Origin of the sequence: Spiroplasma poulsonii (assembly GCF_009866525.1) — a bacterium.
In the GTDB taxonomy this organism is placed as follows: Bacteria; Bacillota_I; Bacilli_A; order Mycoplasmatales; family Mycoplasmataceae; genus Spiroplasma; species Spiroplasma poulsonii.
In genome coordinates this window covers 720,288-777,958 of sequence record NZ_CM020866.1, presented here as the reverse complement: position 1 = coordinate 777,958, position 57,671 = coordinate 720,288, and the positions used below count along the sequence as shown (strand labels likewise).

Here is a 57,671-nt window from a genome sequence, read left to right as displayed (position 1 = left end):
AATTATTTTAAAAATAATTTATTTAAAAACTAATAAGTTATATTGGAAATGGAGGATAAAACATGTATTTAGTTATAAAAGATTCAGATAGTATAAAAGATCATTATAAAATAACGGATTTAATTTCAAAAAACACCGATCATGAAGAAAAGGAAAACTTTTGATATAAATTTGGTTTAGAACAATATTGAACAGAATATTGTTGATCAAGTGGAACAATAGACTTCTTGCATTACTTGTTAAAAAATTGCAAATATTTGTAAAAAAGATACTAATAGAAAAATATAATTTTAATTAATTATGTTTTTTATTTAAAAATTTAATATTTTTCCACAACGAAAAATTAATTTATTATTTAAATTATTTAATTTTAAATAAATATTTTATGTTAAATATAATAATTGTAAATTATAAATTGAGGCAATTAAATTAAATCTTAAACCAAATCTTTTTCTTCGATTACGATATTTTTCTGTAATAATTTTAAATTTTTTAAGAATAGCAAAAATATTTTCAATAATAATTCTCATTTTTGAAACTAGTCTATTATATTGCTTTTGTTCTTTGTTTAAAGGGTTTTTCTTTGTTTTCTTTGTAGGTATTAGAACATTATTGTGATTTTTTTGTATTCCTTGATAACCACTATCAACTATTAATTTGGTATTTTTTAAAATTGGGATTTTTGATTCTTTAAATAAAGCATAATCATGTTTTTTTCCGAGCGAAAAACTTGTTGCAATAATTTTTTTGGTTTCTTGTTCGATAATTACTTGTGTTTTGATCGTGTGTTTTTTCTTTTTACCAGAATAAGATTGTTTTTGTCTTTTTTTGGGCGTTGGATTGGAGTTTCGGTAGCATCAATAATAATAGTTTTATCATTAAAATAATCATTTATTAGTGCTTTTTTACCAGCAAGTTGTTGAAAATCAGAGTTTTTAATTAAAATATCTTCAATTCACTTAATATTACGATAACAATTAGCCTCACTAATATCAAAACTTTTACCAAGATGAAAATAAGTCTGATATTCTCGTCAATATAATAAAGTCATCAATAATCTATTTTCTAATGATAATTTATTAGTTTTACCACCTTTTTTAAATTTTTCTATTTCAGCAACTTTTAAAATATCTAACATTTTATTAAAAGTGGATTTTTTTATTCCTGTTAATCTTAACCATTCTCTATCATTAAGAGTATTAAATTTATTATTGTTCATATTTTTATGTCCTCATAAATTATATTTTATAATAATATTTTAATAAAAAAGGGTATCGCAAGAAGTCTAATATTCAGTCTATAAAATAAAAAATTATAAAATGAATAAGCATAATAACAAATCAAATTAATCATTTACTCGTATTGTAATTTTTAATTAAATATATTAAATTTGTTAAGAAAAAATATATCCCAGTTAAATAATTGCCAATTCGAAAAACAAATATTAAAAATATGAGTGTTTTTTTATTTTATTTCAAAGTTGGATATATTAATCCAATTCACAATCCAATTACTAACAAAAATAACGCAAAACAACTTATACTAACATATAATATTATTCGGCAAATTTTTTTGTATTTAGTTGATTGAATTTGTTTTTTCATTTTTTGAATTTAATACCAAGAAACTTTCATAAACAACCAAACAATCCGATTACAGCAATTGTTCCCATCATTCCAATTATTGTGTTTAACATTATTTACACTTCTTTTCTTTTTTTATCTCTTATTTGTGGTAAATAACTTGTAAAGTATTCGTTTCAAAATTCTCATATTTTTGTTTGCATATTTTGTTTTGTTAATAACCAATATGCAAAGCCCTCTGCCAATAACTCTTCATCATTGCTCAATCCATAATTACTGTTGGCAAATATCTTTACCACTTTTTCTTTGTTTAGTTCTGAAAATTTATTTAAATTATTAATTTTCTGTCCTAAAAATTGCTTTAAATAAAAAATATGATTAATTTTAAATGTTTCTCAATCATAAAAATAAAAGATATGTCCTAATTCATGGATTAAAATATGTAGAAAGTTATTGGTTGTAAATTTTCCTTTGTGTCATTCACTATTTACTTTTTTTTCAAACGCACAAGATAAAATCTTTTTGTTTATTAAAATAGTTTGGTGATTATTTGTTTGTCCTAAGACATTATTATCATCATCAATCACATTTTTAATTTCTATTTTTTGTAAAATTTCACTGATATTTGTTTTATTTCAAATATTAGCAACAAAATTATAAAACAATAAAATAATTTGCTTTAAATTATTTTGGTATTGTTGACAAATATTATTCAATAAATTTTGTCAGTAATTTTGTTGTTCTATTTTTAAATAACTTTGTAGTTGTTTATAAGTACTAAATTCTGTTTTAAATTTAATTGCTAAATTAATATCTGCTTTGCTTAAAAAAGAATCTGTTAATTTTTTGATTTTATCTGTCTTATATTAGACTTCTTGCATTACTTGTTAAAAAATTGCAAATATTTGTAAAAAAGATACTAATAGAAAAATATAATTTTAATTAATTATGTTTTTTATTTAAAAATTTAATATTTTTCCACAACGAAAAATTAATTTATTATTTAAATTATTTAATTTTAAATAAATATTTTATGTTAAATATAATAGACTTCTTGCGATACCCTTTTTTATTAAAATATTATTATAAAATATAATTTATGAGGACATAAAAATATGAACAATAATAAATTTAATACTCTTAATGATAGAGAATGGTTAAGATTAACAGGAATAAAAAAATCCACTTTTAATAAAATGTTAGATATTTTAAAAGTTGCTGAAATAGAAAAATTTAAAAAAGGTGGTAAAACTAATAAATTATCATTAGAAAATAGATTATTGATGACTTTATTATATTGACGAGAATATCAGACTTATTTTCATCTTGGTAAAAGTTTTGATATTAGTGAGGCTAATTGTTATCGTAATATTAAGTGAATTGAAGATATTTTAATTAAAAACTCTGATTTTCAACAACTTGCTGGTAAAAAAGCACTAATAAATGATTATTTTAATGATAAAACTATTATTATTGATGCTACCGAAACTCCAATCCAACGCCCAAAAAAGACAAAAACAATCTTATTCTGGTAAAAAGAAAAAACACACGATCAAAACACAAGTAATTATCGAACAAGAAACCAAAAAAATTATTGCAACAAGTTTTTCGCTCGGAAAAAAACATGATTATGCTTTATTTAAAGAATCAAAAATCCCAATTTTAAAAAATACCAAATTAATAGTTGATAGTGGTTATCAAGGAATACAAAAAAATCACAATAATGTTCTAATACCTACAAAGAAAACAAAGAAAAACCCTTTAAACAAAGAACAAAAGCAATATAATAGACTAGTTTCAAAAATGAGAATTATTATTGAAAATATTTTTGCTATTCTTAAAAAATTTAAAATTATTAAAGAAAAATATCGTAATCGAAGAAAAAGATTTGGTTTAAGATTTAATTTAATTGCCTCAATTTATAATTTACAATTATTATATTTAACATAAAATATTTATTTAAAATTAAATAATTTAAATAATAAATTAATTTTTCGTTGTGGAAAAATATTAAATTTTTAAATAAAAAACATAATTAATTAAAATTATATTTTTCTATACAAATATTTGCAATTTTTTAACAAGTAATGCAAGAAGTCTAATAATTTTAAATTTTTTAAGAATAGCAAAAATATTTTCAATAATAATTCTCATTTTTGAAACTAGTCTATTATATTGCTTTTGTTCTTTGTTTAAAGGGTTTTTCTTTGTTTTCTTTGTAGGTATTAGAACATTATTGTGATTTTTTTGTATTCCTTGATAACCACTATCAACTATTAATTTGGTATTTTTTAAAATTGGGATTTTTGATTCTTTAAATAAAGCATAATCATGTTTTTTTCCGAGCGAAAAACTTGTTGCAATAATTTTTTTGGTTTCTTGTTCGATAATTACTTGTGTTTTGATCGTGTGTTTTTTCTTTTTACCAGAATAAGATTGTTTTTGTCTTTTTTTGGGCGTTGGATTGGAGTTTCGGTAGCATCAATAATAATGGTTTTATCATTAAAATAATAATTTATTAGTGCTTTTTTACCAGCAAGTTGTTGAAAATCAGAGTTTTTAATTAAAATATCTTCAATTCACTTAATATTACGATAACAATTAGCCTCACTAATATCAAAACTTTTACCAAGATGAAAATAAGTCTGATATTCTCGTCAATATAATAAAGTCATCAATAATCTATTTTCTAATGATAATTTATTAGTTTTACCACCTTTTTTAAATTTTTCTATTTCAGCAACTTTTAAAATATCTAACATTTTATTAAAAGTGGATTTTTTTATTCCTGTTAATCTTAACCATTCTCTATCATTAAGAGTATTAAATTTATTATTGTTCATATTTTTATGTCCTCATAAATTATATTTTATAATAATATTTTAATAAAAAAGGGTATCGCAAGAAGTCTAATCAAGTTAATATTTTTAATGACATAACAAAAAATAATCTTATTTCAACCATTACAACAGCACACGGAAGACCACCACAAATTGCATTGCCAATTAAGGATTATGGTAATTTTATTGTTTTACCAAGAGCAAAAGATGGTTTACTAGTTAATGGATCATATAATCGGTTTTGAAAAACAGGAAATAATTATATGGGAACAATCGCAGCAAGTAATATCAATAAAATCATCGTTGATAACCATAAATTACAAGAACAAGATAGTAGTAAAATACTATCTTTTTTAATTGATGAAAAAAAATACTTTTTACGAGTTTTAACTCCACGAGAATGTTGATTATTAATGGGATTTAGTAATAAAGATTTTAATAAAGCAAGCAAAGTTGTTTCAAAAACCCAACTTTATAAACAAGCCGGCAATAGTATTGTTGTTAATGTGTTAGAAAAAAAACTTTATAGCAATGTTTCAAATAGAAAGGAAAAATTAAAGATGCAAAATAAAAGAAAAGTTTGGTGAAAATGACTTTTATATCCTTTAACAATTATTATTGGAATTTTGTTGCTAGTAATTCCCCCTATTTTGTTTTTAATTTCCCTTGGAATTGATTGTGATTTTATGTTTGGTGATTTATTATTGCATTTATTTTGTTTACCTTTCGAAAGGAAAAAAATGACTAAGAAAAACAATATTAAAAATTATTTTAATAATCAACAGCAACATTATCGAAAAAAGAAAAATATTTATTAGACTTCTTGCGATACCCTTTTTTATTAAAATATTATTATAAAATATAATTTATGAGGACATAAAAATATGAACAATAATAAATTTAATACTCTTAATTATAGAGAATGGTTAAGATTAACAGGAATAAAAAAATCCACTTTTAATAAAATGTTAGATATTTTAAAAGTTGCTGAAATAGAAAAATTTAAAAAGGGTGGTAAAACTAATAAATTATCATTAGAAAATAGATTATTGATGACTTTATTATATTGACGAGAATATCAGACTTATTTTCATCTTGGTAAAAGTTTTGATATTAGTGAGGCTAATTGTTATCGTAATATTAAGTGAATTGAAGATATTTTAATTAAAAACTCTGATTTTCAACAACTTGCTGGTAAAAAAGCACTAATAAATGATTATTTTAATGATAAAACTATTATTATTGATGCTACCGAAACTCCAATCCAACGCCCAAAAAAAGACAAAAACAATCTTATTCTGGTAAAAAGAAAAAACACACGATCAAAAACACAAGTAATTATCGAACAAGAAACCAAAAAAATTATTGCAACAAGTTTTTCGCTCGGAAAAAAACATGATTATGCTTTATTTAAAGAATCAAAAATCCCAATTTTAAAAAATACCAAATTAATAGTTGATAGTGGTTATCAAGGAATACAAAAAAATCACAATAATGTTCTAATACCTACAAAGAAAACAAAGAAAAACCCTTTAAACAAAGAACAAAAGCAATATAATAGAATAGTTTCAAAAATGAGAATTATTATTGAAAATATTTTTGCTATTCTTAAAAAATTTAAAATTATTACAGAAAAATATCGTAATCGAAGAAAAAGATTTGGTTTAAGATTTAATTTAATTGCCTCAATTTATAATTTACAATTATTATATTTAACATAAAATATTTATTTAAAATTAAATAATTTAAATAATAAATTAATTTTTCGTTGTGGAAAAATATTAAATTTTTAAATAAAAAACATAATTAATTAAAATTATATTTTTATATTAGTATCTTTTTTACAAATATTTGCAATTTTTTAACAAGTAATGCAAGAAGTCTATTATCAAAAAAGAAACAAATTTAACAAAAACAAATTTTTAAAATAACAAAGGAGGGCGAAAATATGAAAGGAAATAATACAGCAGATTTTAGTGGAATAATGGATGTTATTATATTATGAAGTAATGTTGTTTTAGGAGTATTTATGGGTTTAGCAGTTATTTTTGCAATTTGAAAATTAATTATTATTTTAATTTCAATAATGCGAAACGCTGATAATTCTGAGGCAAGAGGAAGCGATTTAAGTGCTTTAAAATGGCCGATTATAGCAATTATTATAATTTTTGTAATTGCTGTTATGAATGTTATTTTACAAGTTATCAAAACATATAACCCTAGTATTGGAACATAGTTGATAAAAAATGAAAGGAAGTGAAAAATTATGATAGTTAATGCACTATATAAACTAATATGATCGATTTTTGTACAAGGGCCATTGCAGTTAATTGCATCATTTAACACCGTTCTAAATTATTTAACAGGTGGTGTGGTTGGTGATTTAATGTTTGGATCAAAACAAGAATTTAGTTTTCAAAATATCCCAATGGCATTTTGATATTTTGTCATAACGGCTCTTTGTTTATTTTCCTTAATATTTACAATTACAATAATTAAAATTTTGTTTCAAGATGCCACCGAGACAAAAACAAAATTTATTGTTGCTTTACAAAATGGTAGTAAAGCGTTTGTTTTTATCTTTTTAATTCCAATCTTTTTCTTTTTGGCAAATTTTGCAATCGCTAACATTGCCAAAATGATTACATCGGGATTTGGTGGTGAAAATGGAAATATTGCAAACTACCTATACAATATCGGAAATACCAATTGAGATGGTAGCGGTGATAATATACCAAGTAATTATTCTTATCCTGACAATATTGGTGATTTTAATATGATTGCCGAAGTTTTTGGGGTGTGATTTATGTTGTTTGCAATGTTTATGATAGGAATTGTTTTGGTACAAAAAATAATTGAACTGTTTTTCTTATTTATTATTTCGCCATGAGTAATGATGATTATGACAATTGACAATGGTAAAGGAGCATTTATTTGAAAATATATGGTAATTGCAAAATTTCTAGCATCAACTGCCACTTTAACAGGATATTTTATTTTTATGACAACAATTCAAACAATTTTAAGCACTAATTTAGCAGGATTAGGCATTGAGGGAATTGGAAAATCATTGTTTGTAATTCTGATGATGTGTGGTGGTGGTTTAGCCGTAATGGCGTTTTCAGATGTTGTTGCTAACTTAATTGGTGAAGCAGCTGGTGTTCGCGAAGGAATGAGTTCAATGAAATCAACTGTTGCTGGTGGAATGATGGCAATGGGGGCTGGTAAAATGGCAGGAAAAGCATTTGGATTTGCCAAAAGCAAAAGAGCCAAACAAGCATTAATGAATGGCGGAGCAATGAACGAAAAAACAATAGACTTCTTGCGATACCCTTTTTTATTAAAATATTATTATAAAATATAATTTATGAGGACATAAAAATATGAACAATAATAAATTTAATACTCTTAATGATAGAGAATGGTTAAGATTAACAGGAATAAAAAAATCCACTTTTAATAAAATGTTAGATATTTTAAAAGTTGCTGAAATAGAAAAATTTAAAAAGGGTGGTAAAACTAATAAATTATCATTAGAAAATAGATTATTGATGACTTTATTATATTGACGAGAATATCAGACTTATTTTCATCTTGGTAAAAGTTTTGATATTAGTGAGGCTAATTGTTATCGTAATATTAAGTGAATTGAAGATATTTTAATTAAAAACTCTGATTTTCAACAACTTGCTGGTAAAAAAGCACTAATAAATGATTATTTTAATGATAAAACTATTATTATTGATGCTACCGAAACTCCAATCCAACGCCCAAAAAAAGACAAAAACAATCTTATTCTGGTAAAAAGAAAAAACACACGATCAAAACACAAGTAATTATCGAACAAGAAACCAAAAAAATTATTGCAACAAGTTTTTCGCTCGGAAAAAAACATGATTATGCTTTATTTAAAGAATCAAAAATCCCAATTTTAAAAAATACCAAATTAATAGTTGATAGTGATTATCAAGGAATACAAAAAAATCACAATAATGTTCTAATACCTACAAAGAAAACAAAGAAAAACCCTTTAAACAAAGAACAAAAGCAATATAATAGACTAGTTTCAAAAATGAGAATTATTATTGAAAATATTTTTGCTATTCTTAAAAAATTTAAAATTATTACAGAAAAATATCGTAATCGAAGAAAAAGATTTGGTTTAAGATTTAATTTAATTGCCTCAATTTATAATTTACAATTATTATATTTAACATAAAATATTTATTTAAAATTAAATAATTTAAATAATAAATTAATTTTTCGTTGTGGAAAAATATTAAATTTTTAAATAAAAAACATAATTAATTAAAATTATATTTTTCTATTAGTATCTTTTTTACAAATATTTGCAATTTTTTAACAAGTAATGCAAGAAGTCTAATGAACGCGATGGGTTCTGGTGGTGATTGAGGGGATAATGAAACAGCAAGCAGTCAATCTCGTCAAGAAAAACCGCTAGACTTTCGTCATTTCTGACACGCCACTGAGGGAATGAGTTCACGTGCTGGGATTGTTGGCTTAGCAGGCTTTGGACTTGGGGTCACAACCCTAGCAACAAGTAAACTAGTGGGAGCAGCTCGCGGAGGTGGAACAAAAGGATTTTTCCGCCAAATTGGAACTGGGATTGCAACACCAATTAAAGCAATTGGTAAAAGATTGAATCCACAATTGGCTAGCAAAGGAAATCAAGAAAATAAAAGAAATACAAAAGATTTAAGTGATTGAAAAACAGGGTCTTTAAACAAAAAACTAGGGAAAGTAGAAAACAAATTTACTAGCAAAAACAGTTTTTCATATGTGAAACCAACAGCAAAAAGTGAATTGCGACATAATAAAAAAATTAGAAAACAAAGTAATATAATTAAAAAATATGAAAAACAAAATAATAAATCAGACGCTAGACAGAAAAAATGAGATGAAAAAGCTACCAAAAAAGCAGAAAAGAAAAAGTCATAATTTAAAAAACACCTGACAAAAACAAAAAATACGGTATAATATAAATAAAAAGGAGTGATAAATTATGGGATTATGACGATTATTAGGTGGCGAAATCAACTGAGAGCGCGTTGCCAGAATGCAAAATAAAAAACATTTGAGAGAAATTCATAGTGCAATTATTGATGCACTCGGGGGGGAACTAATAATATCCCTCTAAGCATTGATAGATTAAATGATGATGACAAAAATAATGTCATGTGGGTATTAGAAAAGTTTTGTCGTAGTGTCCCAACAACCGCTAAATATCAATGATTAAAACAAGTAGATGGTATTGGGAATTTACACCCCAAAAGATCTGAATATAATCAAAAACATTGAGATCAAGTATGAGAATGATATGATGCCTATAAAAGCGGAGCAATTCCTTTTCTCGAATATCGCATTCAAATCAGAGAAAAAGAATTGGAAGAAGATGAAGATAATTTAAGATTTAATAAAGCACAAGTAGAAAAATTTGGTAAAAATCGTACTCAAATCAAATTAATTAAATCTTATGAAGAAAAAATTCCTTTAAGAAAAACAGAAATTGCTAAATTAAAAGCAGAATTGGAATCTTTAAAAGCAAAAGAAATGCAAAAGCAGCAAGAAATAAAACCTGACTTAACCCTTGAAAATGAAAATTTACGCTTAAAAAAAGAAATTTTAGAAATGGAACTAAAATTAAAAGAAGCAAATAGAGAAAGATAAATTGTATCAAATATCAACTTATCAAAATTTAATTTAGAAAAGGAGATATATTTTGTTTATGTATGAAAAAGGAAATAAAGTTATTGTAAAAATAACAAATATTACTCCCTATGGTGCTTTTTGTAGAGCAGGAAAGGCTGATGGTTTAATCCATATTAGTGAAGTTTCAGATTATTTTGTTAAAGATATTAAAGATTTTTTTGATATTGGTGATGAAATTGAAGTTGAGGTGCTTGATTTTGATTTAGTTAGGAAGCATATTAAATTAAGTTATAAAAATTGTCACCCTGAGTTATTAAAAACTTATGATAATGAAATTCAAGAGATAAAAGCAGCTTTTAAAAACTTAAATAAAAATCAAAATAAAACAGAAAATATTAAAAATATTAGTAAGACAAATGAAAACGAATAAATTAGTAAAAGTAATTAAATGTAAAGTAAAGGGAGAAAAATATGTTAGAAATTTGTTGTTCTAATAGAATTAAACAACGAGAGAATAAGAAAAAATATAAAAAGTAAAGGAGTTAAATTAATAAATGAATTATTTTGAAAATAAAAAAACAATTCCTAGATTTATTAAAAATAAAATTACTTTTATTAAAGTAATTTCGTTTTTTCAAATATTATTTTCTTTATTTTTATTCTTGTTTTTATCTTTCATATTATTTTTATATTATAACATTGATTATAAAAACAAAATTTTTAAATTAAATACAAATATTAATTTTATTTTTAATAAGATTGTTAAATCCCTTGAAATAGAATTAATTCCCTATCCATTTTTATTAATTTTTTTATTAATAATCTTTTTTCTTGTATTTATATATGGTTGTTTTAATTTAACAATGATAAAAAAACAAGCAAAAAAATATAAATTATGATTAAAAAATGATGAAAATACTATTCCAGAATTTATATATAGTGTATATAAAAAAAGTATTGTATATAAAATTATTGCTAATTGATTTTGCAGTTTTTCTTATATAGTTGGTGTAATTACATTGTCTATATTGATATGATTACAATATCAGTATATTAATAATGAAAATATTTTTTATTTAGGTTTTTGAAAAATAGGAACAATAAAAAATTTACAAACAGAAATAATAATAACTAGTTCATTAATATTATTATTTTTTGTTTTGCATTGTTTTTGTTTTATTCACTTTAAAAAAACTAAAACACAAATAATAAGTTATTGAGGAACAGATATCTTATCATTAGAAGAAAAAAAATATTTAAAAAGAAAAACAAATTGAATTTGTTTTATTATAATTGCTATATTATTAACAATTACATTATTTTCTATTTACATTATTATTAAAAAATTAAAAATAAAAAATAATAAAAAATTATTATCTTAGTGAAAATTAAATATATCTTAATAATAAACAGCAATTAAAGTAAAATTGCTGTTTATTATTTTGTCAAAATAGAAAGGAAAAATTAAAGTGAATGAAGAAATTACTTAGTTTATTATCTATATTATCGTTGTCTTTTGTAAACACGGTGAATTTAATTAGTTGTGGTAATATCTTTAATAACAAAACACATTTACCACCATCTAATTTAGAAAATGTTTTAAAAGTTAATTCAGAAACAAATATTGATTTAGAAAAAATATACTTGCCCCACTCTGTTTTAATACAACAGCGAGGATATAAAGGAACTTTTTTTAATAAATAGACTTCTTGCGATACCCTTTTTTATTAAAATATTATTATAAAATATAATTTATGAGGACATAAAAATATGAACAATAATAAATTTAATACTCTTAATGATAGAGAATGGTTAAGATTAACAGGAATAAAAAAATTCACTTTTAATAAAATGTTAGATATTTTAAAAGTTGCTGAAATAGAAAAATTTAAAAAAGGTGGTAAAACTAATAAATTATCATTAGAAAATAGATTATTGATGACTTTATTATATTGACGAGAATATCAGACTTATTTTCATCTTGGTAAAAGTTTTGATATTAGTGAGGCTAATTGTTATCGTAATATTAAGTGAATTGAAGATATTTTAATTAAAAACTCTGATTTTCAACAACTTGCTGGTAAAAAAGCACTAATAAATGATTATTTTAATGATAAAACTATTATTATTGATGCTACCGAAACTCTAATCCAACGCCCAAAAAAAGACAAAAACAATCTTATTCTGGTAAAAAGAAAAAACACACGATCAAAACACAAGTAATTATCGAACAAGAAACCAAAAAAATTATTGCAACAAGTTTTTCGCTCGGAAAAAAACATGATTATGCTTTATTTAAAGAATCAAAAATCCCAATTTTAAAAAATACCAAATTAATAGTTGATAGTGGTTATCAAGGAATACAAAAAAATCACAATAATGTTCTAATACCTACAAAGAAAACAAAGAAAAACCCTTTAAACAAAGAACAAAAGCAATATAATAGACTAGTTTCAAAAATGAGAATTATTATTGAAAATATTTTTGCTATTCTTAAAAAATTTAAAATTATTACAGAAAAATATCGTAATCGAAGAAAAAGATTTGGTTTAAGATTTAATTTAATTGCCTCAATTTATAATTTACAATTATTATATTTAACATAAAATATTTATTTAAAATTAAATAATTTAAATAATAAATTAATTTTTCGTTGTGGAAAAATATTAAATTTTTAAATAAAAAACATAATTAATTAAAATTATATTTTTCTATTAGTATCTTTTTTACAAATATTTGCAATTTTTTAACAAGTAATGCAAGAAGTCTATTATTTAAATTATTTAATTTTAAATAAATATTTTATGTTAAATATAATAATTGTAAATTATAAATTGAGGCAATTAAATTAAATCTTAAACCAAATCTTTTTCTTCGATTACGATATTTTTCTGTAATAATTTTAAATTTTTTAAGAATAGCAAAAATATTTTCAATAATAATTCTCATTTTTGAAACTAGTCTATTATATTGCTTTTGTTCTTTGTTTAAAGGGTTTTTCTTTGTTTTCTTTGTAGGTATTAGAACATTATTGTGATTTTTTTGTATTCCTTGATAACCACTATCAACTATTAATTTGGTATTTTTTAAAATTGGGATTTTTGATTCTTTAAATAAAGCATAATCATGTTTTTTTCCGAGCGAAAAACTTGTTGCAATAATTTTTTTGGTTTCTTGTTCGATAATTACTTGTGTTTTGATCGTGTGTTTTTTCTTTTTACCAGAATAAGATTGTTTTTGTCTTTTTTTGGGCGTTGGATTGGAGTTTCGGTAGCATCAATAATAATAGTTTTATCATTAAAATAATCATTTATTAGTGCTTTTTTACCAGCAAGTTGTTGAAAATCAGAGTTTTTAATTAAAATATCTTCAATTCACTTAATATTACGATAACAATTAGCCTCACTAATATCAAAACTTTTACCAAGATGAAAATAAGTCTGATATTCTCGTCAATATAATAAAGTCATCAATAATCTATTTTCTAATGATAATTTATTAGTTTTACCACCTTTTTTAAATTTTTCTATTTCAGCAACTTTTAAAATATCTAACATTTTATTAAAAGTGGATTTTTTTATTCCTGTTAATCTTAACCATTCTCTATCATTAAGAGTATTAAATTTATTATTGTTCATATTTTTATGTCCTCATAAATTATATTTTATAATAATATTTTAATAAAAAAGGGTATCGCAAGAAGTCTATTAATTCCCTCAGTTAATACATCGATATACATGTTTTGAAAATCATGAGTAAAATCTCTTTCAATTTTGTTTTCTCTTTTTAGTTGCTTATTTTCTAACTCAAGTTTATTTACATAATCAGGTGCTAACGACAATGTATTAATATGCACATCATATATTTTATTAATAATTTCTTGTTGAATTTTTTTATCATTTATTACATTGTATTTATTATGAACTTTATCATTACATTCAATTTCACTATCTGTAACTGACATCATTGAAGATACATCTAATAATGATTCTTTACCCTTATTGTTGTATTTAATGTGGATTTTAGGCTTATATTTTAAAACTTTACCATTTGCTTTATTTACTGTTTCAAACGGTATTATTTTATATAAGTGACCAGTTTGGCCAACTATAACATCTGGTTGTTTTTTAACATATGTAACATCTCATTGTTCTTTACCATTAATAGTTACTTTATTAATTTGTATTACTTTAGTATTCTTATTATTTAATTTTTTAGCCAATACATCACGATGAATTTTCCAAAATCATACAATATTATACATGCGATATTTTTTGCTCATTATGTATCCTCCTTACAAATAAAAAAATCACTTTACTAAGAAGTGATTTTACTCGTGCGCACTTATTTCTAAGTACATGGCTCATATGAGCAACTCGCACTTATATTATACTACACATTTTCTTTTAAAGTAAACCACTTTTTAGTAATTTTTATATAAAAAATAAAAACTTCGTGTCCCGACATAAACTTATACTAAAAAGTATTTGTTTAATTGCCGGTACCCGAAGTACGCTTTGGCATATTTATTTTTACAATAAAATTATAACATATGCCACATTTAATTTTAATTAAGAATTAAATTGGCTTTAATATCGTTTATAATTAATTCAATTTCAACTGAAAATAATTCAGCAAAATTCTGTTTAATTAATTCTTCTATAGATTGATCATCATCCTTTTTTTCATAGTATACATATTTTGAAATATCATTTAATTTATTTTTTTTGAAATTATTGAATCCATTACTTGTTCAAAAAGACTCTCCATTTCGTTCTGAATAGGTTTAGATAAATCCAATTCAGATATCTTTTCATCAAAAATAATATTTAGCTTAGTTTTACTATCATTCAATTCTATTCTAAACAAAAAGTTATTTTCTTCCATAAATCCTTGCCCTTTCATTAAATGCATCTTGTCCACCTTCAAGTATTTTTTCAGAAGTTTCTTCTCATAAATAAGAAGTTTCAGTTGAATTTAAATCTTCAAAATGTCTTAAAAAAGCACTACCAATAAATGTCTTATTTTCTGAACTATCGCCTGATAATTCTCTATATATAACTGAATATGGTCAAGTTCTAACTCCAATGTTTGCATTATGGGTAACAATTACAACAATCTTTCCAGATTTTGACAACTCATTAATTCTTGTTACTATTTCCTAGTTTATAAAAAAATTATCTAATGATTTATCTGGCTCATCTAAAAAATAGTATTCCTGTTCTCTGTATAAATAATTTGTTAAAACAATAATAACTTCTTCTCCGCTTGATGGAGTATGCGGAGTTTTGTTTTGATCTTCAATAATTGTTTTGTATCAAATAAAATGTTTATTAGATAAATCAATAATAGAATTTCCTTTTGTAAAATCTACTAGTTCATTTACTGAATCAATAAAATTTTTATTATATTGATTATCAATAATTTTTTTTAAATAAATCAGTAAATCAGTAGCTACTTTCTTAGTTATTGGTTTTTCGATTTCTCAATCTGATTTCTTTGAAGGATTAGTACAATATTTTTTAAAGAAATATAATTTTTTATTATCACTAACTTTTCCTAAAAACTTTTTATTTGAATCTACGCTAGAACAATTGATTATTTTAGTAATATTATTTCCTGTGTTTTTTCTAAAAATATAATTTTTAAAAAATCCAAGTTCTGATGGTTTCATCTTATTTTTTGAATTTTTATCAATAGTTTTTTTTATACATTCAACAGTTTTAAAAAGTAAAACTGTTGCTTTTAATTTTTTATATTTTTCTCAACGACTAAATTCTAATAATTCAATAATTTTTGATATATATACTACAGTTATATGGATGGGTTAAAATAAATTGGACAACAATAATGTGGAGTAAGGATTATAATTAAATTAATAAATGGAGGTGTAATTATGGCAAAGAATCATTATACCGATGAATTTAAACAACAAATTGTTAGTCTTTATAAAACAGGTAAAACAGCAAAACAATTGTCCAGTGACTATCAGGTCGGTAAATCAACAGTTTGAAAATGAATTCATGAATTCAATAATTCTGGTTCATTTAAAGCAAAAGATAATCGAAGCCCAGAAGAAAATGAACTAATTCAGCTAAGAAAAGAAATTAAACAATTACGAATGGAAAATGATATTTTAAAGCAAGCCACACTGATAATAGGCAAAAAATAGTAATTATTAAAAACAACAAAGAAAAATATGCAATTACTAATTTATGCAAAACACTAAAAGTTCCTAGATCAACGTTTTATTATCAATTGAAATCAAATAATCCTAAATCAAACTATACTATTGATAATGCTGTTATCAGTATTTTCTTAAAAAGTCGTAAAAATTATGGCACAAGAAAAATTAAAGTTATGTTAGCACAACAAAATATTTTATTATCACGAATAAAAATTAGTAAAATAATGCAAAGATATAACTTAATTTCCAATTATACAAAACTTAAATATAAACATCAAAGTAACAAAAACGCTACATACAAATATCATAATTTGTTAAATCAAGAATTTAATAATTATAAACTACATGAAGTTGTTGTCAGTGATTTAACACAAGTTGCTATCAATAGCAAATGATATTATGTGTGCTTTCTAATTGATTTATTTAATCGTGAAGTTATTGGTTATGATGTTAGTTCTCATAAAGATGCCAAATTAGTTGAAAATACTTTTAAAAAGCTTAGTTTTTCTTTAGATAATATTAAAATATTTCATACTGATCAAGGCAGCGAATTTAATAACAATATCATTTACAATCTTTTAACTAAAAACAATGTTGCAAAATCTTATAGTAAACCAGGCTGTCCTTATGATAATGCTGTTTCTGAATCAACCTATAAAATTTTAAAAACAGAATTAATTAAAAACAGAAAATTTAAAAATATTGAACAATTTAAATTAGAATTATTTGACTATGTTAATTGATACAATAATGTACGAATTCACAGCAAATTAAATTATTTAACACCAATTGAATATAAAAATCTTTACTCTACATAAAATTTGTCCAAAAAACCCTTGCCATTCCAATAACGTAATTTGTATCATTAAGATTTATTTTATTTTTATCCAAAATATTTAACGACTCTTCTAAATTGCATTTATCCGTATATAATTTTTTCATTTCGTTTATACACTGTTCAGGATTTTTATATAACATTTGTGTATCTATTCCTTGAACATTGAATTCCTGCCAAAAAATATATTTACTTACTTTATTCGTATTACAAAATGAAACCATATTAATATAATTCGTGACAACTTCATCAAGCTTAGGCAAATTTGAATTTTTCAATAAAATATTTAAATTTTGAATTTCTGAATTTAAATCTATTGGATTTAAAAATTGACTTTCTAACTCTTTTAGCAATCTATTATAATTATCATCTTTATGATCATACAAATCAATTTTAATGTTCTTAACTCGTTCAACTTCCTTCTTAATTTCTTCTAATATAATGCTTTTACCGCTTCCTCTTGAACCAATAATTATATTTGTATCATAATAAAGTGGAACTTTAATAGCATCTTGTCAAGTAGAAGGATGAATAGAAATCGTTCCAAACAATTTTTCTGATAACTTATTTTTCATAAAATTTAAATCTTTTTTAAAAAAATTAATTAAACTAGTAAAAGAATCAATTTTAATATGTATATCTGGGATTTTATTGTACTGAGGATTTAAAATATCTTTCTCATCAGATCCACATATTGCGGGAATACCTTTATGAGCTAAAATTCTGCTTGAATCCAAATTTGTTGTTTCAAAAAAATATATTGAATTTTCATCTGAAAATAAATTATAGTCATCTTTAGGCAATTCCTTTCCGCCTTTTTGATTATTAGGAATAAGACATATTTTGTTAAATTTACTTAATTTTTGAGTTAATGCATAAACAGGTATTGAAAAATTATTAGGATCTGTAATATTCAAAGATAAAACAAATTCATCTCATATTTTTTTATCTTCATTGCTTACTATAATATTCATATTATGGATTTTACCTTCACTATCCTCTATATCAATTTCAATCCCTGGAAGCAAAAGTATCCCCTTAGATTGAACTATGTCTTCTAAAAAATTAAATTGTTCTAAATCAAATAAATTATGATTTGTTATAGCAAGAATTCCAACTTCTCATCTTTCTAAATTAGACACAAATAAATCTACATTATGTTGATTTGAAATATCCAAATTACGATTATTTGTTTCGCCAGTTTTTACCGCAATAGTATGTTGATGCAAGTTAATTCTCATTATATATTATCTTCTTTCTAATTAATAAAAAAATATCTATTTCTATTTATTATGAACTACTTTTAATTCTAATTTTGACTTATAAAATTATTTTCCTTTATTAAATGGTTCTTTTTGCATATTGTACTCATTACTATTTTGGTTAGTTTTTTCTATATTAAAATATTCATAAAAGTTTTGTCCAGTACGTCCATCTTTAATTTCTGGATAGCATGATCAAGCATATTTAACTTCTTCTTCATTAACTCAGTTTAATACTCTTGCTTTATATCCACGTAATTCGATAGTTTCTAAATGAGTACGAAAATAAGCATTTTCTTTTTCTAATTGTTTTTTGTAACCTTTTTCGTTGATACCAAATCCTAGTGCTATTCCTAGTCCCATAAAACACCAACTTTCCATATATAATTATACACAATAAAAGTGGGAAAATTTATTTTTTCCCACTTTTATTATTCTGATGTTCCAATATTTTGAATTATAATGACTCACATGATTACGTACTCCTTCCTAATGCTGCAAGTTGATTAACTAATTCTCTTAAAAAATCAAAATGTTTTTGGCAAATTACTATGCAGTTAAAACTAGTGATAATTGCATATTGCGGTAATGATTGATCAAATTCTACAGTAGGACATACTTCACAAAATGAATCAGCAACTTTTGCTATTCTTTTTTCAATATGTAGTTTTTGAAAAGTTGGTTGATTATTCTTCATCTATCTAATTCCTTTCTATACTTTTTGAACTAAATGGTAAGAGTTATGTTGGTAGTATCAAGTTTGTTCTGCACCTGTTGTTTTAACTTTTTATAGTGATGTGCCACAACATACTTTTTACTCAACATACTACCTGCTCTTTGATAAAGTTTTTTAGCTAATGCTAAGTTAAATTTCATATCTTTAGAAAAAGAAACTATCGGATTTTTAACAAATCCTTTAATTTTGAAATGAATATCATCTAATTCATTTACTGTTGCTCCTTTCGCCTGAATTCTCTGCATATCAACTAAATAGTTGAACAAAAGTCTGGCAGAGTCGCTTTTGTATCGATTAGTTTGAGTTTCGCCAATTGCTTTTTTAGTATTGTCTTGATTACGTACTTCAATAAGATTTTTCTTTCCTCGATATTCTGTTTTTTGAAATAACTCTTTAGTTACTTCATCTAAATTAATTTCCTTGTTTATTACTAATCTGGTTTTCTTAGGTTTAATTAAATTCTTGCTTCTTCTAAATAAACGACATTTATAATCTGTTAAATTTTTCATTTTAAATGTCTTACCTTCAGTAACAGAATAAGGATTTTCATAAAACATTTTAGTAATATATTTACCCATATAAGAGGCTATTTTACCTATTGTGTCTGATTCCTCAATGTCACGTTGAGTAATTCTAATACAGGTATTAAAATCATGTGGTCATAATTTTTCAAGAACTTTTGAATTAAAGATTGTTTGATATTTCACAAATTTACCATCCTTAATTTTTTTAGTTGTAAGTTTTTCTAAATTCATATCTACAGTGTTTTTCAATAGACTTCTTGCGATACCCTTTTTTATTAAAATATTATTATAAAATATAATTTATGAGGACATAAAAATATGAACAATAATAAATTTAATACTCTTAATGATAGAGAATGGTTAAGATTAACAGGAATAAAAAAATCCACTTTTAATAAAATGTTAGATATTTTAAAAGTTGCTGAAATAGAAAAATTTAAAAAAGGTGGTAAAACTAATAAATTATCATTAGAAAATAGATTATTGATGACTTTATTATATTGACGAGAATATCAGACTTATTTTCATCTTGGTAAAAGTTTTGATATTAGTGAGGCTAATTGTTATCATAATATTAAGTGAATTGAAGATATTTTAATTAAAAACTCTGATTTTCAACAACTTGCTGGTAAAAAAGCACTAATAAATGATTATTTTAATGATAAAACTATTATTATTGATGCTACCGAAACTCCAATCCAACGCCCAAAAAAAGACAAAAACAATCTTATTCTGGTAAAAAGAAAAAACACACGATCAAAACACAAGTAATTATCGAACAAGAAACCAAAAAAATTATTGCAACAAGTTTTTCTCTCGGAAAAAAACATGATTATGCTTTATTTAAAGAATCAAAAATCCCAATTTTAAAAAATACCAAATTAATAGTTGATAGTGGTTATCAAGGAATACAAAAAAATCACAATAATGTTCTAATACCTACAAAGAAAACAAAGAAAAACCCTTTAAACAAAGAACAAAAGCAATATAATAGACTAGTTTCAAAAATGAGAATTATTATTGAAAATATTTTTGCTATTCTTAAAAAATTTAAAATTATTACAGAAAAATATCGTAATCGAAGAAAAAGATTTGGTTTAAGATTTAATTTAATTGCCTCAATTTATAATTTACAATTATTATATTTAACATAAAATATTTATTTAAAATTAAATAATTTAAATAATAAATTAATTTTTCGTTGTGGAAAAATATTAAATTTTTAAATAAAAAACATAATTAATTAAAATTATATTTTTCTATTAGTATCTTTTTTACAAATATTTGCAATTTTTTAACAAGTAATGCAAGAAGTCTAATAAAATATGAAAATGAACTGCTCCACGTTCTTGATATTCATAAACTAATAGCCACTTATATTCAGCATTTCTAGTTTTTAAATATTTATTAAATCTCATGTTAAACTTATTAAAAAACTCATTTGCAGTTTTAATATCTGTTAAATTTTCTTTAAAAGTTAACGTAATAAAGTAATCATTTGGCCTAAAATTCAGATAAACAAAATCTTGAATATTTTGTCTAAACCTATTTAAACTTGAAACTGATTTTGAAAAGTTTTCATCTTTTTCAGTTTCAGATGCCATATTTAGAATCGTAGTTTCACTAATTTTTTGTTTATTTAATGAATAAGAAATTGGTGCATAAACCGCTGGTCTAACTTCAATTCAATTGTCATCTTCATCTTTTCACATAACTGCTTTTTCAACTTTGATTGCAGATGGTTCATTCCATACTTTATATGGCATATTAGAAACTCTTATTCTTGCAACATCACCTACTTCTGTTAAAGTAACAACTGTTCTTCTTTCAAATTTTTGACCAGCTACGAAACTCATTTTTAACCTCCTACTTGACTTTTGTAGAATATTAAAAAAACGCCCATATTTATAGACGTTTTTCTAATATTAGGAGGTACCTAATTTTTTATTCTATCTTAAAAAAAGATTTTCAATTAAATTGATTAATCTTTTTTTGTTTCTTTTACTGTTTCTGAAGTTGATTCAGCCGTTGGTTTTGAATCTGCTGGTTGTTCACTATCTGGCACAAACATCATAATTTCTTGGTTTAATAAGCTAACATTATTAACCATAAATTGACCAGCTTGGCTTGCTAATGAAAAACGAGTTTTTTTCTTACTACGACTTCCTTCCGTATAATGAATAATTAACTGGTTAGTTTTATCGTTCCGTTCAACACGATTAATTTTACGAATTAAAATTCGTTCTCCTAAAAAAGCAATTTCTTTTTCATCAATTCCAATTGCAATTGTTTGTAAAAATAAGAAAATGTAAACACCAACAGCAACTGTCAACACAAAAGCAATTACAATAACCGCAATTACTGGTGCATTTGTTGCTGGCTTAATTACAAATTCTAATAAGAAACCAACAATAACAACTGGTAAATTAATTCCTAACACAGTAAATAAAATAATTAAAATCTTTTTGTTTACAAAACGTTCTTTAAATTCTTGTTTTGTAAAACTAATTAGATAACCAATAATTGACAAACTAACAGCAACAAATAAAAATGCTGCCATTGCGATTGAAATTATTGTTCCTTTCTGATCATCCATTTTATGCCCTCCTTTCTGGCAAAACAGTTCTATTTACGAACTTGTGCCATTACTTCAGTTGCAAAATCAACTTCTTCTTTTTCGATTCCTTCCCCAACTTCATAACGAATCATATCAACAACACTAACATCATTTGCTTTAATAACATCACTAACTTTTTGGTCTGGATTAACAACAAAAACTTGATCAAGTAATGAAATTTCCGCTAATTGTTTGTTTAAACGTCCTTCAACCATTTTTTCTAAAATATTATCTGGTTTTCCCACATTTTTAGGATCATTTTTTGCTTCAGTTGTTAAAATTGCTTTTTCACTTGCTAAAAAATCAGCTGAAATATCATCTCGCGAAATAAATTGCGGACGCATTGCTGAAACATGCATTGCCAATTGTTTTCCAATTGTTTCATCAATTTTACCATCAAACACTAATACTGTTACAATCCGTTGATTAGAATGAATATAAACTCCTAACGATTGAGTTTCTTGTAAATGTAATGTTTTAAAACGACGAAGGGTGATTTTTTCCCCAATTGTAGCAATTGTATGAACAATAACTGTTTCTAATGATTCACCATTAACTGATAATTGTAATGCTGCTTCCACTGTTTTTGGGTCATTATTTATTAAAGTTTCCCCAACAATTGCCATTAAATCTAAAAATTGTTTACTTATTCCAACAAAATCGGTTTCTGAATTAACTTCAAAAACAACTGTTTTATTTCCTTTTGTTACTAAACCAACTAATCCTTCCGCAGCAACACGGTCTGATTTTTTTGCGGCTTTTGTAATTCCTTTTTCACGCAATCAAGTAATTGCTTTTTCAATATTTCCATCTGTGGCTTCTAATGCTTTTTTACAATCTAACATTCCAGCCCCAGTTCTTTCTCTTAATTCTTTTACTAATTGTGCAGTAACTGCCATACTGATTCTCCTTTCAAATTTAATGCTGCTTGTATTGAAACTAATCAGTTAATACAATTTAATTTTTGTTATTTTTTTACTACTTTACTATCAACAATTGTTAAATGTTTACCTAAGGCACTAACCATTTCGGCTTTTTTTCCTTTTGGTAACCCAAATAGATTTCCTAAAGGTTCTAATTCATCAACTTTTAATTTTGTTAATGTTTTTTCTAAATCATTATCAACAACTTTGATTGTATTTAAATCAAAACTTGAAGTTGAGCTATCTGCTGTCCCTTTTTCAACTTTTGCTTTTGGTACTGGTTGTTCAGGGGCAACCGCTACTGAAGCAACTTTCTCAGTCTTTATTTTTGGTGCTGGTTGTTCAGAACCCTGTGCTACAGTAGCAACTTACTCAACTTTTGCTTTTGGTACTGACTGTTCAGGTGCAGCCGCTACTGAAGCAACTTTCTCCCCTGTTCGATCAGGACCAACTGATGCTCTGGTTGTTGATCCTTCTGAACGATAATCACAGTTAGGCATATTACGATTAAATGAACGACGATTATCGTATTGACCACCACGTTGTCCACGATTATCCTCTCCTTCACGACGAACAAATTCATTTGGTTTAAATTGTGGTTCCGGCATTTTTAATCCCATTGCATCACCATATAAATCAGCAATATGATGGGTAATAATTGCAATTGAACGTGAAGTATCATCATTAGCTGGAATAACATAATCAATTGGGTCTGGATCAACATTGGTATCACAAATTGCAATTACTGGAATGCGTAATTTTCGTGCTTCACGCACAGCAATATGTTCTTCTTTTGGATCAACCACAAACAATGCTTGTGGCAATTCTTTCATTCCTTTAATTCCACCTAAAAATTTTTCTAGTTTTTCTTTTTCTTTTTTAATTAACATTTGTTCTTTTTTTGGTAATAATTTTAATTCACCATTTTTTTCTTGGCGTTCAATGTTTCATAAACGCTTCACTCGTAAATGAATTGTTCTTAAATTAGTTAATGTTCCCCCTAATCAACGTTGATTAACATAAAAAGATTCGCAACGCTCAGCAGCGTCTTTAACAATTCATTTTGCTTGTTTTTTTGTTCCAACAAATAAAATTTTTCCTTTACGCGCAGCAATTGATGCCATTAATTTTTTAACATCTTCTAATCGTCATAATGTTTGTTGCAAATCAATAATATGAATCTTATTTTTCTCACCATAAATATATGGTTTCATTTTTGGATTTCATCTTTTTGTTTGGTGCCCAAATTGCGCACCAGATTCTCATAACATTTCTCTTGTTAATTCTTTTGCCATATTTCTATTAAATCCTCCTTTTCGTTAAAGCTTCCATTTATTTCTAACATTCACCACTATCTTATTAAAATAAATAGCACTGGGCAAATGAATCCATAAATGTGTATTGTATACCATTAATTTTTATTGAATACAAGCATTAAAATTATAACACACTTTATTTTAAACAAGCAAATAAAAAATGCTTTTTATCTTGGATAAAAAGCATTTTTAGCTGTTCATTTTTATATGGCTGTTCATTTCGATAAAAATTATCATTTAAATTAAAAATTGTTTGTTTTTCAAATTTAATAATTTTTTCAGTAGTAAATAAGTAAATCAAAAATAACAATCATTTTTTAATTTAACATTTTCAATTTCCAATTATTAGGATTAATTTCTTCTTTTGAATGGTTATTTAAAGTTAAATTACGATTAAGTTCTTGTAACATTAAAACTTCAATTAAATCTAAGTCATCTTCTTGATAAATGGCATTGTGCTCATTGGCAAAAAGCTGGCAAAGATAAAGCATTAAAACAAATCAAACAAATAAATCAGCAATTACGGTTGCGACTGATCAAGCTTGATGCAATAGTTGCCGAATTTTAATATTATCATCAAGCACAAATGGTAGTGAAATTTTTGTTGAACTATTAAGCAAACTAAATAAAACTAAAATTGTTACAAAGCGAATAATGTTACTTTTTTCATCTTGACGTGTTAAAAACCCACAAAGTTGTAAAATCACAACAAAAAGTAAGATTACTAAACAAGTGAATAAAATAAATAAATCTTTATCATAACGATTAATATTATTTAAATTATTAACAATAACTGGACCAATAATAATAAACGGTGAAGCATAAACAACATATAATAGAATCGATACTAACCGACGATTATTGACAATTATTCCTAAGGTAATTGTTAACTGCACATATGAATATCCCGTTAACAAAGTTCGATAATAACTCGGATCAATTGAAAGATCAGGAACTAACACTAAATTCCAAATGATACTGCTAAAGAAAAAGACACTAATCCCACCAACAATTACCATAAAATTTAATAAGCCATGGCGAGCACTGATCTTTTTACTTTTATAATGTAAAAAAGTTCATGAAGAAAGAATTGTAAACAAGAAAAAGGCAGAAAAAATAAACATTCATAAGAAAAATTTAAAGACACTATCAGCAGCATATCTATTGTTAAGAATTCATTCTCGTAAAAATGAATTGTCTAAATAATCTTTAAATAAGATATCATCAAATGAATAATACATTTTTGCCCCTCCTTTACAAAACAAACTTACCCATCTCTAATTATACTCTACTTTTCTAAAAAAGATAAAAAAACAACTTTTTATAAAAAATTGTTAATATGTTGATCAAATTGCAAAACCAACACTATAATCGCGTTCGTGACTAAGTGAAACATGAATAACTTCATTTTCTCCTAACGGTACACCTTCAACATATAATTTATTATCATCTTTTAACTTAATTGTGACTTCGTTTAAAATTAACTTTATTTCTAACGCTTTAATTAATGCTTCTTTCGCCGCTCACCGACCAGCCAAAAACTGGCGTTGGTGTTCTTTATCCATTAATGTTTCATATTCTTGCAGTTCACTGATACTTAATAATTTCTGGCTTAATACTGTTGATGGTTTAATTCGCTTATTTTGGACAATATCAATTCCAACATTTTTAATCATCCTCAATGCTCCCCTCTTTTTATCTTAGTAATATTTTAACAAATTGATTAAAAAAATGATATAATAATTTAAAGAAAGAAAATAATGGGGACAATCATATGAACAATGTTAGTTTTAAGAAAGTTGATCCGAAAGTTATTCAAGAAATTATTAACACTTACCAAACGTATGAAATTAATAATACTGATCCTAATAAAGTTAATGTTTTTAATAAAAGTGGTATTACAATTAGCATTTATAAGACAAATAGTGTTTTATTCCAAGGCTATCAAGCCGATAAAGAAGCGGCAAAATTTTTTACAATCCCAATAACCCCCATCATTCCCGCTAGTCAAACAACATCTTATTTTGAAAAAGATGTGATTGGAAATGACGAAGTTGGGGTTGGTGATGTTTTTGGTCCCCTTGTTGTTACTGCCACTTATTTACCGCCAACAAGTTTTCAACAACTAGTAACATTACCAATTAAAGATAGTAAAAAAATGACAACTGAACAAATTATGACCCTAGCACCAATCATTCAAAAACTTGTTCAATCGGTAACCGTTGTGATTGATAATAATCAATATAACCAATGATATACCCAATATCAAAATGCCCATGTTATTAAAGCGCTAGCCCATAATCAAGCCTTAGTCCAATTATTATCAATTTATCAATTAACAAATAAGACAATTTTTATTGACCAGTTTGTTAATGCGACAAAATATTTTGAATATTTACAAAAAATAACTCCTGTTGTTAAAGATAATGTAGTTTTTATTACGAAAGGCGAAGAAAAATCCTTAGCAATTGCGTGTAGTGCCATCCTTAGCCGTGCTACCTTCTTAACAACGATTAAAAACCTTGAAACAAAATATCATCTAAAGTTACCGTTAGGAGCAAGTGAAAACGTTAAAGCTTTAGCACAAAAATATAAAGCAACACGTCCGCTTCGTGAATATCAACATTTTTTAAAAATTCATTTTAATTTAAAAGCAAAATAATCCTTTCGAAGGATTATTTTTCATCTTCAGCTAACCGCAGCATTTCATCAGTAATTGGTTTTTTATTTAATTTCAATGGTTTATGGTGCTTTGCTAAATAAGTATCTAAATCACTTTTTGAATACTTATGATTATTTAAACATAATGTCGCAATCACAACATCAAAGATTGGCCCCGCAATTCAGATTCAATTAAAACAAACTAAGGCAATTGAACAAAACCCGACAACAATTCGCGCTCAATAGAAGTTTGCTAAGCCTAAAACCGCAAATATTAAAGTAATAATACTAAAAATGATAATAAATACTAAATGATAAAACAATTTCATTCTTATAGGGATAATTAAGAATTTTTGATCAAACATTCCGTAAAACATAATATAAAATTGAAAAAATAATGTTAAATATCGCAACGACAATTGCTAAAATCATTGCAATTTTTCCCTTCCGATCTAACTGACGGTATTGTTTAATATTTAACATAATTTTAATTTGATCAACTTTAGTAATATTATTCTCTTTAATTTGTTTACGGAAATAAAATAAGTTATTAATCCAAATAAAGAAATATTGAAACGAGGTACATAACGTAAAAATTAGAACCGTACCAACCGCTAACATTGGAAACCCATTTGTCGCATAGAAATTTAAAAAGAAATATGAAAATAAGGTGTTATCTGGTTGGTAGATCAGCATGGCGAATATAACCACGAATTAAAATACAAATTAAGTATAAGAATGGGTATAAACAAATTAACCAGTAATTAGCTTTATGATGTGTTTCAAATTTATAAAAAGTATCACCAGCAGTGACAATATAACTAAAAATCATTACCCCTGGAATAATTGTGTGTAAAATAAAAGTTGAAATTCATTCATAAATAATCTGATTTTTAACAAGATCACCTTGGGCAAATAATCCAAACCAAAAAACCAGCATTGTCATCGTAATATAAACTGTCACCATTAACCGAATAATAAAATCAGGTTTAGTGTTTTTAAATTTCTTTTGAAATAAATAAAAAACAAAATAAACAAAAACAAGATAATTTGATTGGGTTGTAAAGTAAGCATAATAGTGGCTTAACCGTTCCCCATATGATGATAACTGGCCATAAATCCCACTCTTTGTTTTTAAAACTAAAATAAAATCACACACTAAAAAAATAAAAATTATCATAATACCAATAATTCGGTAAATAAATAACTTGCGATCGGTAAAATATTTTTTCATTTATCAAAAAGAACCTTTCTAATTAATAGTTAATAAGAAAATGGTTTAATATTTATTTTGGTTGGCACGTTACAGTGATACTAATAACTGGTAACGATCGATAGCTAACTTGGGCTTGGTCAAACATTCGTTTGGCTGCTTTGTTATCATCAGTACCAACATATTTATCATCATCATAAATGACTTCTTTAATTCCAACTTGAATGATAATTTTAGCACATTCAGCACAAGGAAATAAGGTTGTATAAATCCGACAATTTTCTAAGTTAGTATGAGCACTTAAAATGGCATTTAATTCCGCATGCGCAACATAAGGATATTTTGTTTCTAAATATTCTCCTTCCCGTGCTCAGGGAAATTCATTATCATTTAAACCACGTGGTAAGCCATTATAACCAGTGGCAATAATTTGACCAATTTGATTAACAACACAACTACCAACTTGCGTGTTCGGGTCCTTACTACGCATCGCACAAACATGCGCCACACTTAAGAAAAAGTCATCTCACGATAAGTAATCAGTCCGTTTTTGTGCTGTTAACGGTGTCATAAAACCATTCCAAACATATTGATAATATCCTTTGTTGTTTGCTGATTAGATGTTAAGAAATTTGGTCAATTATTTTTTGGATAGAAATAATAATTACCCAACATATTTTCAATGCTGCCCCGACTGACTAAACCGGCGCGGTAATAACTTATTAAAGCATCAATAACATCACCATTATATTGTGGCACATAACGTCGTCACGATAAAGTAACAGCAATCACAGCAATCATCACAACAACAACCAAAACAGGATACAACATTGTTCAATTGATGCGATTTGTGCGATTAAACTCTAAACAATAACCAATGGCACTACCCGCGAAAAAACCAACAAAATTAATTAAATAATATGAATAACCTAAAAATAATGGCATTAATAACAATCACATCACTACAACTAGTGTTCGTTGATTTGCAATTAGCGCTCCTAAATCATCTTTCCCATAATTATAACTAAATAAAGCACCCCATAAGATTGCTAATAAAATTGTTGACCCACCAAAAATTCAATTTGGTAACACTGCGGCTAAAAATAACCCTGCTAATGGCACCCCAAAAATTAAAATAATTGCTAACCGTCATCGTCCTAATAATGCTTCAGAATAACGAGCGACACTAAAAATCATAAATAAGTTGAAAACAACCAAAAATGGATTACCAAAAAATAGAATATAAGTTCATAATCTTCACCATTGATTACTTCAAATTAATAAATCACGGGTAATACCCCCGTAAACAAGGGCCGTGGCATTGGCACTTAAGTCTTTCGTGTTAAAAATTTGCGCTCCAAAAAAGATCCCAACAATTGGAATAATTAATAATAACGCAATTAAAACTCATGTTACCCCTAAATTATTAACACTTAACTTATCACTTAATTGTTTTAAGTTTTTTGTTAATTTACTATTTGGATCTTTAATTCCATCTAAGATTTCTTCTGGTGACATCCCCGCCATTGAACTATCATCATTGTTATCTTCTAACATTGTAATTTTTGGATAATAATTACTTAACCGGTCAAGATAATTATGACTATCAACAAATAAAACAACATCCCCATTATCTTCCTTATAAACTTGCGAACGATTTTCAATTAAAACAACTGACAAAATAGAAAGTTTTACTCGTTGAAATTTTTTATTTAAAAAAGCCTTTAAATCTTGGACCACTTCATCAACACTAACATATTCTTTAAATTCACCACTAAAATCATCAATAATTTTAATTATTTGAAATTCTTTACTATCAACTTTATATAAATAAACATTATTATTACCTCGGGGTTTATTTTTATAAACATTATATTTCTCTTGTTTAAAAAAATAATCAACCAATGATAACTTGTCTTTATCAAAACTCATTGTTTCCTATCCTTTCGTGCGTAATGCTGCTAATTTATTTTCAAATTCCAACGGTAATGCTGCTGATACCGTAATTGGAAGATTTGTAATTGGATGCATAAAAGTTAACTGATAAGCATGCAAATATTGGCCAAATGATTCCTTTTTATCAGCGACCGTCCCATATAGTGGGTCACCAACAACCGGATGATTAATATACTTTAAATGCGCTCGAATTTGATGCGTGCGACCAGTTTCTAACTCACACTCTATATAAGTATAATCATTAAAGCGCTCAATTACAAGAATATTAGTCACTGCTTTTTTAGAATTTTTGGCTGTGACAACCATTTTCTTGCGATCTTGCGGATCGCGACCAATTGGCGCATCAATTTTTGCTTGCGTTTCAACAATATTACCATGCACCAGGGCTAAATAACGTCGTTGTAATTGCTTTGTTTGAATTTGTTCTTGCAATTGGTGATGAATAAAATCATTTTTAGCAATAATTAATGTTCCTGTTGTTTGCCGATCAATCCGATGGACAATTCCTGGTCGCAATTCACCGCTAACAGTTGATCAATCTTCACTTCGGGCAATTAAAGCATTAACTAAGGTGTCATTTAAATGCCCCAGGGCAGGATGAACAACCAAATTATTTGGTTTATCAATTACCAATAACACATCATCTTCGTACAACACTGTTAATGGCATTGCCATTGGCGTTAGGTTTGTTGTTGATGGCGATGGTAAAGTAACAGTAATTGTATCATTAACTTGGACAAGATAATTTTGGTGCACAAATTGGTCATTAACTTGGACTTGGTTTTGAGTTATTAATTCTTGAATTTTTGTTCGTGAGAAGATCGTTGCTGTTGTGGCAAAATATGCGACTAACACTTTATCAATGCGCCCACTTGTTGATGCAACAAAAGTAATTTTATTCATTATTCACAATACTTTCTTCGCAATTACTTCGCGCACGGTCACGATAAAAGCGCGTAATTTCAATGATAATTGCTAATACTAAAACAACAACCCCAAATGTTACTCAAGTATCAGATAAATTAAAAATACTATATGGTGGAAAGAGAATTCATACTAAAAAGTCAACAACTCCCCCTTGGTTTCACATACGATCAATTAAGTTACCAAACCCACCACAAGTTATCATAATTAAACCAATCGCTGCTGTTTTACTATTAATATATAAAAACACAATAAAAGCTAATATCGTAATTAGCACCGCACCAATAATTGTTGCCACTAAATTATCAGCATTTGCTCCAAAAGCAATGCCTTTGTTAATAACAAACTTAAAATTAATAAAACCATCAAGAAACTTAACTTCTGGGGCATAAGGATCATGGGATAATAAATGAAAGGCTAATTGCTTTGTAATAATATCTAAAATTAATAAACCAATAAAAATTGGTAAGCAAATTTGGAGCTTAAATTTTCAAATATAATTTCGACTTTTAAAATGTTCACCAACATCATGCCAAAATTGCTTTGTACGTTCTCTCATTCTTTCTAACTCCTTTTATTTCATTGCTATTATTATCGCACATTTTTTGCTAATAAAACATTAAAACAACGATCACAAATATCATTATTTTCCGCATTTAAATGTTCGTAAATCATTCAACAACGCTGACATTTAAAGCCATCTTTTTCTTGCGCTGTAATATAACTTGTTTCATATTCAGTTAAATTATTATGCTTAGGAGTAAAAATAATTTCACTAACAATAAAGATTTGATGTAAATCAGCAATTGTTGCTAATTTAGCATAAGCTGGTTTTAAGGCAATCGTTAATTGACATTCTAATGATTTTTTAATTTCTTTCTGTTCACGACGATATTCTAGCTCTTTGTTGACATCATCACGTAATTTTAACACTTGTTCTCACTTTGCCACTAGTTCTAAACTAATTGGTTTACTAAAAACAAAATTTTCTTCCAAATGAACAGAACTTTGTTGGTGTGGATACTTAATGAACTTGTGACTTTCTTCAATTGTATGCGGAATAATTGGTTTTAACGCATCACTTAAAATACGATATAAGTAATATAACGTTGTTTGGACTGCTCTTCGGCGCGATGAAGTCATTGCTTCAATATATAAAATATCTTTTGTAAAATCTAAATAAAACTTCGATAATGTTGTTGTCACAAAGTTATTAATTAACATATAAACATTATTAAAGTTAAATTCTTCATAGTTGCTATTAACTTTTTGCTGAAATTCACGCGCTAAGTGTAAAACATATCAATCAACTTCTGCTAAATCATCACAAAGATCAGTTGCGGGGTTAAAATCAGTTAAATTAGCTAATAAAAAGCGCAACGTATTACGGATTTTTCGATATGCTTCCGCCACTTGTTTTAAAATATCTGGCCCAATTTTAACATCATCACGATAATCAACTGCAGCCACTCACATTCGTAAAATATCAGCACCATATTGAGCAGTAATTACTAACGGCGAAATAACATTTCCTAATGATTTACTCATCTTACGACCTTTTTCATCATTCGCAAACCCATGTGATAAAACAATTTGATATGGCGCATGTCCGGTTGCAACAACAGAAGTAATTAAAGAAGAATTAAATCATCCGCGAAATTGGTCAATCCCTTCTAAATAAACACTGACAGGATGTGGTAATTGGTGTGCTTTTGTCACGGCTAAATTACTAACTCCACTATCAAACCACACATCCATAATATCTTGTTCTTTGCGTCATTGTCGCTTTTGATAAGCTGGTGGTAACAATTGATCAGCAGTTCATTCAAACCAAATATCTGTTGTTTTTGCTTGTTGAAATAATTTAATAACATGGTCAATCAATTCTGAATTAAATTGCAGGACATTATTTTCATCATAAAAAGCAATAATTGGCACCCCTCATAACCGTTGTCGTGAAATACATCAATCTTGGCGATTTTCAATCATTGTTTCCATTCGTTTTGCTGCTCACGACGGATTTCATTGTACCTTTTTAATTTCAGCTAACAGTGCTGGTTTCATTTTTTTAATTGATACAAACCATTGGGCAGTGGCACGATAAATAACTGGTTTTTTTGTTCGTCAATCAATTGGATGTTTATGCTTAATAAATTTTAATTTTAGTAAAGCCCCCTCTTGTTCTAACCGTTGACCAATCATTTTATTAGCATTTTCATAAAAAACACCCGTTAATGTTTCATCATTGACTTCTTTCGTATATTTTCCCTCATCATCTAATGGGGCAAAAATTGGAATATTATTGGCACGAGCAATGTGATAATCATCTTCACCAAATCCCGAGGCAGTATGAACAATCCCTGTTCCAGCTTCAGTTGTCACATGATGGCCAAGAACAACGATACTATCACGATCATATAACGGATGTTTCGTCACAATTCCAACTAAGGCAGTTCCGCTAACTTCTTGTAAAATGTGAACCTCTTCTCATCCAATCGTTGTTTGAATCGCTTCTAATAATGCTTTAGCAACTAAATATTTTACCCCCTGCACTAATACTTCAACATAAACAATTTCTGTGCCAACAGCTAACAACTGGTTCATTGGAATTGTTCATGGTGTTGTTGTTCAAATAACAATTTTTGTTCCGGGACTAATTAGACTATTTCCCGTTGTAACATTAAAAGTAACATAAATTGAAGGCGCTGATAATTCTTCATATTCAATTTCAGCTTCTGCTAAAGCTGATTCACTTGATGGTGATCAATAAATTGGCTTTAACTGACGATAAATTAATTGTTTTTGAACCATTGTTTGAAATAATCGTAATTGTTCTAATTCATATTCTAAATCTAAGGTCACGTAACGGTTTGTGAAGTCACTAAATAACCCCAAACGACTAAATTGTTCAATTTGTTTATCAATTTGCTCTAAAGCATATTTTCGACAAATTTGTCGAAAAGCAACGGGCGGTGTTGTTTTACGATCAACCCCACTTTTAACAACGGCTGTTTCAATTGGCAAACCGTGCGTATCTCACCCACAAATTCACGGACTGTAGTAACCCTTTTGGTTATAATACCGAACAATAAAATCTTTTAAAATTTTATTTAAGGCATGACCAACATGCAAGTCACCGTTAGCATACGGCGGACCATCATGGAGAATAAATGGTGGCTGATGAGCATTATGGTGATAACGCCCCCCCACAACATTATTACGTAATCATTCCAGTTGAATTTTTGGCTCTTTTTCAGTTAAATTTGCTTTCATCTCAAATAAAGTGTTTGGTGTTAATAAGGTATCTTTATAGTTCATCAAAATCATTCCTTTCTGTCATAAAAAAAGTAAGACTATAAGAGCGCTAATAACACGCGGTACCATCTTACTTTATAAATATCTTGGCAATATTTACCTTTTTTTACAATGTTTGTTTAGTTGTAAAAACAAGGGATAATTATTTGGGTTTTATAATTAGCTCTCATCATCCTAACCTTGCTGCGATAAAAGGGCCAAATAATTGTGGTTTGTTTTCTTATAAATAAATCTTACACTATTTATCTAATTTTGTTAATAATTTCTTTCTTAATCATTTCCGTAATCCGTTCCCCATCATTAATTGAAAAAGCATAAATTCGTTTATTACGTTCTAAGAACTCATCAATTACTTTTAAGACATTTTGCGGATTATGACGGTGATCATCAATTGCTTCTAATAATACGGCAATTTCATCTTTAAACGCATATGAAAAATCAACCGCTTTCATAATAATGCGCCCAGCGTTATGACTAGCAACTTCAAAGGCTTCCCGCGATTTCTCAATGTTATAGCGCGAAATATGCTCTAAATGTTGTAATTCTTGCAACCGTTGGACTAATTGGCGATTATCATATGTTAACTTTTCAATAATTTTATTTTGTTCACGAATAACTGTTCGTAAGTCTCTATCTTGTTCTGCCATAACTTCCCCTACCTTTTATGCAAATTTTGCAATTGTAATTCGATAATGTTGATTTTTGCTCGGAATAATTTCATTAATTTTAAAACGACCATACCGCCTTATTGATATTATAATATCACAAGCAACTTGAAAAGTCTTATTATTTACCACCGAAAAATTAACATAAACATTATCTGCTTCAACATAAGCTTGCCCTTTTTAGCGGGACAAATTACAAATCGCACTAACAATTGCATCTAACCGTAAACTTTTAACTGTTTTAGTAAAAATCGTAAACTGGTGGTCAAGGACAACGGGTGATGGTACTTCGTGTCATGTTAGAACATGCTTTTGAATTACCATTGGTGTATTAGTAAACACTGGTCCAATTTTTGCTAAAACACTTAAAGATATCATGGTCGCAGTAACATATAAATCACCAATTACACGCAAATCTAACTGTAACTGGTTTAAAATGAACCCCAGCGCAAGATGATGTTGTAAAAATAGTGGGAGTTGGTTGCGGGGTTGTCAGAATAATCGTATTATCCTGGGTACTATTAAAAGTAACCGTCTTCCGAAAGCCATTCACAAATGGTTCGTGAATGCTATAATCGGTAATTTTTTCTTGGCGAAGGATTGCCGTTAAAATTGCTAATTGGCGTAAGTCAAGAAAACCAGTTGCAACAATTTTTCCTTGGCGTGCTTGAGCACACCAACCCTTAATTTTATTAATTAAATCATAATCTTGCTGGCAATGTTGTAATAATTGAGTTTTATTAAGCATCTTTTCTAATCATAAATTGATAAGTCTTATGTTCTAACTTTTGAACATCCCCATCAAACGCATACATTACCCCGGCCATAAAATCTAACAACCGAATTCGCTCTTCTTTTGATAACTTTTCCAAATGAACAACTAACTGTCCTTTGCTTAATAATAAATCAGCCATTTTCGGAGCATCATTATAACTATCCGCAACAAAACCAGTGCTTATCGTTGAACTAGTTTCATCACTAGTTGCAACGTTCGGCACTGGTTCTGACGCATCAAAAGTAACCTTTTGAAAAGGAACGGTTGGTGCTTGTGGGGTGTTATCTTCTTTGCGATCGGTTTGGACAATTGGTTCAACAGCAGTGTCATTAAAATCAATTCGTGGTTGAGAATCGTAAATACTTTTAGGTTTTTTCTTAAAAATGCTCATTATTATCAACTACGACGAACAAATGGTGGTAAATCATCATCATCATCAGCTGATCGATTATTCTCATTGACATGTTCTTTTCACGCATTGATTCGACGGCTGGCATTTGCTGTTTCGCGGCCAGCATTTTCTTGTAAATTATTAAAATAACTTGGGCGCTTACGGACAACATCTTGGTCTTCTGGATCCTCATCAGCATTTTCAGGTGGCGCTGTTTTTGATGAAGGTTCTTCATATTCTTCCACTGAAGCACGATAATTATTATCGGGGTTTAAAAAATTTTTATCTTCATCAAACCCTGTGGCAATAACTGTCACAATCATTTCATCATCTAGATGTTCATTAACAGCAGTTCCAAAGATAATATTAACTTCACCACCAATTGCCTGTTTAACAATGTCAACAGCATCATTAGCGTCATTTAAGGTTAATGTGTTTCCACCAGTAACATTAATAATGGCATCTTTTGCCCCCCGAATTGATGCTTCTAATAACGGTGAAATAATCGCCTTATTAGCCGCTTCAATTGCTTTGTCTTTTCCAGAACCAATTCCAATTCCAAACAAAGCATTACCTTTACTTTTCATTACCGTTTTAATATCAGCAAAGTCTAAGTTAATTAATGATGGTACCGCAATTAAATCGGTAATTGTTTGTACTCCCTGACGTAAAATGTTATCCGCCTCTTTGAAGGAATCCTTTAATGGCACGCCCCCAATAACTTCTAATAAGCGGTCATTTGAAATAATAATTAATGAATCAATATGTTTACGTAATTCATCGGTTCCTTGAATCGCATAACTGTTCCGAGCACGTCCTTCAAAAGAAAATGGAGTCGTAATAATTCCAACTGTTAATGCACCTTGTTCTTTTGCAATTTTCGCAATAATTGGGGCAGCCCCAGTTCCAGTTCCGCCACCCATTCCAGCAGCAACAAAAACCATATCAGCGCCTTTTAACGCTTCTTTAATTTCTTCTGCTGATTCAATTGCTGCTTGACGGCCAACATCAGGATTAGCACCTGCTCCAAGCCCTTTTGATGTTTCTTTCCCTAATACAATTTTATTTTTTGATTTTGAAACACTAATAATTTGGGCATCAGTATTTGCAACAATAAATTCAACCCCTTGGACACCAGCTTCAATCATTCTATTAACAGCATTATTACCAGCTCCACCAATGCCAATGACCTTTATTGACGCAACTTGTTCATAATTATCAAAATTGTCCATAACCTTAACTCCTCCATTTTATATATATATATTGTACTATTTATTTGATATTTTGGTAATATTTTTGATGATATTGTTGTGAACTATTAAAATGTTGTTGATTAAGATTCACGACCCCTTGTGGTGTTCCACCAGAACCACCTGGTTGACCATTCTCATTCGGTGGTAACATTCGCTGTTTTTTATCAAGATTATTATTTAGATAACGAATATAGCGATGATCAACTGATTGAACATTTGTTGCGCTAACTTTGTTTGCTAAATGTTGATAGTAGATATTCCCTAAGAGACCAGTCGTTCATGGTTCTTTTGCCCCTAATGTTGGCGCCGTATAAACTGAAATATTACGATCTTTATTTAAAGACAATAAGGTTTCTTTAAACCCACTAATTCGTAAAATTTCACCAATAACAACAATTGGATAATGATAGCGCCCTAAGCTATGTGCCAATTTTTCATTTAATGTTTCCATTTCTTCACTTAAAACACGGTTAACAATTCGTTTTAAATCATAATGGGTCAAATTTAATTGTTTTTGTTGTTGATGATCATATTTACTATAAATAATTAAATTATCTTTACTATTATTATTTAAATTAATAATTTTATATAAATATTTTAGTGCTTGCTTATTATCACAGTTTAAGATATGACGTAACCGATTAATAATTTTTTTAACTCCACCCGGAATAATAATTTGGTTAGATAAAGTTTCACGAACAAAGACGTAAGCTTTAATACTGTCATGATCTCAATCAATAATTGTAATCCCATTCTGCAAATCGACTGGTGATGCAAGATTTCACGCAAGACTAAACCCTTCTGGAAGGATACCCATAATTTCTATTTTGGCATATTTTAAAGTAGCAAAAATACTTTGAATAATTTGTTTTTTTGTTACATAAACAATTGCCTTAATACTTACTTTATGCGCCGCCTGCCCGATTGGTGGCGCTGATAATGCTTTTTGTTCATTAAGAATGTAACGATATGGTCTAATAAAGAATGCTGTTTCATCATCTAATAATGGTACTTCTTTTGCTAACGTAATTAATGAATCAATATCATTCTTAGTAACCAAACGGTCATACGTTAAATTTAGCATTTTGGTTGAAGTTTTAATTGTCATATTATTAGCCGGAACTGTAATTGCCACCCGTTCAATTTCAAGTCCCAATTGGCGATTAGCATCTTTAATTAAATTCGCTAATTCTTTTGCAACATTTTTTTCATCAATAATGACTCCATTATCACAAAAACGATATTCAAGATGTCTTTTATAGAGTACTTTAATTTGTGATTCACTATAAACACCAACCATAAAACTAAAACTATAATTTTTAATTTCTAACACAGCATAAACTTCTTTTAATTTATAGTCCATTTCGCTCACCTCCCTTTAATATTTTTTAAGTTGAATATTATTTCACCCGTTCTAATATTCGTAACTTTGCACTAGCACTACGCGGATTAAGTGTTTGTTCATCCAACGCTGGGACAATTGCTTTTTTGGTAATAATCCGGTAATTATTTTCAAAATGCGATACCGTTGGTAATTGTTGATTAATTTCATAGTTTGGATCTTGTGTTAACGTTTGAAAATACTTTTTAACAATGCGATCTTCTAACGAATGAAACGAAATAACAACTAACCGTCCTTTAACAGCTAGCATTTTTGTTGCTTGTTCTAACGATGTTTGTAAAACCGCTAATTCTTGATTTACTTCAATCCGTAGTGCTTGAAAAATGCGTTTTGCGGGATGCTTTGCTTTCTTAAGAACTTTTTGCGGTAAACTTTTTTTAATAATTGTTACTAATTCGAATGTTGTTGCAATTGGTTGTTCAGCACGAGCAATCCCAATATTTTTGGCAATAACTTTTGCAAATGGTTCTTCCCCATACTCTTGAAAAACCTTTGCTAAAGCAGCAATAGAATAAGTGTTGATAACTGTTTTAGCTGTTAATATTTGTTGCTGATTCATCCGCATATCTAACACGCTATCATAGCGATAACTAAAGCCCCGTTTGTCATCATCTAATTGGGGGGATGAAACGCCAAGGTCATATAAAATGCCATTAACCGTTTTAATTTGGCGTAATTGTAACTCAGCCGCTAAATTAACAAAGTTATTTTTAATAATTTCATAGTTATCATAATTACTTTGTTGTAAAACATGCTGAGAAGCAACAATTGCTTCTTCATCTTGTTCAAAACAATATAACTTTCCAGTGGCTAAATGTTTTAAAATTTCAAGACTATGACCAGCTCGTCCTAAGGTACAATCAACATAAATCCCATTGGGAATGATGTTCAACCCCCTCATTGCTTCTTGCAATAAAACACTTTGATGTTTAAATTCCATCGCTTAAATTTTTTCCTCAAAGTTTTTCGCCGCTTCTTCCATTCCTGGTGCTTGGTCAATATAACTTTCTCAAACTTGCGGATCTCATAATTCAAGGTGATCGTTATTTCCAATAATCACAACATCTTTAGTAATACTTACTTTATTTTGTAAAATGGACGAGATTTTAATTCGTCCAGCATTATCGAAAGTAGTTTCATCCGACATTGACATGATTTTCCGTGTTAATGCCCGCCCTTCGGGTGTGGCTTGACCTGTTGAAGCAACTTTTTCCGTTCACTTCAGTCATTCTGCTTCATTACGAACATCAATACAACCATCAAAACCAAGAGATATAAAGACTTTTTCATCTTTAAATTGCTCTCGCATTTTAGAAGGAATTGTTAATCTTCCTTTATCATCTAAAGTATGGTTGTAAGTTCCTAATAATGCCATTTTATCCCATTATCCCCCACTTTCCTACATATTATATGATACTATTTCCCACTTTGCAACACTTTTAGTAATTTTTTTACAAAAAACAGTAATTTTTAACAATTAAAACTTTCCGGTTTTTAACCAAGATTAATTGATGCTCCCACTTTTCCCCCTGGTTTAACCAAAACAAAAAAAAGAATCTTTAACAAGATTCTCAGGTTAATGAAATATTAGATTAATCAACTCTAACAACTTCTTTATTCTTATAATATCCACATTCACGACAAACTCTGTGTGGCTTAATTGTTGCCCCACAATTTTTACATGCTATTAAAGTTGCCCCAACTAATTTAAAATGGGTACGGCGTTTTCTTTTTGCCTGTTTGGATGTTTTGCGAAATGGTACTGCCATTATTTCCCCTCCTTTGTTGTTTTAACCAATTTCTCGTGTAATTGTTCTCATCGTGAATCCACTTGAGTGGCCTGATATGCTGCAAATTCATCTTCTAAAAAAACTTGCCAAGTTGAATCACCACTAATTATTTTATCACTATTTTTTGATAAATTAATAGGAATATTCATAATTATTTCATCTCACGCATATTTTATTATATCAAAGTTTTGTTCATTTAAATAATTAATATCACTTTTTTTAAAAAATTTAAAACTATATTCATCGTTTCATTTTAAATTAATTGGGACCTTAAAATGTTCTAAAGTTCGGGCGTCTTCAACAACGATTTCGCCTTGAATTGTTGCAACAACATTAACTGCATTCAAACTTGCATGATAAGTAAGAACCCCGGTAATAACAACATTATTTAGCGCTTTAATATTTGGTGAATAAGCTAATAATTCATCAGTAATAATTAGAGCTGTTTCAATGGTAATTATTGGTTGTTTGATCAAATCTGCTTCTGTATAAATCATTATTTTCCCCCATTTACTATTAATTTTAACAGATTTTTCCCTACAATTAATTTGATGAATAAAATTTTTTTGGAAAATTATTGTTATAATATAATTATACATTTATGTTTAAAGCGAAAATGAGTAAAAATGAGGAACCGCCATGAAAATAATAACATATGACAAAGAAAACCAATTAACTGAATTACAAATTCAATTAATTGAAAAGTTAAATAATGACATTCAGAGTGTTCTAGAATTAACTATCAATAAATTAGCTGACAGTCTTTTTATTAATACATCAACATTAAGTCGATTAATTAAAAAATTAGGTTTTGAAAATTATAGTAAATTCAAAGTCTGAGTTGCTGGAAAATATAATAATATTAAAGAATTTGATATCCAAGAAGATGACACAACCTTACATAATGTTATTGATAATATTTATAAGTTACATACCTATGCTTTGGATGAAACTTATCGCAATTTAAAAATAAACCAGTTAGAACAAATTATTGATACGATTCATAATAGTAACCGTATTGTTATTTGGGGAATTAGTCGTCATTCCTTAATTTGTGATAACTTAAATCTCCACTTAAATATTTTAAAATATAATTCAACTTATTTATCAAACTATTATGCAACAATTCAAATCATTGAAACACTTGGTTCAGGAGATCTCCTAATCTTAGTTTCTAAAAGTTTACAAGATGCTGAATATCATTTTCTAATTGAAATTGCAACAAAACGTAATGTTCAAATTATTTTATTAACAATTAACAAAGAATATAAAGGTCCCTCTAATGTTCAAAAATTAACTTTAGAAAATACAGAAATTTTAAATTTCTATGTTGATAATCCTCGTTATATTTCACGTTTAATGTTAATTAATATAATATTTGGGATGCTAATTGCCAAATACCATCCAACTCATAATGAAGAATATCAAGATTATTACTTGGCAATTGATGAATGACATGAATATGTTAAAAAAATGAAATAGAGCAATCTGTTTCATTTTTTTAACGAATTTGTAATTTTAACGTTGCTAAATTAGCTTTAATTTTATCAAATTGTTGATTAACATCTGCTTCTGTTAATTGTTTTATCATATTATTAAAAGTAAAACTAATTGTTAAAGCACGATGATTTGGCATTGTTTTTTCATCAAAATATTGGTCAATCACTTCCATTGTAACAACATCTTTTACTTCTGTTAAAATTGTTGCTTTAATATCTTGATAGTTTAATTCGTTTGGAACTCAAATTGAAATATCACGACTACTTGGGGTAAACTTATAAAGATCAGCAAAGAAAGTTCTTTTTTTTGCCAAATAATTAAAAATTACTTCAAAATTAATTTCACCAAAATAAACTGGTGATTTTAAATCATGTTCTTTACTATAAACGAGATGAACCACACCAACCACCGCTAATAATTGTTTCTCTAATCAAACTTCACTTGTTTGATATGGATGATAAACATTATTTGCTGGTGCTGGTTGATAAGTTAACATATTTAAATCAATTTGTTCACTTTCAAGATAAGCTTCTAGTAAACTTTTCATATAATAATATGAATTTGTTAATTGCTCGCCAGTTGCTTTATTTTGGACAATTTCTGTTTGACTAACAAATGCCCCATGATAATAATTTTCCCCATCATTGGCATAAATTTTTTCAACCGTAAATAATTTTATATTTTTATTATTGTGGGCATTGTTATAAGCAATACTTTCTAATAAACTATTTGTTAAACTTAAACGCATTACTTCGTGTTCTTGGGATAATGGTGATAATAAATGGTATGGTTTTTGATAACCAAAAAAGTTAAAATTTTCAATTTCCTTTGTACTAACTAAAGCATAAGTTTTTGCTTGATAAAAACCATTATTTAACAAAAATGTTTCAAAATTCTTCATTGTTTTTTCATGGGGGCGTTTTGCTTTTGCTATGTTAGGAAGAATTGGTGGCTGTGGTGTAATTTGATCATAACCAAACAAACGCGCAATTTCTTCAATTAAATCTGCTTTTTGAAAAATATCAGTTCTTGTTACGGGCGGAGTTACTAATAGTTTTTCCCCTGTTTCTTGTAAGCGAAACGCTAATGGTTCTAATAAAGTTTTAATATCTCCTAACTGAAAATTATGGCCAATTAACTCGTTAATTTCAGTTAAGCTAATACTAATTGGTTCAACTGCTTTTTTATATTCTTTAATAAAATTTAAAGCAGATAATTCTTCTAAAAAACCATTAATTTTTAACAAGTATAAATAACGTGATAGTCCTAACCCAACTGTAGCATAACTAAGTGGTTTAATATAACGTTGTAAATTAATATTACTAATCCCAACTTTTTGTTGTTGTTGACGCATAACGATATGATTTAAATGTAATGCTAAAACAGTAATTTCAACAGTCTTGGCACTAACAGCATACGTTGGATTTACCCGCACCCCAATTAATTCAACAAATTCATCACCATCAACAACAACTAAATCACCTTTTTTAATTGCAAAAGTGTCATTTTCATAATTATCAGTAATTTCTAAAGTTCCTTTAATTTTATTAAAATCATAAATTAATAATGGTTGTCCTGTTTCTAACGTTGTTTTAATTACTAAATCTCCCAATGGATCAGTAACATCTGATTTATATTCATTAATTTTTAATCATACTCGTTCCGCCAGTTTTAATGGTGTTTGTTCTGCTGTCAACTTGACATTAACACTAATGGCTGATTCTACAGCAGTTGAATCTAACGTCACTTTTAATGGATTTTGATATTCTTTTAAATTCTCTGTTGATTCAAGTTCTAACGGATATAATTCACGATTAAAATAACGAGCCAATTCACGGGCCAATTCATAAGCACTTAAACAATCACTTCGATTTAAGGTTAAATCAATTTCAAATAAATAATCTGTTAAACCAATTTTTACTAAAACATCATCAGCTCCAATCATGTCATAAGAAACTTCTTTTTCATTAAAACTTAAAATAATTTCATCTTTTTCTTGGTCTGTTAAATACTTCTCAGAAATACCTAATTCACTTAACGAACACAACATTCCTTCCGAAGCGTATCCTTTAATTTGGCGTGGTTCAATTTTCATCCCATTTGCTAAAGCAGCTCCTGGTTTTGCAACAACAGCATAACCATTTTCAGTTGGATTTTTAGCCCCGCAAACAATTGGATCAACTAATTCTTGTGCTGTATCAACTAAGCAAAATTTTAAATGCGTGTCAGGAATTTCATTTACAACTTGAATGCGACCACAAACAACGTTACTATTACGATCAAAATTATGAGTGCGTTCAACCTCAAACCCTAAACTATTTAATGCCGCAGCAATTTCATCATTAGTAATATCTTCAAAATCAATATATTTATTTAATCATTTTCTTGTAATAATCATCATGGACCTCCTAATCAAATTTCTTAAACTGTTCTAAAAAGCGAACATCATTTGTATAAAACCGACGAATATCATCAATCCCATATTTAATCATTGCAATTCGTTCAATCCCAATCCCAAAGGCAAACCCAGTTAAATCTGGGTCTTGACCGCAAGCTTGATAAACCAACGGATTAATCATTCCAGCCCCCATAATTTCAATTCATCCTGTTTGTTTGCAAATTGAGCAACCTTGACCATGGCAATTAACACAAGTAACATCCACTTCAACCGAAGGTTCGGTAAAAGGGAAGAAACTTGGTCGTAAACGAATCTTAGTATTTTCACCGAACATTCTTTGACAAAAGTATTGAATTGTTCATTTTAAATTAGCAAAACTAGTGTGCGGAGCAATTAAAAAACCATCCACTTGCATAAATTGGTGCGAATGTGTTGCATCATCATCATCACGTCGATAAGTATTCCCTGTTGAAATCATTGCGACAATTTCATCTTTTCTTTTCATTTGCGAAATTGCACGTGCTGTCATATTTGTGCAATGTGTTCGTAATAAAGTATTCTTCGTAATATAAAAGGTATCTTGCATATCACGTGCTGGATGACCAATTGGTAAATTTAAACGTTGAAAGTTATATTCATCATCTTCAACTTCGGTTCCAAAAACAATATCATAACCTAACTCTTGAAATAATTGTGAAATTTCATCAATAACTTGGTTTAACGGATGTTTTGTTGCTAATGTTAAATTATATCCGGGTAATGACAAATCAATTTTTTCTTGTTCAAACATTGCCATCGCCATCACATTTTCTAATTCGCTTTTCTTTGCTTTACATAATTCTGTTAATGTTGTTTTAATAACATTTGCTCGTTTGCCAACCGTTAAACGCTCTTCATGACTAATATCTTTCATTTTCTTTAAAAGTTCATTTAAAATTGATTTTTTCCCGAGATATTCTAATTGTAACGCCGCTAATTCAGCCGTCGTTGTTGCGGCGTTAATTTTTTCAGTTGCTGTGGTGAATAATAATTCTAATTCTTTTTCCATGGTTTTTTCCTTTCTTTTGAATGATTATTAAGTAACAAAAAACCTTGCTTATATCAAAATATAAACAAGGAGTAATTACTTACGGTACCATCCTTTCTTTACTAATAAATTAGCCTTAATTACAGGTAACGAATTATTATAAAAATAATAATCCGGCTGGGATTAGCAGCTCTCCTTAGGTGAATTCCTAACCACCTAAGCAGTTATTTCCACCACCCATAACTTCTCTGTGCCTTAAGTTAGAAAGTACTACTCATAATTCAACGATTTAATCTGAAATTTTATAATTACATTATAACCTATTTTATTCTGTTAGTTCATTTAGTTTCCGTTTTTTTACCAAATACATTGATAATAGTCATAATAAAACTAAAATTACACTAATAATAACCCCAACTTAAACTGGTGTTTGTCAATTTAATGGTAAATTAATAACAAACTTAAACTGATGGAGAATAATATCAATTGCAAAGTACCACACTAGTAATGAAATAACATATGCTAATAAAAACATTAGACTTCTTGCGATACCCTTTTTTATTAAAATATTATTATAAAATATAATTTATGAGGACATAAAAATATGAACAATAATAAATTTAATACTCTTAATGATAGAGAATGGTTAAGATTAACATGAATAAAAAAATCCACTTTTAATAAAATGTTAGATATTTTAAAAGTTGCTGAAATAGAAAAATTTAAAAAAGGTGGTAAAACTAATAAATTATCATTAGAAAATAGATTATTGATGACTTTATTATATTGACGAGAATATCAGACTTATTTTCATCTTGGTAAAAGTTTTGATATTAGTGAGGCTAATTGTTATCGTAATATTAAGTGAATTGAAGATATTTTAATTAAAAACTCTGATTTTCAACAACTTGCTGGTAAAAAAGCACTAATAAATGATTATTTTAATGATAAAACTATTATTATTGATGCTACCGAAACTCCAATCCAACGCCCAAAAAAAGACAAAAACAATCTTATTCTGGTAAAAAGAAAAAACACACGATCAAAACACAAGTAATTATCGAACAAGAAACCAAAAAAATTATTGCAACAAGTTTTTCGCTCGGAAAAAAACATGATTATGCTTTATTTAAAGAATCAAAAATCCCAATTTTAAAAAATACCAAATTAATAGTTGATAGTGGTTATCAAGGAATACAAAAAAATCACAATAATGTTCTAATACCTACAAAGAAAACAAAGAAAAACCCTTTAAACAAAGAACAAAAGCAATATAATAGACTAGTTTCAAAAATGAGAATTATTATTGAAAATATTTTTGCTATTCTTAAAAAATTTAAAATTATTACAGAAAAATATCGTAATCGAAGAAAAAGATTTGGTTTAAGATTTAATTTAATTGCCTCAATTTATAATTTACAATTATTATATTTAACATAAAATATTTATTTAAAATTAAATAATTTAAATAATAAATTAATTTTTCGTTGTGGAAAAATATTAAATTTTTAAATAAAAAACATAATTAATTAAAATTATATTTTTCTATTAGTATCTTTTTTACAAATATTTGCAATTTTTTAACAAGTAAGTAATGCAAGAAGTCTAATAAATTTAATACTCTTAATGATAGAGAATGGTTAAGATTAACAGGAATAAAAAATCCACTTTTAATAAAATGTTAGATATTTTAAAAGTTGCTGAAATAGAAAAATTTAAAAAAGGTGGTAAAACTAATAAATTATCATTAGAAAATAGATTATTGATGACTTTATTATATTGACGAGAATATCAGACTTATTTTCATCTTGGTAAAAGTTTTGATATTAGTGAGGCTAATTGTTATCGTAATATTAAGTGAATTGAAGATATTTTAATTAAAAACTCTGATTTTCAACAACTTGCTGGTAAAAAAGCACTAATAAATGATTATTTTAATGATAAAACTATTATTATTGATGCTACCGAAACTCCAATCCAACGCCCAAAAAAAGACAAAAACAATCTTATTCTGGTAAAAAGAAAAAACACACGATCAAAACACAAGTAATTATCGAACAAGAAACCAAAAAAATTATTGCAACAAGTTTTTCGCTCGGAAAAAAACATGATTATGCTTTATTTAAAGAATCAAAAATCCCAATTTTAAAAAATACCAAATTAATAGTTGATAGTGGTTATCAAGGAATACAAAAAAATCACAATAATGTTCTAATACCTACAAAGAAAACAAAGAAAAACCCTTTAAACAAAGAACAAAAGCAATATAATAGACTAGTTTCAAAAATGAGAATTATTATTGAAAATATTTTTGCTATTCTTAAAAAATTTAAAATTATTACAGAAAAATATCGTAATCGAAGAAAAAGATTTGGTTTAAGATTTAATTTAATTGCCTCAATTTATAATTTACAATTATTATATTTAACATAAAATATTTATTTAAAATTAAATAATTTAAATAATAAATTAATTTTTCGTTGTGGAAAAATATTAAATTTTTAAATAAAAAACATAATTAATTAAAATTATATTTTTCTATTAGTATCTTTTTTACAAATATTTGCAATTTTTTAACAAGTAATGCAAGAAGTCTAATATTATTTTTTATTAAATAATTAGTATATTTTTTTTCTGCTAACCACTCTAATATATTAGATGTATTTTCATTTTCTTTTATATTATTGAAAACTAATTTAATAAATGGCATATCTCTTTTATCAATATTAGTAATATAATTTAAAGTATTTTTTAAATCAACAATACCTTTATAGCTACCTAAACCACTATTTATTGGAATTAAAACCAAATCACTAATTAATAAAAAATTTAAACTCAATTCATCAACAGTTGGTGGATAGTCAATCAACACATAATCATAATTGTCAAAAATTTCTTTATTAATTTTATAAATTAAATCACCAATTAAATATCTTTCTTTTTCTTCATATAAATCTTTTATTAAAAAGATTGATTTTCTAACTTTTTCACTAGAAGCAATAATATCTATATTTTTATACTTTGTTGACTGAATAATTTTATCAATACTTATATCTTCAACAGAAGCAATTATTTTTGCCATTGTTTTATTAATATCTGTATTATCTTGTTGCAATTCTAATGTTATGGTACCTTGACTATCTAAATCAATTACTAAAACTTTTTTGTTTTCCAAAGCAAATTTATAGGCGACATTTTTGCATAATGTCGTTTTCCCTACCCCACCTTTTTTGTTACAAAAACTAATCATCTTCATTGTTGTTGTTTTCCTTTCCATAACGTTCTTTAAGAATTTCATTCATTAAAGTTGTATATAATCATTTTTTACTTTCGGCTTCTTGTCTAAATGCTTCCACAAGTTTTTTATCACAATACATATTGGGTATCATATCTGTTGTTCTTCTTTTTTCTTTTCTTATTAAATTTTCTTTTGAATAAGCAGCAGTATTTTCTACTCGCTCTAATATTTTATTTTTTATACTATTTTTGCTTTCTATTGGCATTTTTTTATCACTCCTATATTTTTATTATATATTATTTTACATATTTTACAAGTAAAATAAATTTTACAAATACAAAAACATTGATAATTTATGCTTTTTTGAAATTATAAAATATGTAAAATATATTTTATAAAAAATAATAAATTTATTTATTATTTTTTATACTCTTTATTGCCATTTCCCCAGGAAAATAACACTCAATGCAGCACAGACAATAATTTAAAAATAAACAGTGAAAAACCCTTATAAAATAAGTGTTTTAAATAATGGTATAATATTTGCAAATAATAAATTTATAAGGAGAAAAAGATGAAAAAAGGAACTTTAAATATTTATGTTGGTCCTAATGGTTGTGGGAAAAGTTATTTATTAGAACAAGAAAAGAAAGAACAAGAAAATAGTATTTTAATTCCAACAGAAATCGTGTGAGAAAACGATTTTAAAGAATCAACCAAAAATAATACAACATCAATGGATATTATAATAAATGAGCTACTTTTACCATCTTTAACAGAAGAAATTAATACTTTTAATAATGTTGTTAATGCAAAAGCTAGTGAAATTAATAGTAAATTGAAGGATAAAAATATAATTTCTAATATTAAAAGATATATTCCCATTTTAAAAACTGATAATTTAATAAAAAATGATACAAATTATAAAATAACTTTATCAAAATTATTAAATTTAGATACTACTTTAATAAAAGAAATGAGTTCTGGTATGGGAACATATTTAATAATAAATTTATTAAAGTTATCTAATAAAACTGATATTTATATTGATGAACCCGAAAAGTTTTGTCATCCATCTTTAATAACTATTATTGCTAAAGAAATTAATAAATTAGTTGCTAATGGGAAAAATATTACTATTACAACCCATAGCCCAAAATTAATAAAAGAACTTAATTGAGATTTTGATAATTTGTTTATTATTAATACACACAATAAAGATTTAGAAAAACAAAAGATAAACCTTAACATTGAAAAAATAGTTAATAATTCTGAAATTAAAAATTTATCAAAATTATTAAAAGATAATGGTAGTCCTGACCAAGGATATAAAATTATTGGTGAATATTTAAGTTCTGAAGAAAAATTAAAAAAATATTTACAATTAAGAAGAAAAAATTTTATAGACATGTTTTTTGCAAAAAACATATATTAGACTTCTTGCATTACTTGTTAAAAAATTGCAAATATTTGTAAAAAAGATACTAATAGAAAAATATAATTTTAATTAATTATGTTTTTTATTTAAAAATTTAATATTTTTCCACAACGAAAAATTAATTTATTATTTAAATTATTTAATTTTAAATAAATATTTTATGTTAAATATAATAATTGTAAATTATAAATTGAGGCAATTAAATTAAATCTTAAACCAAATCTTTTTCTTCGATTACGATATTTTTCTGTAATAATTTTAAATTTTTTAAGAATAGCAAAAATATTTTCAATAATAATTCTCATTTTTGAAACTAGTCTATTATATTGCTTTTGTTCTTTGTTTAAAGGGTTTTTCTTTGTTTTCTTTGTAGGTATTAGAACATTATTGTGATTTTTTTGTATTCCTTGATAACCACTATCAACTATTAATTTGGTATTTTTTAAAATTGGGATTTTTGATTCTTTAAATAAAGCATAATCATGTTTTTTTCCGAGCGAAAAACTTGTTGCAATAATTTTTTTGGTTTCTTGTTCGATAATTACTTGTGTTTTGATCGTGTGTTTTTTCTTTTTACCAGAATAAGATTGTTTTTGTCTTTTTTTGGGCGTTGGATTGGAGTTTCGGTAGCATCAATAATAATAGTTTTATCATTAAAATAATCATTTATTAGTGCTTTTTTACCAGCAAGTTGTTGAAAATCAGAGTTTTTAATTAAAATATCTTCAATTCACTTAATATTACGATAACAATTAGCCTCACTAATATAAAAACTTTTACCAAGATGAAAATAAGTCTGATATTCTCGTCAATATAATAAAGTCATCAATAATCTATTTTCTAATGATAATTTATTAGTTTTACCACCTTTTTTAAATTTTTCTATTTCAGCAACTTTTAAAATATCTAACATTTTATTAAAAGTGGATTTTTTTATTCCTGTTAATCTTAACCATTCTCTATCATTAAGAGTATTAAATTTATTATTGTTCATATTTTTATGTCCTCATAAATTATATTTTATAATAATATTTTAATAAAAAGGGTATCGCAAGAAGTCTATTATGTCAATCACTATCAATGCTTACACCCATTAAATAACCATCTTTATTATTAAACATAAAATTATGCTTTGTACCTTTTAATGAAGCTATTAATTCCATTTCACACATTTCAATAACACCAACCTTAACAATTGGGTCAGTACAATTTGAACTAAAACGATATGCTTTGGTATTTAAGTCATAAATATTTTTTGATTTTTCTTGACTGTATGCTTTTACAACATATTTTGCAACATATTTACTAACAAACTCATTAGTACCATTTTTAACTGGTTAATTTTTATTATATCCATAAGGTCAATATTTTCTTATTATTTTATTAAGGATATACTCACTAAATATAATATGAAAATGAACTGCTCCCCGATATTGATATTCATAAGCAACTAAATATTTTAAGTTTTCATATTTATTCTTTTTGTATTTAGAAAAATGATATTTTATTTTTTTAATAAATAATTTAAAATGGTAATTTGCTTTTTTAATATCTTGCATATTTTCAGCATAGGTTAAAGTTGTAAAACCCATATTTTTACAACCACTAAAATTATGAATTGCTTTACGAATACAATTTGCTTGGGAACGAACACGACTATTTAATAGTTTAGTTTCATTTTCACCAGTATTTTTAATACCTGTGGGATTTCCTTTTCCAAATTTATTAATACATTCTAAGGGTAATACAATCGTTTTAATATAAGGTCCATAATATACTTTTTTAACATAATATTTTTGATTAACAAAATTACTATTATCTATATAAGGTCTATATAAATTTTCTCCTGTTAAACGATTATGTGCATTTACATTTACATTCATTTTTTATTTTCCTTTCTAAAACAAAAATAAAAAAGCATTTACCTATATTTAAAGTTTCTTGACGAGAAACCATTTATTTTGGTTTGAATACATCAAACATTTGAATAAATGTTTTTTTATTCTAATTTAGATTATATATATTAAAAATCATTTACAACGCTTAAATTGCTTATATATATTCCTTTTTTACTATTTTTTTTAAACTCTAAATCAATCTGTAATTTTTTATATTAGACTTCTTGCGATACCCTTTTTTATTAAAATATTATTATAAAATATAATTTATGAGGACATAAAAATATGAACAATAATAAATTTAATACTCTTAATGATAGAGAATGGTTAAGATTAACAGGAATAAAAAAATCCACTTTTAATAAAATGTTAGATATTTTAAAAGTTGCTGAAATAGAAAAATTTAAAAAAGGTGGTAAAACTAATAAATTATCATTAGAAAATAGATTATTGATGACTTTATTATATTGACGAGAATATCAGACTTATTTTCATCTTGGTAAAAGTTTTGATATTAGTGAGGCTAATTTTTATCGTAATATTAAGTGAATTGAAGATATTTTAATTAAAAACTCTGATTTTCAACAACTTGCTGGTAAAAAAGCACTAATAAATGATTATTTTAATGATAAAACTATTATTATTGATGCTACCGAAACTCCAATCCAACGCCCAAAAAAAGACAAAAACAATCTTATTCTGGTAAAAAGAAAAAACACACGATCAAAACACAAGTAATTATCGAACAAGAAACCAAAAAAATTATTGCAACAAGTTTTTCGCTCGGAAAAAAACATGATTATGCTTTATTTAAAGAATTAAAAATCCCAATTTTAAAAAATACCAAATTAATAGTTGATAGTGGTTATCAAGGAATACAAAAAAATCACAATAATGTTCTAATACCTACAAAGAAAACAAAGAAAAACCCTTTAAACAAAGAACAAAAGCAATATAATAGAATAGTTTCAAAAATGAGAATTATTATTGAAAATATTTTTGCTATTCTTAAAAAATTTAAAATTATTACAGAAAAATATCGTAATCGAAGAAAAAGATTTGGTTTAAGATTTAATTTAATTGCCTCAATTTATAATTTACAATTATTATATTTAACATAAAATATTTATTTAAAATTAAATAATTTAAATAATAAATTAATTTTTCGTTGTGGAAAAATATTAAATTTTTAAATAAAAAACATAATTAATTAAAATTATATTTTTCTATTAGTATCTTTTTTACAAATATTTGCAATTTTTTAACAAGTAATGCAAGAAGTCTATTGATTTCCAAAAGTTTCTCCACCATCACCATTAAACTTTATTTTAGTAGTAGACAAACCAATGTTATTACTTCATGCAATTCTACCATTTTTTGTTTTTCTTTTATAATTTCAATATTCATATTTGGATACTTATCTTTTATATTTTTATAAACATCCACATATTCATTACTTAGAATATCTTTTGTTCTAAAATCAAATAATTCTTTATCTGTAAATTCTAAATCTTTACTATCATTGAAAGCAATAATATTACTTGTTCCACTTATTGTTAAACTAAAAATACTTAAAAAAGATAATATTTTTTTCATTTATTATTTTTCCTTTCTTCTTTGATACATATTTATATTATATTTTTAATTTTAATATTGTCAATTTTTTCTTTTCTCCCGTTGTGTTAGTTAATAAAAAAATATAATTCAAATATTTTTCCATAAAAAATTAAAATTTTTTCCATTTATATGTTATTGTTAAGAATTATATATCTATGACATCTTTTCAGAAGGTCTTCTTTTGTTTGACATTTTTATCAAAAACAACTTTTTTTCTTACTATTGTTTAATCTTTTAAAAATTTCATAATTACATCACGAATTAACAGACTAGCATAGGGTAAATTTTTTTCAAATTGGCTATTTGCACTATCGCCATTTAATTCCAAATAATCACTAACAATTTTAATGCTAATCATTGGTAAATGATGCTTTGCTGCAACTTGAAAAAAAGCAACCCCTTCCATATCAACAACATCAATTTTGTCTTTAAATTTTGTTTTAATATGGTTAAAATATTCTGCTTTATCGATAAAAATATCACTGCTTCCCAAAACAGCTTGCTGAGGATCTAATATTTTTGTTTTAGCTAACGTTAATAACGTTTGATCACTTTGATAACTACTTACTTCACCAGGAATTTGACCAATTGCATATCCAAATGCTTGTGTATCAGCAAAAGTATAATATGCTTCGGAAATCAACAAAATCGTTAACAGTGGCATTGTTTTTTTTAAGCTCCCCACCGTACCAACATTATAAATTGTTTTAATAGCATAATCATTAATTAAGGCTGTTAAACTCATCGCCGCATTCACTAAGCCAATTTTACTAATTGCAAATAATCATGTTCCTTTTTGATACAATTTAATATTATCATATTTAATAATTTCAGTTGGCTGTAAGGCTGTTATTGTTGAAGCTAATTCAGCTTCCATCGCACTAATAACTAAATTCATTAGATTATTTTCCTCGCTTTCATTCTTGATAAGTTAATTTAAGTTTTCTTCCTAAATGAGCAAGACCAGTTTGCATTACGGCACGGTCAAATTGCATTGTTAATAATGCTTGAAATGCTTTTGTTAAGTCTTGTTGTGCTAAAGCGCGATAACTTTCAACACCAGGATAATTTCGTTCCGCACTAATTTTATCCGCAATAAAAATTATCATTTCAAATAAAGTCATTTGAGGATGACCAACGTTATGTCATTTTATTGCGGACAAAATTTCTTTATCGGTAAAAAGAAGATCATATTTTAAATAACAATATCCTGTATACGAATGTCAAGTTGGAACTGGTTCTGTTAAAAAACTTGGTAAATATTTTTCTAAATAAGCTTCTTGTTTCTCTTTTGGTCACTGTTTTGTAATGTCATGATAAGTTCCGGCAATTAACGCTTTGTGAGGATCTAACCCATATCGTAATGCTAATTCTTGTGCTTTTTTACCAACATTTAAACAATGTTGATAACGTTCAGGATCCATCTTTTGTCCTAATCGTTCTGGCAAATATAATAAATTATTATTAACATAATTTGTAATTGCTGGTAACTGTAAAGCAACCTTTTCTCCTCCCCGTAACATTGTTGAAGATAAATGCAAATTATTAGTAAAAGGAATCAAAAGTGCTTGATATTGTTGTAAAATAGTTTGTTTAATTTGCTCATTTCGTTGAAAAATGATAAATGTTTGCATTTTTATTAATTCAGCAATATTATTCCATTTTCCTAACGTTTGTAATTGATCTGAACCAATCATAAAATAAAACTGATACGTTGGAAATTGCTGGTGTAACTTTAAAACAGTATTATAAGTTGTACTAGGTTTTGTATTTTCTAATTCAATTAAATTAATTTTAACATATGATAGTTTGCTAACTACTAATTTAATCATTGCTAATCGGTCTCTAACAGGAGATAATTTTCGTGTTTTAAAAGGATTTTGATTTGTTGGAATAATTCACACTTGATCAATGTCTGTTTTAGCTTTAACTAATTTAATTATGGCCAAATGATCGGTATGAAATGGATCAAAACTACCCCCAAATAACGCTATTTTCATTATCGTTGCCCCCATCACTTATTTTTTTGTTAACTTTACCCAAAATGAAAAAGAAAGAATAATTATTCATCTTTATTTTTAATTCCTAAATCAACCAAAACATCTTCAACAGTATCACGAACAATATGTTGAAATTGTTCAACAGATAATGTAATCGTAAAATCATTATTTTGCTTTACAACAGCATAATCTTCTTGGGCTAATTTTTGTTTAATTTTAGTAATTTCTTTTTTATTACCAGTAATTGCAATATTATCTTTTTTTGCTTGCTTTGATCTTGTTTTTTCTTTTGGTTCACCATTCTGATTTAATTCCAATTTATTATCATCTCGATGTGAAACTTTAATTCGATCCATAATATAAGCCATCCGGTCATTAAAATTACGTTCTTTAATTTGATTTAACATTTGTTGAAATTCACTTGGTTTTGATTGTGAACTATCACGAAGGTTTTTTAAACGTTCTAATCGTTCTAATAAGTTTTCATGTTCATTAACATTGTTTTCTTCTTTATATTTATTTATTTGACTACGTGCATTTTGAACAAGATTATGAATATTTTTAACATTTTTTTGATCAACATTTGGTTTGATGCTAGGTTCTAAATTATCTTCCATCACTACCACGGTTGGTGTTGATGCAACAAAGCTTTCTCTAAAATCAATGCCGCTTGCTGCTTCAATGTCATCATCAAAACTACTAGCTGCAGCTAAATTAACGATTATATCCTGTTTTTTCTTTCTTTTAAATCACTTAAACATATCTCTTCCTCTAACTTCTACTATATATTATATAATAAATTCCAAAATTTCTTGCAGTTTTTTCTTACAATGTTATGATAATAATATAATTGACAGAGGTAGCTTATTATTTCTAATAAGTTTGAGAAATACTCTTAGAACCTGATCTAGTTAAAACTAGCGGAGGGAGTTCAAATTCATTATTTATTAATTTAATAAATTTAGTTTGATCCTCATTTTCACAGATGTTAATTATAAAGTTATTTGTGTAAGGAGATTTTTTTATATATGGAGCAAAAACCAATTTTTAAATGTACTGTAAAACAACAACGAATTGTTTTATGATACAATAAGTTAACAATTTTTATTCCAATTGGTTTATATTTAGGTTTTTTAATCACGCTTAGTGTTTTACCACTAACAACATTAAGCACAATTTTGCATTTAGAACATGATCAAAACTTTAAAAGTCTATGAGTTTTTTTTATTGCAATTTGTGTCTTTGGTTTAATGTTTAGTATTATATATACGATTAGTACTTGATTAACAACCTATGAAGAATATATTAATTATAAAATGCAATTTATTATTTTAAATTTTATTAGTCTTAATATTATTAATTTAATTAGTAATATTATTATTTATAGTTATGAAGTTAAGATTAGTGATGTTCTTTTTGCAAAAGCAAGCAAGAAAAAACGATTTTTAATTAATTTAGGAATTTGAAAATGAAAAACATTTGATTTTGTGATTATTGCAATGTTTGCTGCTGTAACCCTTGTCTTAGCGTTTTTAGAAACTATGCTTCCAAATTTACCACATGGTGGCAGTATTGCATTAAAATATATTCCCCTAACAATCATTGCTTTTATTCATTCAGCTTTAGCTGGATTTATTACGGGAGCAATTAGCGCATTAATGTCCTTGTTATTTATTCCATCAGGATTTATTGTTTCACCCTGATCATATTTACTAGA

78 protein-coding genes, 1 pseudogene and 1 riboswitch (1 of these 80 only partly in view) are annotated in these 57,671 nt (G+C 26.6%); of the genes and pseudogenes, 29 read left to right on the top strand and 50 right to left on the bottom strand.

The window, feature by feature from the left end; all coding sequences use genetic code 4:
* Positions 1-62 precede the first annotated feature (62 nt).
* Positions 63-263: a hypothetical protein gene (locus MSROBK_RS04315; protein ID WP_040093299.1), complete on the top strand. Its 201-nt coding sequence runs from the start codon at positions 63-65 to the stop codon at positions 261-263.
* Between the two features lie 120 nt (positions 264-383).
* Here the strand turns inward: MSROBK_RS04315 and MSROBK_RS13280 are convergent, their stop codons facing one another.
* The 3 genes from MSROBK_RS13280 to MSROBK_RS04305 form a co-directional block, all read right to left on the bottom strand.
* Entirely contained in the window at positions 384-782 is a 399-nt protein-coding gene (locus MSROBK_RS13280) for a transposase family protein (RefSeq protein WP_242441474.1), read from the bottom strand.
* Positions 767-1,219, bottom strand: coding sequence for an IS5 family transposase (locus MSROBK_RS13275; RefSeq protein ID WP_040092446.1), 453 nt, complete (start codon positions 1,217-1,219; stop codon positions 767-769). Before MSROBK_RS13275 ends, MSROBK_RS13280 begins: the two co-directional genes overlap by 16 nt.
* A 480-nt stretch (positions 1,220-1,699) precedes the next feature.
* Positions 1,700-2,299, bottom strand: coding sequence for a hypothetical protein (locus MSROBK_RS04305; RefSeq protein ID WP_040093298.1), 600 nt, complete (start codon positions 2,297-2,299; stop codon positions 1,700-1,702).
* A gap of 399 nt (positions 2,300-2,698) precedes the next feature.
* On the opposite strand from MSROBK_RS04305, the gene MSROBK_RS13270 reads away from it, so the two are divergent.
* Both MSROBK_RS13270 and MSROBK_RS13265 read left to right on the top strand, forming a co-directional pair.
* Entirely contained in the window at positions 2,699-3,118 is a 420-nt protein-coding gene (locus MSROBK_RS13270; protein WP_040093297.1) for a transposase family protein, read from the top strand.
* Positions 3,060-3,533 (top strand): transposase family protein, encoded by a 474-nt coding sequence (locus MSROBK_RS13265; protein ID WP_416375421.1) that lies wholly within the window; start codon positions 3,060-3,062, stop codon positions 3,531-3,533. Before MSROBK_RS13270 ends, MSROBK_RS13265 begins: the two co-directional genes overlap by 59 nt.
* Positions 3,534-3,737: 204 nt before the next feature.
* Here MSROBK_RS13265 and MSROBK_RS12335 read toward each other — a convergent pair.
* Positions 3,738-3,989: pseudogene (locus MSROBK_RS12335) on the bottom strand (transposase family protein); the annotation flags it as partial.
* A complete protein-coding gene (locus MSROBK_RS04290; RefSeq protein WP_040093295.1) occupies positions 3,974-4,426 on the bottom strand; it encodes an IS5 family transposase in 453 nt (150 codons plus the stop codon). The gene MSROBK_RS04290 and the pseudogene MSROBK_RS12335, both read right to left, overlap by 16 nt.
* 155 nt (positions 4,427-4,581) lie before the next feature.
* Between MSROBK_RS04290 and MSROBK_RS11210 the strand changes: the two genes are divergently transcribed.
* From MSROBK_RS11210 to MSROBK_RS13245, 12 genes are all read left to right on the top strand, one after another.
* Positions 4,582-5,241: a DNA cytosine methyltransferase gene (locus MSROBK_RS11210; RefSeq protein ID WP_052443478.1), complete on the top strand. Its 660-nt coding sequence runs from the start codon at positions 4,582-4,584 to the stop codon at positions 5,239-5,241.
* 66 nt (positions 5,242-5,307) lie between these two features.
* Entirely contained in the window at positions 5,308-6,144 is an 837-nt protein-coding gene (locus MSROBK_RS04280) for an IS5 family transposase (RefSeq protein WP_040093294.1), read from the top strand.
* Positions 6,145-6,371: 227 nt separating this feature from the next.
* On the top strand, positions 6,372-6,659 hold the full coding sequence (locus tag MSROBK_RS04275; protein ID WP_040093292.1) for an Mbov_0395 family pilin-like conjugal transfer protein: 288 nt from the start codon (positions 6,372-6,374) through the stop codon (positions 6,657-6,659).
* A gap of 30 nt (positions 6,660-6,689) precedes the next feature.
* The gene (locus tag MSROBK_RS04270; protein WP_052443477.1) at positions 6,690-7,787 is read left to right on the top strand and encodes an Mbov_0396 family ICE element transmembrane protein; all 1,098 of its coding nucleotides are present in this window, start codon (positions 6,690-6,692) and stop codon (positions 7,785-7,787) included.
* 19 nt (positions 7,788-7,806) lie between these two features.
* A complete protein-coding gene (locus tag MSROBK_RS13260; RefSeq protein WP_040092446.1) occupies positions 7,807-8,259 on the top strand; it encodes an IS5 family transposase in 453 nt (150 codons plus the stop codon).
* Entirely contained in the window at positions 8,244-8,642 is a 399-nt protein-coding gene (locus MSROBK_RS13255; RefSeq protein WP_416375036.1) for a transposase family protein, read from the top strand. Before MSROBK_RS13260 ends, MSROBK_RS13255 begins: the two co-directional genes overlap by 16 nt.
* Before the next feature lie 164 nt (positions 8,643-8,806).
* On the top strand, positions 8,807-9,382 hold the full coding sequence (locus tag MSROBK_RS04260; RefSeq protein WP_133165050.1) for a hypothetical protein: 576 nt from the start codon (positions 8,807-8,809) through the stop codon (positions 9,380-9,382).
* Positions 9,383-9,619: 237 nt separating this feature from the next.
* On the top strand, positions 9,620-10,111 hold the full coding sequence (locus MSROBK_RS04255; RefSeq protein WP_040093289.1) for a hypothetical protein: 492 nt from the start codon (positions 9,620-9,622) through the stop codon (positions 10,109-10,111).
* A gap of 58 nt (positions 10,112-10,169) precedes the next feature.
* A complete protein-coding gene (locus MSROBK_RS04250) occupies positions 10,170-10,523 on the top strand; it encodes a S1 RNA-binding domain-containing protein (protein ID WP_052443476.1) in 354 nt (117 codons plus the stop codon).
* A 1,043-nt stretch (positions 10,524-11,566) separates the two neighbouring features.
* Entirely contained in the window at positions 11,567-11,797 is a 231-nt protein-coding gene (locus MSROBK_RS04245) for a hypothetical protein (protein WP_040093285.1), read from the top strand.
* Between the two features lie 66 nt (positions 11,798-11,863).
* On the top strand, positions 11,864-12,316 hold the full coding sequence (locus MSROBK_RS13250) for an IS5 family transposase (protein WP_040093284.1): 453 nt from the start codon (positions 11,864-11,866) through the stop codon (positions 12,314-12,316).
* Positions 12,301-12,699 (top strand): transposase family protein, encoded by a 399-nt coding sequence (locus MSROBK_RS13245; protein ID WP_242441474.1) that lies wholly within the window; start codon positions 12,301-12,303, stop codon positions 12,697-12,699. The genes MSROBK_RS13250 and MSROBK_RS13245 overlap by 16 nt, the downstream gene beginning before the upstream one ends.
* Before the next feature lie 196 nt (positions 12,700-12,895).
* Here the strand turns inward: MSROBK_RS13245 and MSROBK_RS13240 are convergent, their stop codons facing one another.
* The 6 genes from MSROBK_RS13240 to MSROBK_RS04215 all read right to left on the bottom strand — a co-directional run bounded on the left by MSROBK_RS13240 (position 12,896) and on the right by MSROBK_RS04215 (position 15,767).
* A complete protein-coding gene (locus MSROBK_RS13240) occupies positions 12,896-13,294 on the bottom strand; it encodes a transposase family protein (protein ID WP_242441474.1) in 399 nt (132 codons plus the stop codon).
* Positions 13,279-13,731, bottom strand: coding sequence for an IS5 family transposase (locus MSROBK_RS13235; protein ID WP_040092446.1), 453 nt, complete (start codon positions 13,729-13,731; stop codon positions 13,279-13,281). The genes MSROBK_RS13240 and MSROBK_RS13235 overlap by 16 nt, the downstream gene beginning before the upstream one ends.
* A 26-nt stretch (positions 13,732-13,757) precedes the next feature.
* Positions 13,758-14,375 (bottom strand): hypothetical protein, encoded by a 618-nt coding sequence (locus MSROBK_RS04230; protein ID WP_040093283.1) that lies wholly within the window; start codon positions 14,373-14,375, stop codon positions 13,758-13,760.
* A gap of 431 nt (positions 14,376-14,806) precedes the next feature.
* Positions 14,807-14,980, bottom strand: coding sequence for a hypothetical protein (locus tag MSROBK_RS04225; protein ID WP_157944230.1), 174 nt, complete (start codon positions 14,978-14,980; stop codon positions 14,807-14,809).
* Positions 14,967-15,230: a hypothetical protein gene (locus MSROBK_RS04220; protein ID WP_040093282.1), complete on the bottom strand. Its 264-nt coding sequence runs from the start codon at positions 15,228-15,230 to the stop codon at positions 14,967-14,969. Before MSROBK_RS04220 ends, MSROBK_RS04225 begins: the two co-directional genes overlap by 14 nt.
* A gap of 24 nt (positions 15,231-15,254) precedes the next feature.
* Complete coding sequence (locus MSROBK_RS04215; RefSeq protein WP_040093279.1) at positions 15,255-15,767, bottom strand: hypothetical protein; 513 nt, start codon at positions 15,765-15,767, stop codon at positions 15,255-15,257.
* A gap of 222 nt (positions 15,768-15,989) precedes the next feature.
* On the opposite strand from MSROBK_RS04215, the gene MSROBK_RS04210 reads away from it, so the two are divergent.
* Together MSROBK_RS04210 and MSROBK_RS04205 are read left to right on the top strand one after the other, a co-directional pair.
* Positions 15,990-16,265, top strand: coding sequence for an IS3 family transposase (locus MSROBK_RS04210; protein ID WP_040093278.1), 276 nt, complete (start codon positions 15,990-15,992; stop codon positions 16,263-16,265).
* Entirely contained in the window at positions 16,208-17,098 is an 891-nt protein-coding gene (locus MSROBK_RS04205; RefSeq protein WP_206780839.1) for an IS3 family transposase, read from the top strand. Before MSROBK_RS04210 ends, MSROBK_RS04205 begins: the two co-directional genes overlap by 58 nt.
* Here MSROBK_RS04205 and MSROBK_RS04200 read toward each other — a convergent pair.
* From MSROBK_RS04200 to MSROBK_RS04185, 4 genes are all read right to left on the bottom strand, one after another.
* Complete coding sequence (locus MSROBK_RS04200; RefSeq protein ID WP_040093275.1) at positions 17,091-18,356, bottom strand: hypothetical protein; 1,266 nt, start codon at positions 18,354-18,356, stop codon at positions 17,091-17,093. The genes MSROBK_RS04205 and MSROBK_RS04200 overlap by 8 nt on opposite strands.
* 87 nt (positions 18,357-18,443) lie before the next feature.
* On the bottom strand, positions 18,444-18,740 hold the full coding sequence (locus MSROBK_RS04195; RefSeq protein ID WP_040093274.1) for a hypothetical protein: 297 nt from the start codon (positions 18,738-18,740) through the stop codon (positions 18,444-18,446).
* A 112-nt stretch (positions 18,741-18,852) separates the two neighbouring features.
* Positions 18,853-19,074, bottom strand: a complete 222-nt coding sequence (locus tag MSROBK_RS04190) for a hypothetical protein (protein WP_040093273.1) — start codon at positions 19,072-19,074, stop codon at positions 18,853-18,855.
* 29 nt (positions 19,075-19,103) lie between these two features.
* Positions 19,104-19,868 carry a hypothetical protein gene (locus MSROBK_RS04185; RefSeq protein WP_040093272.1) on the bottom strand — a complete coding sequence of 255 codons (765 nt, stop codon included), beginning with the start codon at positions 19,866-19,868 and terminating at the stop codon, positions 19,104-19,106.
* 87 nt (positions 19,869-19,955) lie between these two features.
* Here MSROBK_RS04185 and MSROBK_RS13230 point away from each other — a divergent pair, with 87 nt between their 5' ends.
* Both MSROBK_RS13230 and MSROBK_RS13225 read left to right on the top strand, forming a co-directional pair.
* Positions 19,956-20,408: an IS5 family transposase gene (locus MSROBK_RS13230; RefSeq protein ID WP_040093271.1), complete on the top strand. Its 453-nt coding sequence runs from the start codon at positions 19,956-19,958 to the stop codon at positions 20,406-20,408.
* A complete protein-coding gene (locus MSROBK_RS13225) occupies positions 20,393-20,791 on the top strand; it encodes a transposase family protein (protein WP_242441474.1) in 399 nt (132 codons plus the stop codon). The genes MSROBK_RS13230 and MSROBK_RS13225 overlap by 16 nt, the downstream gene beginning before the upstream one ends.
* Before the next feature lie 120 nt (positions 20,792-20,911).
* Here MSROBK_RS13225 and MSROBK_RS04175 read toward each other — a convergent pair whose 3' ends face one another.
* The 6 genes from MSROBK_RS04175 to MSROBK_RS04150 form a co-directional block, all read right to left on the bottom strand.
* Positions 20,912-21,493, bottom strand: a complete 582-nt coding sequence (locus tag MSROBK_RS04175) for a rolling circle replication-associated protein (RefSeq protein ID WP_052443475.1) — start codon at positions 21,491-21,493, stop codon at positions 20,912-20,914.
* Between the two features lie 125 nt (positions 21,494-21,618).
* Positions 21,619-22,233 (bottom strand): hypothetical protein, encoded by a 615-nt coding sequence (locus MSROBK_RS04170; protein WP_040093270.1) that lies wholly within the window; start codon positions 22,231-22,233, stop codon positions 21,619-21,621.
* Positions 22,234-22,262: 29 nt separating this feature from the next.
* Positions 22,263-23,153, bottom strand: coding sequence for a translation elongation factor Ts (tsf, locus tag MSROBK_RS04165; protein ID WP_040093269.1), 891 nt, complete (start codon positions 23,151-23,153; stop codon positions 22,263-22,265).
* Between the two features lie 392 nt (positions 23,154-23,545).
* Positions 23,546-24,472 carry a 30S ribosomal protein S2 gene (gene rpsB, locus MSROBK_RS04160; protein ID WP_040093268.1) on the bottom strand — a complete coding sequence of 309 codons (927 nt, stop codon included), beginning with the start codon at positions 24,470-24,472 and terminating at the stop codon, positions 23,546-23,548.
* A 338-nt stretch (positions 24,473-24,810) separates the two neighbouring features.
* Positions 24,811-25,734 carry a hypothetical protein gene (locus tag MSROBK_RS04155; protein ID WP_040093267.1) on the bottom strand — a complete coding sequence of 308 codons (924 nt, stop codon included), beginning with the start codon at positions 25,732-25,734 and terminating at the stop codon, positions 24,811-24,813.
* 93 nt (positions 25,735-25,827) lie between these two features.
* A complete protein-coding gene (locus MSROBK_RS04150; protein WP_040093265.1) occupies positions 25,828-26,169 on the bottom strand; it encodes a 4'-phosphopantetheinyl transferase superfamily protein in 342 nt (113 codons plus the stop codon).
* A gap of 98 nt (positions 26,170-26,267) precedes the next feature.
* Here MSROBK_RS04150 and rnhC point away from each other — a divergent pair, with 98 nt between their 5' ends.
* Entirely contained in the window at positions 26,268-27,155 is an 888-nt protein-coding gene (rnhC, locus tag MSROBK_RS04145; RefSeq protein WP_040093264.1) for a ribonuclease HIII, read from the top strand.
* Positions 27,156-27,168: 13 nt separating this feature from the next.
* On the opposite strand, the gene MSROBK_RS11515 is transcribed toward rnhC, so the two are convergent.
* The 18 genes from MSROBK_RS11515 to MSROBK_RS04070 form a co-directional block, all read right to left on the bottom strand.
* The gene (locus MSROBK_RS11515) at positions 27,169-27,483 is read right to left on the bottom strand and encodes a hypothetical protein (protein ID WP_040093262.1); all 315 of its coding nucleotides are present in this window, start codon (positions 27,481-27,483) and stop codon (positions 27,169-27,171) included.
* Positions 27,443-27,775 carry a hypothetical protein gene (locus tag MSROBK_RS11510; protein WP_227991426.1) on the bottom strand — a complete coding sequence of 111 codons (333 nt, stop codon included), beginning with the start codon at positions 27,773-27,775 and terminating at the stop codon, positions 27,443-27,445. Before MSROBK_RS11510 ends, MSROBK_RS11515 begins: the two co-directional genes overlap by 41 nt.
* 52 nt (positions 27,776-27,827) lie before the next feature.
* Positions 27,828-28,334 carry a hypothetical protein gene (locus tag MSROBK_RS11505; protein ID WP_227991425.1) on the bottom strand — a complete coding sequence of 169 codons (507 nt, stop codon included), beginning with the start codon at positions 28,332-28,334 and terminating at the stop codon, positions 27,828-27,830.
* Positions 28,335-28,440: 106 nt separating this feature from the next.
* Complete coding sequence (locus MSROBK_RS04135) at positions 28,441-28,938, bottom strand: deoxycytidylate deaminase (RefSeq protein WP_040093261.1); 498 nt, start codon at positions 28,936-28,938, stop codon at positions 28,441-28,443.
* Complete coding sequence (locus MSROBK_RS04130; RefSeq protein WP_040093260.1) at positions 28,926-30,299, bottom strand: rhomboid family intramembrane serine protease; 1,374 nt, start codon at positions 30,297-30,299, stop codon at positions 28,926-28,928. Before MSROBK_RS04130 ends, MSROBK_RS04135 begins: the two co-directional genes overlap by 13 nt.
* A gap of 6 nt (positions 30,300-30,305) precedes the next feature.
* Complete coding sequence (locus tag MSROBK_RS04125) at positions 30,306-31,226, bottom strand: RluA family pseudouridine synthase (protein WP_040093258.1); 921 nt, start codon at positions 31,224-31,226, stop codon at positions 30,306-30,308.
* Positions 31,219-31,806 (bottom strand): signal peptidase II, encoded by a 588-nt coding sequence (gene lspA, locus MSROBK_RS04120; RefSeq protein WP_040093256.1) that lies wholly within the window; start codon positions 31,804-31,806, stop codon positions 31,219-31,221. The genes MSROBK_RS04125 and lspA overlap by 8 nt, the downstream gene beginning before the upstream one ends.
* Before the next feature lie 32 nt (positions 31,807-31,838).
* Positions 31,839-34,565, bottom strand: a complete 2,727-nt coding sequence (gene ileS / locus MSROBK_RS04115; protein ID WP_040093255.1) for an isoleucine--tRNA ligase — start codon at positions 34,563-34,565, stop codon at positions 31,839-31,841.
* A gap of 239 nt (positions 34,566-34,804) precedes the next feature.
* A complete protein-coding gene (locus MSROBK_RS04110) occupies positions 34,805-35,209 on the bottom strand; it encodes a hypothetical protein (RefSeq protein ID WP_040093253.1) in 405 nt (134 codons plus the stop codon).
* 198 nt (positions 35,210-35,407) lie between these two features.
* On the bottom strand, positions 35,408-35,569 hold the full coding sequence (locus MSROBK_RS11500) for a hypothetical protein (protein WP_227991424.1): 162 nt from the start codon (positions 35,567-35,569) through the stop codon (positions 35,408-35,410).
* Complete coding sequence (locus MSROBK_RS11495; RefSeq protein ID WP_227991423.1) at positions 35,559-35,975, bottom strand: hypothetical protein; 417 nt, start codon at positions 35,973-35,975, stop codon at positions 35,559-35,561. Before MSROBK_RS11495 ends, MSROBK_RS11500 begins: the two co-directional genes overlap by 11 nt.
* A complete protein-coding gene (locus MSROBK_RS04100) occupies positions 35,968-36,393 on the bottom strand; it encodes a cell division protein SepF (RefSeq protein ID WP_040093252.1) in 426 nt (141 codons plus the stop codon). The genes MSROBK_RS11495 and MSROBK_RS04100 overlap by 8 nt, the downstream gene beginning before the upstream one ends.
* Positions 36,394-36,395: 2 nt before the next feature.
* Positions 36,396-37,625: a cell division protein FtsZ gene (gene ftsZ, locus MSROBK_RS04095; RefSeq protein WP_040093251.1), complete on the bottom strand. Its 1,230-nt coding sequence runs from the start codon at positions 37,623-37,625 to the stop codon at positions 36,396-36,398.
* Positions 37,626-37,665: 40 nt separating this feature from the next.
* Complete coding sequence (locus MSROBK_RS04090; protein WP_040093249.1) at positions 37,666-39,009, bottom strand: cell division protein FtsA; 1,344 nt, start codon at positions 39,007-39,009, stop codon at positions 37,666-37,668.
* 37 nt (positions 39,010-39,046) lie between these two features.
* Positions 39,047-39,988: a 16S rRNA (cytosine(1402)-N(4))-methyltransferase RsmH gene (rsmH, locus tag MSROBK_RS04085; RefSeq protein ID WP_040093248.1), complete on the bottom strand. Its 942-nt coding sequence runs from the start codon at positions 39,986-39,988 to the stop codon at positions 39,047-39,049.
* Between the two features lie 3 nt (positions 39,989-39,991).
* Positions 39,992-40,423 (bottom strand): division/cell wall cluster transcriptional repressor MraZ, encoded by a 432-nt coding sequence (mraZ, locus tag MSROBK_RS04080; protein WP_040093247.1) that lies wholly within the window; start codon positions 40,421-40,423, stop codon positions 39,992-39,994.
* A 217-nt stretch (positions 40,424-40,640) separates the two neighbouring features.
* Positions 40,641-40,817 carry a 50S ribosomal protein L32 gene (gene rpmF, locus MSROBK_RS04075; RefSeq protein WP_040093245.1) on the bottom strand — a complete coding sequence of 59 codons (177 nt, stop codon included), beginning with the start codon at positions 40,815-40,817 and terminating at the stop codon, positions 40,641-40,643.
* Positions 40,817-41,335: a YceD family protein gene (locus MSROBK_RS04070; protein WP_040093244.1), complete on the bottom strand. Its 519-nt coding sequence runs from the start codon at positions 41,333-41,335 to the stop codon at positions 40,817-40,819. Before MSROBK_RS04070 ends, rpmF begins: the two co-directional genes overlap by 1 nt.
* A 142-nt stretch (positions 41,336-41,477) precedes the next feature.
* Between MSROBK_RS04070 and MSROBK_RS04065 the strand changes: the two genes are divergently transcribed.
* Positions 41,478-42,320, top strand: coding sequence for a MurR/RpiR family transcriptional regulator (locus MSROBK_RS04065; RefSeq protein ID WP_040093242.1), 843 nt, complete (start codon positions 41,478-41,480; stop codon positions 42,318-42,320).
* Positions 42,321-42,339: 19 nt separating this feature from the next.
* Here MSROBK_RS04065 and pheT read toward each other — a convergent pair whose 3' ends face one another.
* Both pheT and pheS read right to left on the bottom strand, forming a co-directional pair.
* Positions 42,340-44,739 (bottom strand): phenylalanine--tRNA ligase subunit beta, encoded by a 2,400-nt coding sequence (gene pheT, locus MSROBK_RS04060; RefSeq protein ID WP_227991421.1) that lies wholly within the window; start codon positions 44,737-44,739, stop codon positions 42,340-42,342.
* Positions 44,740-44,746: 7 nt separating this feature from the next.
* On the bottom strand, positions 44,747-45,784 hold the full coding sequence (gene pheS, locus MSROBK_RS04055; protein ID WP_040093240.1) for a phenylalanine--tRNA ligase subunit alpha: 1,038 nt from the start codon (positions 45,782-45,784) through the stop codon (positions 44,747-44,749).
* A 583-nt stretch (positions 45,785-46,367) separates the two neighbouring features.
* On the opposite strand from pheS, the gene MSROBK_RS13220 reads away from it, so the two are divergent.
* From MSROBK_RS13220 to MSROBK_RS13205, 4 genes are all read left to right on the top strand, one after another.
* On the top strand, positions 46,368-46,820 hold the full coding sequence (locus MSROBK_RS13220) for an IS5 family transposase (RefSeq protein ID WP_040093239.1): 453 nt from the start codon (positions 46,368-46,370) through the stop codon (positions 46,818-46,820).
* Entirely contained in the window at positions 46,805-47,203 is a 399-nt protein-coding gene (locus MSROBK_RS13215) for a transposase family protein (protein ID WP_242441474.1), read from the top strand. The genes MSROBK_RS13220 and MSROBK_RS13215 overlap by 16 nt, the downstream gene beginning before the upstream one ends.
* 196 nt (positions 47,204-47,399) lie before the next feature.
* Positions 47,400-47,813 carry a transposase family protein gene (locus MSROBK_RS13210; RefSeq protein WP_416375019.1) on the top strand — a complete coding sequence of 138 codons (414 nt, stop codon included), beginning with the start codon at positions 47,400-47,402 and terminating at the stop codon, positions 47,811-47,813.
* Positions 47,798-48,196, top strand: coding sequence for a transposase family protein (locus MSROBK_RS13205; RefSeq protein WP_242441474.1), 399 nt, complete (start codon positions 47,798-47,800; stop codon positions 48,194-48,196). Before MSROBK_RS13210 ends, MSROBK_RS13205 begins: the two co-directional genes overlap by 16 nt.
* Before the next feature lie 85 nt (positions 48,197-48,281).
* Here the strand turns inward: MSROBK_RS13205 and MSROBK_RS04040 are convergent, their stop codons facing one another.
* A complete protein-coding gene (locus MSROBK_RS04040; protein WP_040093237.1) occupies positions 48,282-49,019 on the bottom strand; it encodes a ParA family protein in 738 nt (245 codons plus the stop codon).
* Positions 49,006-49,266, bottom strand: a complete 261-nt coding sequence (locus tag MSROBK_RS04035; protein ID WP_040093235.1) for a hypothetical protein — start codon at positions 49,264-49,266, stop codon at positions 49,006-49,008. The genes MSROBK_RS04040 and MSROBK_RS04035 overlap by 14 nt, the downstream gene beginning before the upstream one ends.
* Before the next feature lie 309 nt (positions 49,267-49,575).
* On the opposite strand from MSROBK_RS04035, the gene MSROBK_RS04030 reads away from it, so the two are divergent.
* Entirely contained in the window at positions 49,576-50,436 is an 861-nt protein-coding gene (locus MSROBK_RS04030; protein ID WP_040093234.1) for an AAA family ATPase, read from the top strand.
* A gap of 161 nt (positions 50,437-50,597) precedes the next feature.
* Here the strand turns inward: MSROBK_RS04030 and MSROBK_RS13200 are convergent, their stop codons facing one another.
* The 3 genes from MSROBK_RS13200 to MSROBK_RS04020 all read right to left on the bottom strand — a co-directional run bounded on the left by MSROBK_RS13200 (position 50,598) and on the right by MSROBK_RS04020 (position 52,322).
* Entirely contained in the window at positions 50,598-50,996 is a 399-nt protein-coding gene (locus tag MSROBK_RS13200; RefSeq protein WP_242441474.1) for a transposase family protein, read from the bottom strand.
* A complete protein-coding gene (locus tag MSROBK_RS13195; protein ID WP_040093233.1) occupies positions 50,981-51,433 on the bottom strand; it encodes an IS5 family transposase in 453 nt (150 codons plus the stop codon). Before MSROBK_RS13195 ends, MSROBK_RS13200 begins: the two co-directional genes overlap by 16 nt.
* 343 nt (positions 51,434-51,776) lie before the next feature.
* On the bottom strand, positions 51,777-52,322 hold the full coding sequence (locus MSROBK_RS04020; RefSeq protein ID WP_052443474.1) for a rolling circle replication-associated protein: 546 nt from the start codon (positions 52,320-52,322) through the stop codon (positions 51,777-51,779).
* 300 nt (positions 52,323-52,622) lie between these two features.
* Between MSROBK_RS04020 and MSROBK_RS13190 the strand changes: the two genes are divergently transcribed.
* A complete protein-coding gene (locus MSROBK_RS13190) occupies positions 52,623-53,075 on the top strand; it encodes an IS5 family transposase (RefSeq protein ID WP_040093231.1) in 453 nt (150 codons plus the stop codon).
* Positions 53,060-53,458, top strand: coding sequence for a transposase (locus MSROBK_RS13185; protein ID WP_416375460.1), 399 nt, complete (start codon positions 53,060-53,062; stop codon positions 53,456-53,458). Before MSROBK_RS13190 ends, MSROBK_RS13185 begins: the two co-directional genes overlap by 16 nt.
* A 202-nt stretch (positions 53,459-53,660) precedes the next feature.
* On the opposite strand, the gene MSROBK_RS04010 is transcribed toward MSROBK_RS13185, so the two are convergent.
* The 4 genes from MSROBK_RS04010 to MSROBK_RS03995 form a co-directional block, all read right to left on the bottom strand.
* The gene (locus tag MSROBK_RS04010; protein ID WP_040093228.1) at positions 53,661-53,933 is read right to left on the bottom strand and encodes a hypothetical protein; all 273 of its coding nucleotides are present in this window, start codon (positions 53,931-53,933) and stop codon (positions 53,661-53,663) included.
* Between the two features lie 247 nt (positions 53,934-54,180).
* Complete coding sequence (gene mtnN, locus MSROBK_RS04005; RefSeq protein ID WP_040093227.1) at positions 54,181-54,852, bottom strand: 5'-methylthioadenosine/S-adenosylhomocysteine nucleosidase; 672 nt, start codon at positions 54,850-54,852, stop codon at positions 54,181-54,183.
* A 4-nt stretch (positions 54,853-54,856) separates the two neighbouring features.
* On the bottom strand, positions 54,857-55,954 hold the full coding sequence (locus MSROBK_RS04000; RefSeq protein ID WP_040093225.1) for a nicotinate-nucleotide adenylyltransferase: 1,098 nt from the start codon (positions 55,952-55,954) through the stop codon (positions 54,857-54,859).
* Between the two features lie 62 nt (positions 55,955-56,016).
* Positions 56,017-56,715: a hypothetical protein gene (locus tag MSROBK_RS03995; RefSeq protein WP_040093224.1), complete on the bottom strand. Its 699-nt coding sequence runs from the start codon at positions 56,713-56,715 to the stop codon at positions 56,017-56,019.
* Positions 56,716-56,799: 84 nt separating this feature from the next.
* A riboswitch (TPP riboswitch) is annotated at positions 56,800-56,900 on the top strand.
* 82 nt (positions 56,901-56,982) lie between these two features.
* On the opposite strand from MSROBK_RS03995, the gene MSROBK_RS03990 reads away from it, so the two are divergent.
* A protein-coding gene (locus tag MSROBK_RS03990) for an energy-coupled thiamine transporter ThiT (RefSeq protein ID WP_040093223.1) crosses the window boundary here: on the top strand, positions 56,983-57,671 show its 5' portion. It continues 337 nt past the right edge of the window; the window shows 689 of its 1,026 coding nt (coding positions 1-689); the start codon lies at positions 56,983-56,985; its stop codon lies beyond the right edge, outside the window.